This is a genomic window from Asticcacaulis sp. P2_C5, from assembly GCF_056404555.1.
On sequence record NZ_JBFUDU010000013.1, the window covers coordinates 57672 to 115342 of the forward strand.

Sequence of the window (57671 nt, forward strand, 5' to 3'; positions counted from 1 at the left end):
AAGACATCACCAAAGTGAACCCTCGCCAAATTCGTGACCATGAACTAAATGGTCAAGATTTGGATCTACTCATTGTCTGTGCGCCCTGCCAACCTTTTAGTAGCCAAAATAAGAAAAAGGGATTTGACGAACGATCAACCCTCATCCTTCAAGCCGGCCGCTTTGCCAAAGTGTTACGCCCAAAGCTCATATTTTTCGAAAATGTTCCCGGTCTTGCTTCTCAATCTGATCTCTTATCGAAATTAAAGCGCTCGCTTGGAAAAGACTACACGTTAAGCGCACCGCAGCGTGTGGATGCCGCCGACTACGGAGTGCCTCAACGACGCGTTCGATGTATCATGATTGCTACCCGAGAAGCAGAACCGCCAGAATTGCCTGCCCCTATTTCTCCCAAGGGCAAGCGGGTCAGTGTGAAAGAAGCGATAGGCCATCTGCCGAAACTTCAAGCCGGTGAAAAAGACCCCCTAGATAAGTTGCATGTTGCGCGAAAGCATAACGAGATAGCGCTGAAAAGACTTGCCGCAATACCGAAAAACGGCGGCAGTCGCTCTTCACTGCCGTTAGAGCTTCAACTTCGGTGTCATATCAATCTAAGTGAACTCAAGTTTTCCGATGTTTATGGCCGGATGAAATGGGAAGATGTTGCGCCCACATTAACGACCGGCTGCACGGATATAACCCGGGGACGTTTCGCCCACCCAAGAGACGATCGCGCGATCACGGCCCGGGAAGCCGCCCTACTTCAGACTTTTCCTGCAGATTATAGGTTTGCAGGCAATAGCTCCGACATCCAAACGCAAATCGGCAATGCCGTACCCATGAAGCTTGTGGAAGCACTTGCGCCGATTTTCAGACAAACACTGCGGAGGAGCGCCAATTGGTAACTCCTACAGCAGAACAGCAAGCAGCCATAGATTATAATGGCGGCAACCTTCTTATCGTGGCTTGTGCAGGTAGCGGTAAGACAGAAACAATATCAAGGCGCATTGCTCGCATAATTAGCGAAGGGGCTAGCAAAGATTCAATAGTTGCATTCACTTTTACTGAACACGCTGCTTCAGAATTGAAAGCTCGCATCCGCAAGCATCTTGAAGAGATCGTTCCCGAGGAACCTTCTCTAGGCGACATGTATGTCGGCACCATCCATTCCTTTTGCCTTCGATTGCTCAAGGAATTGTCACCTCAATACCGAAATTGGGAGGTTATGGACGAGGTACGCCAGGCCGCACTTATCTCGACAAACTTTACACGATGGGAAGATTCAGGGCGAGGCCTCGGACTAGATCGGCTACGCTCAGAAACCCGAACTGGAACCTATTGGGAAACGGTGCGGCGCTTCACCTCAACTCTCAACGTAATGCACCAAAAGAGTATTTTAGCAGACCAGATTGAAGATGGACGGCTTGCTGATGCAGTACGACGATATGAAGTATTGGCCTACGACACTCCAAATTACTTTTTCGACTTCAACAAGATTATTGATCAGCTAATTACTAGGCTTCGTGAAAGCCCAGATGATCTGCGCGAACAACGGCAAAAATTTACGAATATCGTTGTCGACGAATATCAAGACGTCGATGACAGGCAGGAGGAACTAATACGCCTACTGTCTGACGGTGGCAAAGCGGTTAACATTACCGCAGTCGGTGACGACGACCAAGCGCTGTACGGGTTTCGCGGCGCAAGTGTTAAAAATATTCTGACATTCGAGCAGCGATATCCAAACGTTCGCCGCGTAGATATGAGTCAAAATTTCCGCTGTACTCACGCAATTGTCGAGATTGCCGACCACGCAATACGCAAAGTTGGGACACGCCTCTCTAAAGAAATGTCCGCGCGATATCGCGACCCCTTATCAGGTCAGATCATTGAGCGCATGGCGCAAGAAGGTGACATTCAATTATCAACCTTCGCAAGCGAGGAAGCTGAGGCTGAATGGGTCGCAGATAGGATTACCACGCTTCGTGGCGTAATTTTTACCGAGAAAGACGGAACTGAACGTCCGATTGACTATGCGGATATGTCGATTCTCTTACGCAGTGTTAAATCTGCGGGAAACACTTTTGCTCAAGTTCTTAGAAAACATAATATTCCAGTCGTCGTCAGCGGCACCCGGGGGCTCTTTAATAATGATGAAGTCCGGCTGATCCAAGCAGCTTTCTGCCTCCTGGCTCGTTCTGACTTCGCAATACCTGATGAAGATGGACAGCTTCAAATTCTCACAACCGTGGGCACGAGAGAATTTATCAGAACGGTGGTGGACAGACTACGCGCATCTCACATGCCTGGGGCTTCCGCGTCGAGGTTTCTCGAATGGGTCGCGGCGAAGTTAGAGGAATTAGACAAGAGAAGCCTTAAAAAGGAACTCCGAGGCCATCTCGCCCGCCGCATTTATCCTCAAGACATATTTCAGGAAATGCTTCAGGCGTTGGGTAGCCAAGAAGCACAGTGGTCAACTGATGTATTGTTTAATTTAGGTGCTTTTAGTTCGCTGCTTACGCAATTCGAAGCCGTACATCAATGGATTACGCCAGCAAATATAAAGGGCCTGTGCCTATTCTTGGGAAACTGGGCTGCTAGCAATGCGGATGAAGGTGGTTTGGACGAAGTTGTCCGCCTCAACTCTGTTCAGATAATGACTGTGCATGCTGCCAAAGGTCTCGAATGGCCTGTGGTCTTTCTTCCTCGTATTTCCAGTTCCAATTTTCCGAGTAGCCGGCGAAATCATGGGCCAGAGACATTTTTATCCGAGACCTTATTCGACCCTAGTGAATATGCTGGAGGGGACGACGGGGAGCGTCGCCTTTGGTATGTCGCGCTCACCCGCGCGGCAAAATATTTGAACATATCGTCTTTGAATCGGCCTCGGAAAAAGCCGACGAAGTATTATGACGAGATACAACACAACATTGTCCGAAGAGATGGAACTGACCCTACCATTCGCGAGCGCGGAGAGCCGAGGCCGCCCGATGACGCTGAGATGCTGCCGACGACCTTTTCAGACTTAACCTATTGGTGGCGTTGCCCCTATGAATACCAATTGCGCTCATTGATGGGCTTTGGGCCTGGCGTTGGCGAACAATACGGCTATGGGCAACAGCTACACAATATATTGGCCGAAATCCATGATAGCGCACGTAAAGGCAAACCCCTTAGCTTGGAAGAAGTCGAAGACCTTGTGGAACGGCGCTTCCACCTTCGGTACACTCAAAAAGGGCCGCTCGAAGCACTCAAACACGCTGCCAAAAAAGCTCTGTTGCGGTATGTTCGGAACAATGCCGCAGCGTTGGAACGCACACACGCTGTAGAAAAGCCATTTGAATTTATTGACCGCGACAGCGGCGCACTGATTACCGGCGTTGTTGATCTACTTGAGCGCGCGAATGTAGATAGTGGCGATCCCCATCGGGAAGCCGTCGGCATAGTCGACTTCAAGGCACACCGAATAACTTCGATTGAACAATTTAACGAGTTACGTGAGCAAGCAGAACGACAGCTCCGTTTGTACGCTCACGCAGTTCGATACGCTTTTCCATACGACCCATCAGTAGCCACAGCACAATTGATCATTCCAGACGCCCCTAAGCCCGAGCTGATTGCGGCCGGCGTAACGGAGCGTATATCTGTCGACATCTCTGAGGCTTCGAAAGAGCACGCAATAACGGAAGTTAGGGAAGCCGTTGCAGGAATTAAATCCAGCCTGGAGAAACAATCTTTTCCTTGCGAAGGCCCAAAAAACGGTTGGTGCAAACGCTGTGACTTCAGAACATTTTGCCCAGGATTTCCTCGTTGGCGGGAATTAAATAAATCAACACCTTCGCCGCGGACTCCCCTGGAGGAACGCGAAGCTGAGGTGGATCAGGTAATAGGGGAAAATGATGCCCGGCCGTAGGCTCAGCCATGTTGAGAATCGGCTCGCTCGATTCTGGGATAATCTCCCCGCTCAATTCCCCAGGCCTTTTCTCCGTCAGATACGAATTGAAGGCGGCCCAGGGTTGAGAGGTATTCGTGCCTTGGCTATTCCCTTCCCGTACCCGCTTACAGTCATTTGCGGTAGAAATGGCGTTGGCAAATCGACGATCCTTGGCCTGGCCGCTGTATCCGCGAAAGCCCCACAAGGTTGGAGCGTCTTTTGGGGAAACACTAGGCCGCGCACAAACCCTAACGTCAGACTTGAATATTCCTTTAATGATTTTTTTCACCGGCGCCGAGGCGCTCCATCCTTGGATGGATTAATATTGACATGGGTTTCTTTCATACAAGGCAACGACGTTGAAATTCGCGAAACGCCGCGAAACCGGCGCTGGATTCGCGTAAACGAAGCAGGACGATTGCCACAGCGAGAGCGAAAGCCCTCGCGTGAAATTGACTTTATTCCGATGGCCCGCATCTTGCCTGCCAGTGATCTTGGTGTAGTGCGTGCGGCATTTGATACAGAAGACAACGCTGTAATAGAACCGCTAAATGCAGCTTCAATCGCCGCCCTCTCTTTTATCATGGGCCGGCAATACACTGCGGCAGAAACCAAATTTAAACGTGGATTAGGCCTGGCAAATTGCCATTCGGGGAGTGATTACTCTGGATTTGATATGGGGAGCGGCGAAAATTCGGTAATTTCCTTGCTCTCCCGTTTGCAAATGATACCCACTGGTGGGCTTGTCGTTATCGAAGAGATTGAATTAGGTCTTCATGCCGAGGCCCAAGTTCGGCTTGTAGAAGAGCTGCTGAACATTTGCGACAGAAGGCGATTACAAATAATATGCACCACTCATTCTGAAGTCGTTCTGGACGCCGTTCCGCGCCGAGCTAGAGTGCTCATAAGAAAAAATGGCGATGAGCACGAAGCTCTCGTGGATGTAAGTACGAGATTTGCTGTTCACGAAATGACGGGCCAAGCCCAACCTGAACTTTTGGCTTATACCGAAGATCGACTAGCAGCGGCCATCGTCCAGGAAGCGATTCCAGGTGCCCAATGGCCGCGAGTAAAAATATTGGACGTAGGTAGCAATGCCACGTTAGCCAGACAGGCGGTCGCTCATCTGCGGATGGCTCCAAATATCAAATCTGTAGCGATCTTTGATGGAGATTGCACTGAAGCAGAGGTTCTCCAATGGATAAGGGAGGAACGGGCTGAACGGGATCTTCAACCAGATTGGCTTATACTGCCCGCAGATGGTCTGGCTCCAGAGCCCTGGATGATTCGAGAGCTCGCAACCGCTGACTATCTTTCTGAATTTTGTCGAGCATTGGATTGCACACAGGCAATTGGACTAGGCCATATTCAAGCTATGGCGGCTCAACGAGATCACCATGATAGTGGTTATACCCTTTCCCAGCGCACGGGCTTATCCCCGGACGTAGCACGGCGCTTGATTGTGAGTTCGATTGCTAGACGCCATCCAGCATTGCAGCCTCTTCGAGACAAAGTATCTGAACTGCTCAATACCTGACCGGATAAGCTGTCTCGGTCACTAAAAATCCGGTTCCAATGCGAGTTCGACTCCATTTGGAATATGTTCCTGTGCTCGCCTCATGCTGCCGTTGGCATCAACAGCGTCAAAGATAATCTTTTCCAAATCAATTCGCCGTGGATCATTTTCATCAGCCCAAATTGCGATGATAGCTGCATCATTCAAGGAATTTTGAGCCTGATACTCGGCAACGGCCTCAGCCGCTTTTTCCTCATCCGTATAATCGTAAAGTCTATCGGCAATATCTACGACAACCGGCATGTTTGGTTCCTCCTGTAGACATTCTAAAACGATTTGAGCCCGATGTGCAATCTTGCGTAAGGCTTAGGGCTCCGCCCTCGGCGCACTTCACGAAAAATAGACGGTCTCCCGAGGCTCGGCTACGCCTGCGCCCGCCGTCGATTTTTCGTTCCGTTTGCACACCCGCTGTTCGCCACGAGGCAGAGGTTGCATCAGCAACCCCATACTCAAGGAGGGACGGCAATGACGATCCTATATGCACAACCCTACGACATTTGCGCCACCGGATTCTATTTTGATAGCGCAGAGGTATTCGAATCGAAGGCTTCCAAGCTCAAAAATGATCACGGCCAGCCGGTCGAAGAATTCGAGATTCAGTTCATCGACGGCGAGGCCGCCGACGCCGAATTGTTCGACGCCCTAAGAATTCACCAAGGCAATTTCCACATGTTCTTTGATGCAGTTGAAGAATGGAATGAGGAGGACAAAATCAAGGTGATCCTTGCGGTTCGTGACTCCGGCTATGCCTTTGACTTGGCCAGTGAAGAACCGGACAAATTCGATGTCGCCCTTTATGAATGCGACACCATGCGCGACCTCGCTGTCCAGTTTGTCGATGAAGGCCTGTTCGGGGAAATCCCAAAGGCGATTGAGAACTATCTTGATTATGACGCCATCGCCCGCGATCTGGCCATGGACTACGCCAGCGTTGACGTGGCAGGCAGACGATACATCTACCGCATGGATTAGGCGATGCGGCCGCCAAAGGCGGCTGCAACCAACTTCCAATCCTATTCCCCCGGCCTTGCGCTGCACGCCTGTTATTCAAGGTTCGCGACCGGAATTTCCCGGCGCGGGTTTCATGATGGAGACTGACATGAGCGGTGAATATCGTCCGAAAAAGATCAGCGTCGAATGGGAATGGGTCGAGCATATCCCGTGGTGGCTTTGGGCCGGAGGCGTGTTCGGCCTGCTGGCCGGGCTTAGTCACTGCGGCCACTAGCTGGCAGTGACTAACTGGCGGGGCGAAAGCCCCGCCTTTTTTTGTCTGAAATCTAGGACATTCCAAAATGATTGATTGTGAAGAAGAGCCTTATGGCTCGGCTCGCTGGTGCAGCGAGGCCGAGGCAATCCGGGCCGGTCTCATGAGATGGCGCGGCCTGCCGTTCGGATATTTCGGGCGGCGGCTTCTGTGTCTCGATGCCGACGCGCCCGGCCTGTTATGCGCCGGTAGCGGCTCCGGCAAGTGCCGGGATTTCTTGGCTGAGGCAATTCTGCGCAGCGCGGACTCCAACCAACTAATTATCGACCCCAAGGGCGAACTTGCCAGCATCACCATTGGCAATTTCTTGCGGCATAAGGCTTACGCCTATTGCTTCAATCCTTACGGCCTTCATGCCCTGCCGCATCATCGCGTCAATCCGCTCGACATTCTGCGCCTGCACGATCCACGCTTTTATGCCGACTGCCGCTTTATCGCGCAAAACCTGATCGTACTTTCCGGCAGCGCCAACGGCCAATATTTCGAGCTTGGTGCGCGTGTCATTCTCGAAAGCCTGCTGGTCGTCCTGGTCGAGCAAAATGGCGCCGTGGATTTTGCCGACCTGTTCAACGCCATTAATTCCCTGATGGATAACCCGACTTTGTGGGAGTGGTTGTTAAAATCCATGGAGCAATCCACATACCCGTCCGTGCGCCGCACCGGCGGCGAACTCCGCATCAAGCAGAAGGATGCGCCGAAAGAATTCTATGGCATCTACAGCACGCTTACCCAGTGCGTTTCGTTCTTGGGTGATCCCCGCATTTTGTCATCGCTGGAACATCCCGACTTCTCACTTGGCGACCTTTGCCTAGAAGACGGCCACCCGCGCACCGTCTTTCTGAACGCGCCGGCAGAGTATGCGCAAATCCTGGCACCGCTGAACCGCGTGATGATAAGCGTGACCATGCTCTATAAATCTCGCAAGCCACAGGCACCGCGCGTCACGCTCATTTGCGATGAGGCAGGACAGCTTGGCCGTTTTGAAGCCCTCATGAGCGCGATCACCTATGGGCGCGGCGCAGGCTTGCGAGTCATCGCGGTCTTTCAGGACATCGGGCAAATTGTCAGAAACTATGATGAAGCCTCTTTACAAGGCTTCATAGGTTCCTCTCAGTTGCGCGCCTTTTTCGGTGTGCGCGATTACAAAACTGCCAAGCTGATTTCTGACATGCTGGGTTCTCAAAGTCTACGGTATGATAACAAGGCCCAGCAGGAAGAAGCGCGGCGCAAGCAATGGGATGCCTTCCAGCGCTTCATGCGCGGCGAAGACCCGTTCGCCTCCGGCTACGACTTTTCGCATTTCGGCAACGCGGCACATAACCGCTCGAAAATGCAGCGTCCCCTCATGACACCCGATGAAATCATGGCGATGCCGGAGGACCGCGCCATCGCCTTTGTGTCCGGCCTCGATCTCCCGCCAATCTATATCAACAAATATCCTTATTATGAGCGAAAAGACCTTCGCGGTCTGTGGTTGCCAAATCCGATGCATCCGCCCATCGACCGCGTAACGTTGCCTGGCTTCTGGGGAACGCGCACCGTCCGCGTCCTGACCGAAGATGTGCCCGCGCATTTGGCGTCATTCCCCCAGCACCAGTCCGGTACCGTGTCATACGTCGAAGGATTCAGGCCGTGGTGAGCACGTCGCGAGCCGTCTGAAATCGCGGAGCCATTCCATGAGAACAGTTTTCGACCGCTTGGTGGAGCAACGCCTTGAACCGGAAAGGCGGGATATGCCGTCACCCGACGAACTGATCGCACGCGGTATTACGACACAGGGGACCATTGCACATCTGGCGCAACGGTTGCCGCCTGCTCCTACGCTACAGCCGACCCCTGGCGACAAATTGGGGTGGTTGAACTCGCTCGCGTTGCACGACGACTGCCGTATGAGACTTGATTCACTGCGGCAGGCTGCTTTCAAGCAGGTTTCATTTGAGGGCCGGAAAGCCTTCAACACCGCCCGAATGGTGAGCCGTCAAGAACAGAAAGAACGTCATCTGACGGTGACCAAAAGGCAGGTCAAATATCGTGGCATTGAGCGCTAGGCATATCAATCCCTTAGCATACAAGGGAATGACGCTTGACGTACATCGTAAATTTTTGATATGATGGTGGTTATATGATCCTGTCCTATGCTGATAAAAAGACAGAGCAGTTCGCCGCCGGAGCCTTTATCAAAGCATTTTCCGGCTTCGAGGATCAGGCAGCCAAGCGATTGGCTATTCTGAACGCGGCAACCTCTCTGGATACCCTACGCGCCTTGCCGAGCAATCGGCTGGAAGCGCTCAGGGGCGACCGGGCCGAGCAGTACTCCATTCGCATCAATCAGCAATGGCGTATCTGCTTTACCTGGCCGGACGGCGCAAATGGGCCGGGAGATGTTGAAATCGTGGACTACCATTGAAAGGAGGCTAGAGCATGTTTGCAAGAGCCGTACACCCCGGCACCGTCCTGAAAGACGAGCTGGAAGAATTGAAAGTTACACCTACCGAATTCGCGCGTCAGATCGATGTGCCGCCCAACCGCGTCAGCCAGATCATTACCGGCAAGCGGTCGATTACTGGCGACACGGCCTTACGGTTTGGTCACTGGTTCGGCACTGATCCGCAATTCTGGCTGAACCTACAGGCGCAATATGATCTCGCCATAGCCGATAAGCAGACTGGCGAAACAATTCGCCACCTGCCGACCAAGGCCAGCCTTCCAGAAGCTGGCTTGGTTCCGTAGGATTAAAATCCTTGACTTTTGGGTGTAGGATGTGGTGCTATAACACCATCAACGCCAGACCTGCATTTACTGCGTGAAGCCCCGCCCTCAAAAGCGGGGCTTTTGCGTATTCCCCCGGCTACGGGTGCAGATAGGCGTATTTTTTCCCACAATTCCAACCATTTGAGAGGCGGCCCATTAGGAGCCGTTACGGCATTTCACCATGAGCTACGATCAAGCAAAATATCGCCCCATCTTTGAAAAAATGGGTCTACCGAATGACAAGCTGGACGAACTGATGCGGCATGTCTGGTTCATGATGAAGGGCTTCGCCGACCGGGCGTGGGGGCTGGACCCCATTCAAATTTGCAAACTTGAGGCCGCAAAAAAAGATTCCAATTTTTCAGAAAGTTCGCCAGAATCTATACGTACCCTGTCTGCCAATTTTAACAACCTGTCTGGTCTACAAACCTGAGGAGCGCCATGCCGATAAAAAAGAAAAAATACAGACGGCAACACTTTCAAAGCGGCGTAGTTGGAGCCGGGACAGCCTTGCAGAGTTCCGGGAGCGGAATGCCGATCATAGAAGCTGTCGTGTACGCTCGCGTGTCAGACAAGAAGCAGAAGCTGAACGGTAACGGGCTGGACTCGCAGGAAACCAGACTTCGTGAATATGCGGCGAAGCGCGGCTATAGCGTAGTCGCGGCCTTTTACGACGACATTAGCGGCCAATACGCGGAGCGAGACGGACTGGAAGACATGATGACCTTCCTAAAAAGCCAACGTCGCCCCTTTATCGTTTTAATGGATCATTCCAGCCGTCTAACGCGGAATTACAGGGACCATTGGCCGCTCCGGGATAAGCTCATAGCTGTTAGCGCTGTTTTGGAGTCGCCGGAAAAGCGTTATGCCGACGATCCTAGTCCTGAGGATGAACTGCACGAGAACATTGACGTATCAGTCAATCATTATCAACGGCGACAGAACGCCATCCAAACCAAGAATCGTATGCGAGCACGCGCGATGAATGGATATTGGGGATTTCACGCGCCTGTAGGCTACAAGTACGAAAAAGTAGACCCACACGGCAAAATGCTGGTGCGCGACGAACCAGTCGCATCGCTTATCAAAGAGGTATTGGAAGGATATGCAAATGGACGCTTCCAGACCCATACTGAGGTAATGCGTTTCTTAGCTATGCATCCGCACTATCCCGACAAAAAAAAGCGTAACCTCTCTGTTGAACGCGTGAAAGAAATTCTCGTCCGCGAGCAATATGCTGGCTATATCACCCAGCCGAATTGGGACCTGTACCTAATTCCTGCGAAGCATGAGCCTCTGATTTCGTTCGAGACGCATCAGCGCATCTTGGATAGAGTTAGAGGCCGCGCCGTAGTCCCTGCACGAAAGAACGTCGCACAGGAATTTCCGCTCAGGCAGTTCGTGCTCTGCGGCGGCTGCGGCAATCCGGTTATGGGTTGCTGCTCGACCAGCCGCAACGGAACGCGCCATCCCTACTATCTATGCCAAACCAAGGGATGCGAGCACTACGGCAAATCGACCCGCCGCGACGATATGCATAACGCGTTCGAGATCATCTTGAAGAGCCTCGTGCCCTTGCCGGAGGTTATCGAAGGGGCTGCTGCTATGTTCCGGGACATTTGGGAAGAGAACCGGAAGGTGGCAAAATTGCAGGCGCAAGCGATGAAAAGCGAGGCCAAAAAAGTCGATCAATCGATTCAACAATATCTCGATCGCATTATTGAGACGGAAGACAAATCCGTCATCAAAGCCTACGAGAGCCGCGTGCAATCGCTTAACGTCGAGAAGACAGCTTTGCAGGAAAAGATAGCAAATTGCGGTCGTCCACTTGTGGACTACGACACAACTTTTAGAACCGCCCAGCTATTCCTCGAAAATCCCTTTATTTTATGGGATTCCGAGCGCTTGGAAGACAAGAGAGCTGTGTTGAAAATGGCCTTTAGTGAGCCGCTAAAATACGACCGAAAATTGGGTTTTAGAACCGCCGAAATATCCATGCCATTCAAGATGTTAAATGACGTCGAATGCATGAAAATTAAGGATGGTGCCCCCGGTCGGACTCGAACCGACACATCTCTCGATACCGCATTTTGAGTGCGGCGCGTCTACCAATTCCACCACAGGGGCCTGCACGGGAAAGCCGGAGGAATAATGACTTTCGCGCGGACGTGCAACCCAAAAGTCAGGTTTTTTGCGGGCTCCCAAAGTCGGTGCCTTAAGAAAGCAAGAAACCCCACCACCACCCTGCGTCCAGCGCTTCACTTCGTTTCGCTTGGCCTTGGGCGGTCCCCCTCCCCACGCTTACGCGCAGGGAGATATAAGAAATTTCGACATCGTGATGTGCGGGATGGTCACCTCGGTATAGACATCGCCCTCGGCCAGATAACCGTGGCGGGCGTAGAATTCCTGGGCCGTAACGCGGGCGGCGAGGAGGATGTGCGTGATGCCCTGCGCCAGAGCGTGGGCTTCTGCGGCAGACAGCAGTTGCGCGCCGATATTGCGCCTGCGATGGCTGTCGGCGACCGCCATCTGACGCAGTTTAAAGGCGTTTTCCCCGTAAGGGGTCAGGACGACCGTGCCGATCAGGTCACCGTCATCAAAGGCCGCCAGGTGGGTGTCAGGGGCCTCAGACGCCAGTTGTTCGGCCGTGAAATCAAGCCCGAGCGGCGTGCGCAGGACCGCGCGGCGCAGGGCTATGGCGGCGTCGTATTCGGGGCTGGCGTGGTCGATGCGACGGATCAAAAGGGGCATGGTCTTCCCGGCGGGTTTGTGGTTCTCTAGCCGTCACGGGCGGGGAGGGCAAGCGCGGTGAAACGCAAGGTTTTGTGGGCGATCGCAGCCGTGGCCGGGGTTCTGGTCGTGTGGATCGCGGTGCGCATTCTGACGCCGGCGCCGCAGTGGCGTGACGGCGACCTGATCTTCCAGACGTCGAAAAGCAGCCAGTCGACGGCGATCCTGGCCGCGACGCACAGCGCCTATACCCATATGGGCATTCTGGTGAAACGCAAGGACGGCTGGAAGGTCATGGAAGCCGCCGGACCAGTGCGCGAGACACCCATAAACGCCTGGAAAAAGCGCGGTGTCGGACGGTTTTTTGCTGTCTTCCGGCGCGACCTGGACGCAACCCAGAGCCAGAAAATCATCTCCGCCGCCCATGACCTGATGGGGCGGCCGTACGACCTGTTTTTCTCGTTCGACAACCGCGCCATCTATTGCAGCGAACTGCCGTTTATCGCCTATCGCAAGGCCGGGATCAAAATCGGGACTGTGCAGAAGGTCGGCGACCTCGAAGTCAGCGGCGCCCGCGTCAAGAAACTGATCCAGACGCGGTGGCAGCGCGACGAAGATTGCAAAGGGCTCGATTTCGACCACTGTTATGCCAAGATCATGGATCAGGATCTGGTGACGCCGGTCTCGATTGCCAGGGACCCGCAGTTCAGGCAGGTCTATTCCAACTATCCTTTTTAGGAGCACGCCGTGGGGGCAGCAGATCATGTTATCAGCCGGGCGGATATGGCTGTATTCTTCGTCAAGTCCAACCTGCTGAAGGTGCGCCGCGCCGTGCGCGATGCCACAGGCGGTGTACTGCGATGGCGTGTGACCCATGGCAGCGGGAATGTACTGGCCGAGGTGGTGACGCCCCTGTATGGTGACGGCAGCGCAGAGGAACGCGGCTTGCAACTGGGCAAGGTGCAAAACCTGCGCATCGCGGCCAAGGCGTTGAACGGTCTGGTCATACCGGCAGGCCAGGTGTTCAGCTTCTGGGCCCAGGTCGGCATGCCCACGCGAAGTCGCGGTTATGTCGAAGGGCGCGAACTGCGTCAGGGCTGTATCATCCCGACGGTTGCCGGCGGGCTTTGCCAGATGAGCAACAGCCTGCATCTGGCGGCCGTTCGTGCCGGCTGCGAGATCGTCGAGCGCCATGGCCACACGGCGCAGGTGCCGGGCTCGCCGTTTGCGCCGGGCGAGGACGCGACCGTCTTCTGGAACTATGTCGATCTGCGCTTTCGCAGCCGGCAGGCCGTGCGGCTGAAGGTCCGGCTGAGCGAAAGCGATCTGCTGGTCGCCCTGGAGAGTGTGTGAACATGCACGGTCCGGAAAGCTGCGCCTCGTGCAACAAGACCGACTGCCATCTGAGCTTTGTCAGCCGCAATATCACGCCAGTCGCCGAGCGCACGGCCTGGATATTGGATGAGGCCTGGCCGGAGCATCGGGAATTCCTGACGGGACAGTGGCGCGACGACGACCAGGTGCTGACGCCGGGCGTGTGGGGCAAGACATTAAACCGCTACGATTGGGGGCGCGGGAAGGCGACGGCGACGTGGCAAACAGGTTTACGGCACTTGACCATGCGCCAGGTGGCCCGGGCACGCGGGGCCGTGCGCCAGGCCGCCTATCTGCGTTGCGATGCGGCCCTGGCTGGCGCCATGGCGCGGCGGATCGACTATCGCGCGCGCCATGTTGTGGTGTCGCAGACCCTGCTGCCGTTCCTGTGGCGCGACGGCGTGCTGGGGGGACGCAGTTTCGATGTGCTGATGACGCGCTATCCACTGGCCGATATCCATGCCCGGCTGGACGCGGTGCATGCCCGCCATCCCGACAGCGCAACCATCGCCGATTTCCGCGCGCCCCAGGCCGTGGTGGACGCCGAGACCGAAGCGCTGGGCGTGGCACGGCGGATCGTGACGCCGCACCATGACCTGGCCGAGGGCTTCGGCGCCCGCGCCCTGTGGCTGGATTGGCGCAAACCGGTCGTACGGCCAAGGCGGGCAGGGGCGCGCGTCGCCTTTGTCGGGCCGGTGATTACGCGCCAGGGGGCGCGGGAGGTGCGCAACATGGCGCGCGGCCTGGCCGAGCCCCTGATCGTCTTCGGCGCCGATCTGGAAGGCGCGGGCTTCTGGGACAGTGTAGCGGTTGAACGCCGGACCCTGTCGCCGGCCTGGCTGGACGATATCGGCGTGCTTCTGCATCCGGCGGCGATGACGGCAGCGCCGCGCCGGCTGCTGGAGGCCGTGGCGCATGGCGTCATTGTCTATGCCGAGCCGTCGTGCGGACTGGCGCCGGGGCAGTTTCGAGCCCTGGACGAATTTGACAAACAGCCTGCAATCAACTTCCCGGTGTGAAAATCTGAAATTATTTCGAAATCCGGGCGGTGAATTCCCGGCGGTCAATACCGTATTAAACATACCTGCCTATCCTGAAGACGAAAAGTAATGGCCTGAAGGCGAGACTTACGGCCGCTCAGGCCAGGGACAGGACAATGCAAGGCGTACCGGTAAAGCGTATCATAATCGTCGATCGCCTTCAGCCTATGACCGCCTGTCAGGCGGCATGATGACCGCGGCATCCGCACCTGCCGGCACGCAGGGTCGCGTCAGGGCAGCCGTCACGGCCTTCCTGGCGCATGACGCCATCCGGATTCTGATCCTTGCCGCCCTTTATGGCGTCACGGGCAAGCTTGGACTCTTCCTCGCCGTGCCTCCCGGCTTTGCAACCATCATCTGGCCGCCATCCGGCATAGCCCTGGGCATGCTGATCATGCATGGTCGGCGCTTATGGCCAGGCATTCTGCTGGGTTCGTTCCTCCTTAATGCCCAGATCGCCGGCGCCTTTTCGGCGAGCGATGGTCTTGTCGTCGCCAAGCTGCCCCTGGCCTTCGGCATCGCCGCAGGCTCCACGGTGCAGGCCCTGGCCGGCTGGTTCCTGGTCCGTCGTTTCATCGGCCTGCCGCTAAAATTCAACCGCTTCCGCGACATCGGCCGGCTGTTGTTGCTGTGTGGCCCTCTGGCCTGCGTCGTCGCCGCCAGCGTCGGCGTCAGCTGCCTCTATCTTGCCGGCGTCGTGCCGGCCGACAAGCTGTCATCGAACTGGCTGGCCTGGTGGGCCGGCGACCTGTTTGGCATTGTCGTCTTCCTGCCCCTGGTCCTGATGGCGCCGGGCGGCCGCACCCCCATCGAATGGCGCGGTGCGGTTCTGGGCCGCGCCCCCGTCCTGGCCGTCCTGCTCGTTCTCATTCCGCTCGGCCTGACCTTCTATGGCTGGAAGATTGCCTCGCAATCGGCTTACGACCATAGCCGTGAACAGTTCCAGGGCCTGACCTCCGAAAGCGAAAAGGCCCTGCTGCACCGTCTCGGCAGCTACGACAGCGCCCTGATAGGCGCTTCCGCCTACTGGCAGGAAACGCCGCATATGAGCCATAGCAACTGGCAGCGCTATGTCCAGGCCCTGGGCCTCGAACAGAACTATCCCGGCATCAAGGGTATAGGCTGGGTCCAGCCCGTCGCGGATGATCAGCTTCAGCTTCAGCGTCACGTAGCGGCTGTGCGCAGCGACGGCGTGCCGTCGTACCAGATCCACCCGATCACCGACCACGGTCCGCACTACGTCATTACCTATCTCGAGCCGCAGAACGGCAACGCCATGGCCATGGGCCTCGATCTCGCGTTCGAAACGCATCGCCGTGAAGCGGCGGAACTGGCGCGCGACACCGGCCGTCCTGCCATGAGCCGGCGCGTCATCCTCGTGCAGGACCAGGCCAAGCGTCCCGGCTTCCTGTTGTTCCACCCCCTGTATCACGCCGGTATGCCGACCGACACCGTGGACGCCCGCCGCCAGGCGTTTGCGGGCTGGCTCTACAGCCCTTTCATCGCCGACAATCTGCTGTCCGACCTGACCGCCAGCCAGGGCACGACGCTCAATCTGCGCGTTTATGACGAGGGTCGAGAGAGCCCCGACACGCTGATCTACAGCAGCGGCGCTGCGTCCAAGCCCGCCTTCACCCTGCGCCGCACCCTGTCGGTCGGCCAATCGCAATGGCTGCTGGTGTGGGACAGCACACCGCAGTTCGACACGGCCGGCCGATACTATAATCCAATCTTTATCCTGGTCGGCGGCCTGCTGTTCACCGGCATGTTCGGCGTTTTCGTCTTCGTCTCCTCCCTGCGTAACGGCGAAACCCTGCGGTTGCTCGCCGGCCGTCAGCGCTTTGTCCTGCCGGCCCTGGTTCTGGCGGTCATGTCGGCCGGCGCCGTTTACCTCTACAGGACGTTGGATGACCATGAGGTCAAGTTCGTCCATGCCCTGGTCGACAAGGACGGCGCCCGCGTCCAGCAGTTGATCGCCAGCCAGGCCCAGGCCGAGTTGGCAGCGCTCGATCGCATGTCCGGACGGTGGCGTCTAAGCGGCGGCACACCGCAGGCCCTGTGGCGTTTCGACGCCGCGGCGCATGTCAAACAGATGCCTGGCCTTGAGGCCCTGCAATGGCTCGACCGGGACCTGAAGGTGCAGTGGACCGAATCTGCCGCTATTGTCGATGCGCCGAGTTCCGCGGATCATCGGCAACTCCTGACGCGACTCGACGCTGTGTCCGGCAGCGACAAGGTCATTCTCGCGCCGCCCATGCGTCTCGGTACCCGGCCTGCCTTCGTCGCCTATGCACCGCTCCAGCGCAACGGACTGGGCGATGGCTATGTCGCAGGCACCTTTTCCGTCGACGGCTTCCTTAGGGCCGGCCTGCCGGCGGACCTGCGCGATGCCTACGCCGTCGAACTGGACAGTGCCGACAACAGCTTCGTGGTTGCAAAGCCGCCCGGTCCCGGCGCCGCATCGTGGCGCATCGCCAAGCCGCTGGTCATCGCCAACCAGTCCTGGACGCTGAAACTGACACCGACCGAAGCCTATATCCAGCGCCAGACCTCGGTCCTGCCGATCCTCGCCCTGATCGCCGGCCTGATCATATCGGCGCTGACCGCCCTGTCGGTCCAGACCCTGGTCGTCCTGCGCCTGCGCTCACGCGACCTGGAGAGTATCAACCGCCAGGCCACCGACCTGGCCAATCGCACCAGCACCATCCTCAACACCGTGGTGGACGGGGTCATCACCATCGATCAATTCGGCCTGGTCGAAGGCGTCAACCCGGCGGCCGAGCGCATGTTCGGGTATAGTGAAACGGACCTCATCGGCCACAACATCAGCGTCCTGATGCCCGAACCCTATCGTTCGGGGCACGACGGCTACCTTCATGCCTACGACGCGGCGCGCGGACATCGCGTCATCGGCCAGATGCGAGAAGTCCAGGGCCTGCGCCGCGACGGCTCGGTCTTCGCCATGGAGCTGACGGTCAACGAGATGGAGCTGCAGGGCCGCAGGCTCTATGTCGGCACGGTCAAGGACATCAGCGAACGCAAACACGCCGAGGACCAGAAACGTGCCCAGCACCTGCAGATCGAGAGTATCGCCCGCATGCTGGAAGACTCGGTCAACGAGATATTTGTCGTCGACGCCGAGACGCTGAATTTCTTGCAGGTCAATCGCGGCGGCCGCGAAAACCTCGGCTACACGCTTGAGGAACTGCGCGCCATGAGCCCGCTGGACATCAAGCTCGACCTGTCACGCGACGCCTATCTGGCCCTGATCGCCGATCTGCGCGACGGCCGTACGGACAAGATCGTCTTTGATGCCCGTCACCACCGCAAGAACGGCACCTGTTATGACGCCGAGGTCCACATCCAGAGGGGGACCTACGACGGCCGGGCCGTGCTGTTCCAGATTATCCTGGACATCACCGACCGCAAAAGTCAGGAAAATGCCCTGCGCACCAGCGAGGACACCTTCCGATCGGCCATGGAAAACGCCTCGATCGGCATGGCTCTGGTCGATACCTCCGGGCGCTGGCTGAGGGTCAACACGGCCATCTGCGACCTGCTGGGCTACAGCGCGCAAGAGCTGCTGGCCAATGACTTCCAGTCGATCACCCTGCCGGAAGACCTTGACGAGGATATGGCCCTGGTTCGCCGCGCCCTGGCCGGCGACATCGCCAACTACGTTCTCGAAAAGCGCTATGTCCGCAAGGATGGCAGCATCATCTGGACCCTCCTGACGGTCTCACTGGTCCGTGATTCCGATGGTCAGCCGCGCTATTTTATCTCGCAGATTCAAGACATCACCGAACGCAAGGAGATGGAGCGCCTGAAAAGCGAGTTCATTTCCGTGGTCAGCCACGAACTTCGCACCCCCTTGACCTCGATCCGCGGATCGCTGGGTCTCCTGGCCAGCACCATGGCTGAAAACCTGCCGGACAAGGCCTTGCGTCTCATCGAACTGGCGCGCAAGAACTGTGAGCGCCTGATCCCGCTGATCAACGACATTCTCGACCTCGACAAGATCGGTTCGGGCAAGATGCGTTTCGACATCCGCGAGGAAAGCCTGGCCGACCTGATCGCGCGCTGTGTCGAGGCCAACCAGCCCTTTGCCCAGCGCTACGGCGTCACCCTGGCAATGGCCCCGGTCGATTCCGGGCTGACGGCCCAGCTCGATGCCGCGCGCTTCGAACAGGCCCTGACCAACCTGTTGTCGAATGCGGCCAAGTTCTCGTCCTCGGGCCAGACAGTCGAAGTCAGGGTCACGACCGACCATGGCATAGCCCGTATCCACGTCCAGGATCACGGTCAGGGCATTCCGGAAGAGTTCCGCCAGCGCATCTTCGGCCGCTTCTCCCAGGCCGATTCCTCATCGACCCGCGCCCGTGCCGGCACAGGCCTCGGCCTGCACATCACCCGGCAGATCGTCGAACACATGGGTGGCCACATCGGCTTCGACAGCGAGGTCGGCGTCGGTACCACCTTCTGGCTCGACTTCCCGCTGGCGGTGACCCAACCGGCCGAGCTGAGCGGCGTCCAATTGCTTACCGAGTCCGCCGGCCGCGAACTGCCGAGCATTCTGCATATCGAGGACGACGCCGACTTCAGCCACTTCCTCACCGCAGCGCTTCAGGGCCGGGCCCGCGTCACGACGGCGGCTACCCTGCACCAGGGCCGCAGCCTGATCAGCGCCGAACGCTTCGATCTGATCATCCTCGACCGCAGCCTGCCCGACGGTGACGGCTTGTCAGCCCTCGGCGAAGGCGCCCCGCCGGCGATCATTCTATCCGACGAGGAAGCCAGCGAACCTGAGCAAGGCGATATTCGCGCCGCCCTCGTCAAGTCACGCCATTCCGAAGCCAAGATCATCGCCACCATCCTCGCACAACTTCCCGTTTATATAGATTGACGAGCCTCCGTATGTCCCGCCCACACCATATCCTCTGTATCGACGACGAAGACGATATCCTCGAAGTCGTTCAGCTTTGCCTTGAATACCTGGGCGGATTCCGCGTCACGGCCTTAAACAACCCTTGCACGGCTGTAGCGAAGGCGGCGGAGATCGCCCCCGATCTGATCCTGCTCGACGTCATGATGCCGCAGATGGACGGCCCGGCGACATTGAAAGCCTTGCGCGAGCAGCCCGCGCTCGATGATGTGCCCGTAATCTTCATGTCGGCCCGCGTCCAGTCGAACGAGGTGCGGCACTATATGGATATCGGCGGCAACGGCGTCATTTCAAAGCCTTTTGACCCGGATCGTCTCGCCGGCCAACTGACAAAGATCTGGCAGGACTTTCGGGCGGCGCGCGCCCTGTGAACGATGTCTTTAGGGGGCAGGCTCGGGGGCCGGGGCGTCCGGCTTGTCCGTGTTGAGCCGCTTGATAAAAGTGGCGGCGGCCACGTCCATGGTGACATTGCCGACGGTCCGCACCAGGTCGGGGATCATCTCGACCGCCACCAGCAGGCCGAGCGGCGCCAGCGGCACGCCCATGGCGACGGAGATCGGCGTGATCGAGGTCAGGAAACTGGCCTGGCCAGGCAGGCTGACCGTGCCCAGCGTGGTCGTGCCGGCCACGACTGCGCCGGCGATCAGGGTGGCGGGGCTCAACGGTATGCCCAGCCAGTGGGCGACATAGATGGCGACGCCCAAATTCATCGCCGGACTGGTGATACGGAATATGGCGACGGCGATGGGCAGCGATACGCCGGCGATCTTTTCGGAGACGCCCAGCGCCTCGCAGCTTCGCAGCATGGCCGGCAGGGAGGCCAGCGACGATTGGGTGCTCAGCGCCACGGCCTGGGACGGTGCGGTGGCGACGATGAACTTGCCGAGTGCGACGCGGCCGCCGAACAAAGCCAGCGGATAGGCCAGCAGCCAGGCAACGGCGCCGATCGATGAGATGGCGACGATATAGTGGAGCAGGGCGCCGATGGCGGCGGTTCCGGCATTGACGCCGAGCGTCAGGGCCAGGGCAAAGACACCGATCGGCGCCAGCCACAGGACCCAGCCGACGACGATCATCATGGCGTCGGAGATGGATGCAAAGAAGCGGACGATCGGCTCGCGCGCTTCGGCGGTCAGGCGGGTGACCGCGACAGCAAACACCGTCGTGAAGAACATCAACGGCAACAGGGCGGTGTCGGCGGCAGCGGAAATCGGGTTGGTCGGCACGATGGTGCGCAGAAAGGCCAGCGTGTCGGGGACTGTGGCAGCGGTCTCGCTCGAGGTCTTGATGCCCTCGCTGAGCGCGCGAGCGGCCGAAGCGGGCAGGGGCCAGTAATCGAGCAGCAACGGCATCAGGATGGCGGCCAGCCCGGTCGATATCCACAACAGGATGACGTACAGACCGACGGACTGGAAGGCCAGTCGTCCGCCGCGCGCTTCGTCGGCTGTGCGGGCTATGCCGACGATAAGCAGCGCGACAATCAGCGGGATAATGGTCATCCGCAAGCCGTCGAGCCACAGCCCGCCGGTAAAGTCCGCGATCCGTTTGGCGGTTTCCAGCCCGCCCCAGCCGTAATGCACCCAGGCAATACCGGTGGCCAGTCCAACTGTCAGTGCCAAAAGGATACGCCATGTCTGTCGGGTGGCTGGCTTCATCATCTGACCCCGGATCGATTGTGCAGTGCGAAGGGCAGCATATTAAATGCCGAACGTCCAGTCCTCTTGACTTGTTTCCTGACTGCTCACGTATGGCGTATAGGCTAAGGCCGCGGTCAGGGCGGCGGCCCCCTGGGTGATAATGGTGAGAAAGGCGGCTTTAGCCTTTTTCTTGTCCTGGGTTTCCCGGAAGACCCGGTGCGCCTGGATAAAGGCCACGGTCCAGGTCGCCAGAAGCAGGCCGGCTGCCAGGTGGGCGTCGGGATCGTCAGGGCTCTGCCCGGCGCTTTCGGCCAGCGCCACCGCAACCATCTGCGCGATCTCATCCCGTATCGCCCGGGCTCGCGCCTTCAGGGTTTCGCTGCGCTCGACTGTCTCGACAAAACCCTGGCTATTTGCGGAAAAATCGACATAGGGCCTTTGCTCGGCCACCAGCCGATGAGGGAGGCGGCTCAGGGCCTCGATCGGCGACGTACCGGGCGTGCGCTGGCGCAGGGCTTCGCGCACGACGTTACGCACCTCTTCGTCGCGATCGAAGAACATGTCCTCCTTGCGCGGGAAGTAGTTGAACACGGTCATCCGCCCGACATCGGCAGCGGCCGCGATCTCATCCACCGTAACGTTCTCGAAGCCGCGCTCGCGGAACAGACGGTCGGCAGCGGCCGATATGGCGCGCCGCGTGGCAAAGCGTTTGCGGGCGCGGAGGTCCGATGGTTCCGGGGAGACTGGCGAGGACATGCGGTTATGGATAGTCCGATTTTTATACTGAGTACAGATTTTTCGTTGACGGCCATGTGTCGAAAGTGTAGATAAATATACTAAGTACAAAGTTATATCGAGTATATTAAATGCCCCAGAAAGTGTCCAAGAACGGGTCGCTCGCCGTTATCTACGCCACAATCTGTCTCGACGCCGTCGGCATAGGGCTGATTTTCCCAATTCTGCCTCGGCTGCTGGCGGACGTGACGCACAGCCAGCATATCGCGCCCTATATCGGCATCATGACGGCGCTGTACGCGGTTATTCAGTTCGTCTTTGCGCCTGTCTTGGGTGCATTGAGCGACAAGCTGGGCCGGCGTCCCGTGCTGCTCATCTCCCTGGCCGGAGCGGCGGTCAACTACCTCATCATGGCCTTCGCGCCGCAGCTTTGGATGCTCGTCCTGGGCCGCGCCATTGCCGGCCTGACCAGTGCCAATGTCTCGGTCGCCATGGCCTATATCACCGACATTTCGCCCGAAGACAAACGCGCCCGCCGCTTCGGACTGTTCAACGCCATGTTCGGCGCCGGCTTTATCATTGGGCCCGTGCTGGGTGGGCTGCTCGGCGACCATGGACTGCGGCTACCCTTCATCGCCGCCGCCGTACTCAATACCGGCAATCTGCTGCTGGCTCTATTCGTGCTGCCGGAATCGCACACGCCCGTCCGCCGGAAGATCGACCTGGCTGCGCTCAACCCGTTGCGGCCGCTGCGCTGGGCCTTGTCGCTGAAAGGACTTCTGCCGGTCATATTGGTATTTTTCATCATGAGCGGCATAGGCGAGGTCTACGGTACCTGCTGGGCGCTTTGGGGCTTCGACGCGTTTCGATGGAATGGCCTGTGGATTGGCCTGTCGCTCGGCGCGTTCGGTCTCTGCCAAACTGCGGTGCAGGCCTTCCTGCCAGGGCCGGCGGCCAAACTGTTCGGCGAACGCGGAGCCGTTTTCGTCGGCATCGGTTGCGCCTCTATTGCCCTGGCCGTCATGGCCTTCGCGCACCACGGTTGGATCGTCTTCGCCATCATGCCGGTCTTCGCCCTGGGCAGTATCGGCACGCCGTCGCTTCAGGCCTTGGCCACGCGCCAGGTCGATGCCGCCCGTCAGGGCCAGTTCCAGGGTGTCCTGGCCTCGGCCGTCAGCTTGGCGTCGATCGTCGCGCCGCTGGGCTTTTCGACGCTGTATTTTGCGGTCGAAAAGGCGTGGCCCGGCGCCATCTGGCTGTCGGTGATTGTCGTCTATGCGATTGCAGTGCCGCTGATCGCTCTGGGCACTCGCACGCAGAGCGCGACGCCTGGCTAAAGCGTCGCCATATCGATGGTGAAGCGGTACTTGACATCGGACTTGAGCATACGGTCGTAAGCCGTGTTGATCTCGTCCATGCGGATGACCTCGACGTCGCTGACGATGTCGTGCTCACCGCAGAAGTCCAGCATCTCCTGGGTTTCGGCAATGCCGCCAATCATCGAGCCCGCCAGGGTCTTGCGGCCCATGATCAGTCCGAAGGCTATGACTTCGGCCGGCTTGTCGGGGGCGCCGACCAGGACCATGGTGGCGTCGAACTTGAGGCAGGCGATATAGCCGTTCAGGTCATGCGGCGCCGAGACACAGTCGAGAATGAAGTCGAAGGAACCTGCCTGGGCGGCCATGGCGTCCGCGTCCGTCGAGATGACGACCTCGTCGGCGCCCAGGCGCTTGCCGTCCTCGATCTTGCCGGGCGAGGTGGTGAACAGCACAACATACGCACCGAAGGCATGGGCGAATTTCACCGCCATATGACCGAGGCCGCCCAGGCCGATAATGCCGACCTTCTGGTTCGGGCCGACCTTCCAATGGCGCAGGGGCGACCAGGTGGTGATGCCGGCGCACAGCAGGGGCGCGGCGCCGGCCGGGTCGAGATTTTCCGGCATCTTCAGGACGAAGCTTTCGGCAACGGTGACGGCGCCCGAATAGCCGCCGTGGGTCACACCGCCGGAAATCTTGTCGGGCCAGCCATAGGTCAGGGTGTTGCCGGTCTGGCAATATTGTTCGAGGCCGGAGCGGCAGCTTGGACAGGTGCGGCAGGAATCGACCATACAGCCGACACCGACCAGGTCCCCGGCCTTGAACCGGGTGACGGCCGAGCCGGTCTTGACGACGCGGCCGACGATTTCATGGCCGGGAACGACCGGAAAAACGCTCATGCCCCATTCATTGCGCGCCATATGCAGGTCGGAATGGCAGACGCCGCAAAACAGGATGTCGATCTGCACGTCCTCGGCCAGGGGCTCGCGACGGTCGATAACGAATGGCGCCAGCGGCTGATCGGCGCTCGTCGCGGCATAGGCTTCGCATTTGAACATGATGAACATCCTGAGTTGGGAAGGGGACTGAATCGCCGAAAGCGGTGCGCGGTGAACGGAGCAGACCGGCGGCAGGCTGTCAATCGCCATACGGTAAAGTGACACTGTCAAAAAACGGTCATGCCATATCGGGCCTTTACAAACGCCGCGTAGTCGCGACATGGACATCGGGTCAGGCCCTGGCCTAGTTTTCCGGCAACAGAGTATGGAGACTATTCATGAAAACGACCGGCTTTCTGACATTGGGCCTGGCTATCGCAGTACTTGGCGGCTGCTCGCCGAAGAGCGAAACGACGGAAACCACAACGACAAACACGACAACGGTCACCAGCTACGTCGGCGAGTCCGCGGCGGCCTCAATTACCTCCGCCGAAGCCTCGGCGCTGGAGTCGGCGGCAGACCTGTCGAGCTTCACCGGTAAGTGGACCGGACCCGAAGGCACCTACCTGACCGTCACCCCCCAAGGGCCCGACTATCTTGTCACGGTGGCCAATCTCGACGGACCACGCGACTTTACCGGCAAGGCGACAGCCAATGGCATCGCCTTTACGCGCGACGGCCAGGTCCTCACGATCCGTAAGGGCACGGGGGAAGATACCGGCATGAAGTGGCTGGCCGGCAAGCATGACTGTATCGTTGTGGCGGCGAATGAGGGCTATTGCCACGACTGACCGCGCCCTGTAGGGATCGGCCATTCCAGACACACAGCGGCTGAGCGGGGCAAAATGGCACACGACGATGACGATGATATTGTCGTAAAAGACAGCAACGGCACGCGTTTGGCCGACGGCGACAGCGTGACACTGATCAAGGACCTGAAGGTCAAGGGTTCGGGCGGCGTCACGCTGAAACGCGGTACGCTGATCAAAAATATCCGCCTGACCAATGACGAGGCTGAGATCGAGTGCAATGCCGACAAGGTCAAGGGCCTGGTCCTGCGCACAGAGTTCGTCAAGAAGGCGTGATACGCGCTGCCAGCGGCGGTTGGCCAGTTTGATGACGCGCATACCCATCGAAATTTTATGAATTCCTTGCCATAGAGTTAATGGCGCCGCGACGAAAAGCGGCGTTAGGGGGCACAATGAACCCGGCTTTTTTTGTCAGGCCCCAAGCCTTCTCTTTAGGATAAGGACCCATCATGGCCCAGGATATTGTCAGGGATCGCGCACCCGGGCGTGGTCTGCAACCCTTCGTCATTCTGCTCGCTGCGATCGCCCCGATCGTCACCGCGCGCTTGACCGATTTTCTGCATCTCGGCGTCAATGTCGAACTGCGTTCGGCAGTGACCAGCCATCCTCTGGTGCCGTGGTCACCCGCCTTCGCCATCTGGGGCGCCATCTATCTGTTCGCTTTGATCGCGGCCGTCTGGCAGATGCTGCCGGATCAGAAATATAATCGCGCCCTGCACGCCGTTGGGTGGAATATCGCCGTGATCGGCTTTGTCAACGCGCTGTGGCAGGTCTGGGTCCCGATGGAGGGCTTCGACTGGGTCAGTGTCGCCCTGGTCTTCATTGCGCTTATTACCGGTATCAGTGGGCTGTTGCGCTTGCGTCAGGACATGGTGCTGTCGCGTGACGACGAACTGCTGGTCTTCGCACCCCTGGCCCTGGTGACGGGCTGGCTGACGGCGGCCTGCTTCGTCAATTTCACCAGTACCCTGGTCGCCGGCTACTACGCCCTGGACCCCAGCTATGTCAGCGTGTCTCTGGGCTTCCTGGTGGGATTGATCCTGTTCGGCGGCGTCATGGCGTGGCTGACCGAAAGCCTGGTCTATTCCGGCGCGTTGGTGTGGGCTCTGTTCGGGATATTGATGGCCAATATCTATCGTGATTCACAGCCCGCCATGGTCACCGCCTGCGTCATCGGTATCGCGCTGGTCGGCCTGGTCAGTGCCTGGGCAGTTACCCATCGCCACGAAAGCGGACCCATGCACTTGCGTCGCGGGTGAAGTCATTTCGTCATTTCCGGAAATTGGAATAGCCTCCCGGATAACTTCTGGGAGGCTGTTTCATGACCCGAATTCAAACTGTCGTCACCGGCGGATTGCTGGCCGGTCTGTTCGATATCACCGACGCTTTCATTTTCTGGGGCATGCGGGGCGCTAAGCCCATGCGGATCGGACAGTCGATCGCCGGCGGAATCATGGGTGAGGCGGCCAAGAACGGTGGCTGGGGGACCTTCGTCGTCGGCATGGCCCTGCATTTTGCCATGGCGGTCGCGATGGCGATCGTCTTCTACCTTATCGCCAAGGCAATTCCGCTTATCGCGAAACATGTGATCGCGTTCAGTGTGCCGTACGGCGTGGGGCTGTTCCTGGTCATGACCTATGTCGTGGTGCCCTTGTCGCGCGCCTATGTCGGCAAACATACGCCGTTCCCGCCGGAAATGGGGATCGTGCTTTACAATACCCTCTTCTGCCACATCGTCCTGGTCGGGCTGACCATAGGCGTGTTTACGAAGAGGGCATTGAATTCCAAACTGCAATGATGCTGACTCATTGCAGTTTGGCAAGGGCGACCGCCCGCCCGAGCTTTTGCGAGGAGCCATGCGGCGTTTGAGCTAAAATAAACCGAATACCAACCTGCACCTTCGTCTCAGTAATCTGTGCAGGTTGGTATAAGGCCTGATTATCAGGGCAGGTCGCGCGTAGCCCGGACCTCAATGTCGCCGCCGTGTTTTAGAGCGGCGCGGATGCCTTCGCCATAGGCAGGATCGATCAAGTCGAAGTGGCCGAGCGCCCGGTCGATAATGAAGGATGGTACGCCCTTCATCGACCCGGCGATGTTTTCGCAGGTCCGTTGTTTCTCGCCCGCGTCGAACAGGTTGAACAGGGCGCGCGCCTGGCTGTAATCGTCATTGCCGGCGCGGTGGTCATAACGATCGGCGTCGCCCGAAATGCGCAGCGGCGGCTCGCGATACTCCGGTGCCTGGGCCGGTCCGCCGAAGCTGTTGGGCTCGTAATAGGCGTCCGGATTGGCGAAGTTGTCGAAGAAGCGCATCGACCCGTCGGCGTGGTAGTGGTGGACGGGGCACTTGGGCGCATTGACCGGCAGGGCTTCGTAGTGGGTACCGAGACGATAGCGGTGGGCGTCGGCATAGGCGAATATCCGCGCCTGCAGGACCTTGTCCGGTGAAAAGCCGATACCCGGCACGATATTCGATGGCGAATAGGCGGCCTGCTCGATTTCGTTGAAATAGTTATCCGGATTGCGGTTCAGTTCCAGGACGCCGACCGGGATCAACGGGTAGTCGGCATGCGGCCACACCTTGGTCAGGTCGAACGGATTGTAGGGCGTCGTATCCGCCTCCAGTTCCGGCATGATCTGCACCTTGAGATCCCATTTCGGGTAGCGACCGGCTTCGATGGCGCCGAACAGCGCCTCCTGGTAGGATTCGCGCGTCTGGCCGATCAGGGCGGCGGCTTCGGCATTGCTGTGATTGACCTTGCCCTGGCGGGTCTTGAAGTGGAACTTGACCCAGAAGCGCTCACTGCCGGCATTGATAAAGCTGAAGGTATGCGAGCCGAAACCGTCCATATGCATGGGCGATACCGGAATGCCGCGATCCGACATCAGGATGGTCACCTGGTGCAGGGCTTCCGGGCTTAGCGACCAGTAGTCCCAGGCGGCCGTTGCCGAGCGCAGGTGAGTCCTTGGGTGGCGCTTTTGCGTATGGATAAAGTCTGGGAACTTGTACGGATCGCGGATGAAGAAGACCGGCGTGTTGTTGCCGACGACATCCCAGTTGCCGTCCTCAGTGTAGAACTTGACGGAAAAACCGCGCACGTCGCGTTCGGCATCGGCAGCGCCCAGTTCTCCAGCGACCGTGGAGAACCGGGTGATAAGCGGCGTAACCTTGCCGATTTCGGAAAAGATTTTGGCGCGGGTGTATTTCGAAATGTCGTGGGTGACGGTAAAGGTGCCGTGAGCGCCCCAGCCTTTGGCGTGGACGACACGCTCAGGGATACGTTCGCGGTTCTGGTGCGCCAGTTTCTCGATCAATTGATAGTCCTGCAGCAGGACCGGGCCGCGCGGGCCGGCGGTCAGGCTGTTCTGGTTATCGGCGATCGGCGCGCCGGCCGTGGTGGTCATGTGGTAAGGGCATTGGGGGGCTTCGGACATGGTAACTCTCCTCAGGTCGGTAACAGGAGAAGATTATGTTTCGTAGCGGCATAATGAAAATTGATTGTTGTTTTATTTTCAATAAGGAAAATTTATAGTGGCGCGTATCAATCCAGTGACGGTGGCTGATAAGGCCGAATGGCTGCCGTTGTGGCAGGCCTATCTCGACTTTTATAACAATCCCCTGCCGGACGATCTGACGGATCTGACCTTCGATCGGTTCCTCGATCCGGCGGAACCTATGGGGTTGTTCGTTGCCAGGGATGGCGACCGGCTGGTCGGATTTGCCGCCTATCTGTTCCACCGCTCGACCTGGGCGCGTGAGGGTTATTGCTATCTCGAAGATCTCTATGTCGACGAAGCGGCCCGCGGCCAGGGTGTGGCGCGGGCCTTGATCGAAGCTGTTGCGAACGCGGCGAAAGCGAAAGGCGCGACACGTCTTTATTGGGTGACGCATGACCATAACAGCCGGGCGCGGTCACTGTACGACAAGGTGGCGGACTTTCCGGGTTTGGTGAACTATCAACGCGCCCTATAGGTTAGTTGAGGGCGCCTTCCAAAGCCGTGGCAAAGGTTTCCGGCTGGTCCAGCATGACAAAATGCAGGCTGGCGTCGACGGGTGTGAAGGTCACATTGGGCATGCCGGTATAGGCGGCTTTGTATGTGGCCAGGGTGGCGTCGGCAGTCATGCCGTATTGCGAGGCGACCGGCACAATGATCACGGCGGGTGTCGCGATGGCCGCCAGCTCAGGACGCAGATCCGTCGTCAGGTCTTCGTAAAAGCTCTGGGCGAAGACACGGCGATCCGACGCCACAGACCAAGCCGTAACACGTTCGATATCTGCGGGCTTGCTGACGAGACGGGCGGTGCTCTGTTTTTGCTGAGCGGCAAAGGCATCGGCCGGGGTGGCCAGCATGCCGTCGCGCAGGGCGGCGGCCTGGGGCGTCATGGCCGCCACTGTGGCGTTTGGATTAAAGATCAGGCCGACAAAGGGCAGGGCATCGACTATGACCAGCTTGCCTGTGTCTTCCGGGTGAGACCTGGCCAGCATCAGCGCCATCAGTCCACCCATGGAATGACCGACGATGATCGGGTGCTGCAGATGGTTGGCCTTGATATAGGCGTCGAGCGCTTCGACGGACGGGGCGATAACGGCGCCCGTGGCGTTGGCGCCGGCCGGTTCGCCGGCAAACCCCGCCAGGTTAAGGACATGCAGGCGGTAGTGGCCACCGAGTTTGGCGACCGTGCCGTCCCAAACGGCGGCCGACGACGCCAGGCCGGGGATCAGGATGACGTCAGGGCCTGAACCGGTGACGGTAACGCTGAAGCGTTCGGTCGCAGGGTCGGGAAAAGGCGTGGCGGCCTTGGCGTGTTGGCCGACGCTGACCGCGACGATAATGGCGATGATGATGGCCATCAGGGCGGCGGGGCGGGCGAATATTCCTTTGGGCTTGGTCATGGCGGTATCCTTAGTGAAGCAGGGTGATGATGAGAGCACTGGTGAAACGGATCACGGTCTTGAGGGTGTGATGACCGGGTTCGGCGAGCGGGAACGTCAGGAGAATGGCTGCACCGGCATAGCTGCAGAGCTGGAGCGCGCGGTGGGTTTGGACAAGGTTGGGGCGGGCACGCTCCGCCGGGATGCGCGTGGACATGGGATTGCCTTTAGATTTTAGGGATTAATTTCGGTAGGGGTTTTCGAAGATGGCTTCCACCGGGCGGTCGAAGACGGCGGAAATCTTGTAGGCCAGATCGAGCGAGGGGATGTGCTTGTCGGTTTCGAGCGCGATCACCGCCTGGCGCGAGACGTTCAGCTTGGCGGCGAGGTCGGCCTGGGTCAGGCCCATTTCAGTGCGCAGTTCACGAAGACATTGTTTCATGTGCTGCTCCGGACGAAGGGGCTGACGATACCATGGGCGACCCAGAACAAGACCCAGACGTAATAGAGGTCGAAGTGCTGCACGCCGGCGTAGTTTTCCAGGAAGCCGTAAGCCGTGCAGACAAACAAGGTCAGGCCGGTGGCCAGAACGAAACGCTTGGTCAGGATGGCGCGGAAATATTCGTCGCACTTGTTCATGTAGCGCAGGATGACCCAGATGCTGCCGCCGACAGGCAGGGCCGGCAGGACGGCGAAGAGATACAGCGCCGGGGCCTGGGGTTCGCCAAAGGCGTGCTTGACGAAGTAATAGTTGTTGAAGACGATGGTCAGGGCATAGAGGCTCATCCAGAAGCCCAGGCCCAGCATGTAGGTTTGCAGGGGAGAGAGATTTTTCATGGCGGTTTTTGTTTCCAGTGAATGTAAGGTCAACCTTACATGTCCGCCAATGTCATGTCAACCTTACATTGGAAAAAATGTAAGGTCAACATGACATGCCTTGCCGGCTTGGATTTGGCGAAGGCCCGCGCTATCGTCGGCCTGTATTTTGTTCGTATTTTCAGGAGATCAATTATGAAAGCGTGGACTCACTTTGCCGTCGGCAGCGTCGTTGGTGCCATTATTGCGGGTGGTCTGATGGCCGGCGTCGCCAATGGCGATACGGGCGATGCGCGGGTTGCTGCGCTGGAGGCCCGAATTGCGAACCTGGAAGCCCAGACGAATTCAGCCACCCGGCCGGCGGTCAGGTCGCTTAATCTAACGGCAACCGACGAGATTGTACTGGCCACCGGCAAGGCGCAGATCCGTATGCGCAAATCCGGTCAGATCGATATTTCGGGTGGACCCGTCAATATCGACAGCAACAGTGACGTCCGTGTGAAGGGCAGCAAGATCGGCGGGAATTAGCCTGCTACCTTGCCGCCTCTGTTACGACGATCATTGGCCCAAGTTTCGCCCGGTCGTCGCGGCGGTTCTGCGACGGCACCCACAGGCTGGAGACCGCGCCATCGAGATAGAGGGCGTCAGTGCAGTTCAGCCCGTCACGCAGGAAACGCGCCAGACGACCGAACGAGACGGGTTCCTCGCTGATAATGAAGACGGCCGTACCGTCTTTATGTACCCCGACGGCATTACGGACATAGGTTGACGTCCCGTTGGGCGAGATGTGCGGATTGAACGCGCCATCGATCACCAGCATTGGACCGGACTGCGTCGCCCAGAGCGGAGGGCTGGCGCGTGAAGCGAAAGCCTCCGAGGTCTCGATGCCGGCCCGGCCGTCGGCGGCGACGAAAAACACGCCATTAGGCTTTAGATAGAAATTGCCGTCGCCGTCGCCACTGTTCAGCGGATGGCGCGCGACACCGTCTTCGATATAGAGCCCGATGGGCGTGCCGGAGGCATCGAACATGCCTGCGTTCATGGCGAATCGGACGGACTTCGCCCGAGGTCCGAGATAGGCTGTCAGACGCGTGAAATCGCGCAATGCCACGCCATGATCATCGGCCTGGACCAGGCGCAAATCGCACGTTCCAGGGTCATAAAAACAAACGCTGAAACGGCTGCCATCGAACGTACGGACAATGCAGATGTCATCCGACCGCGCACAGCCGGCTATCAAGACCACGGATAGTGCCGACGCAAGACCGGCCATCGCCTGGCGACGCTTCATAGACGTTTTATGGAAGCTTGACGCTGTCCATTACCGCGATAGCATTGCTCAGGTTAGCGTCGTAATAGTGCTCTGCCGGTGCAAGGTAGACAACATAGTAGTTCAGTCCGCCTTTCGATACTGCCTGGGCCAGGCCGCGGACGTTCAGGCCTTCCGTCGTCACCCCCGTCAGTTCGAAACGCACGCCCTTGACACCACTGATGGTGACAGGTTTCGGGCTGGCGACCTCGACCTTGTGGTAATCGAGTTGTGCAATCGAACCCGAGACGAACTCCATTTGTTCGGACAGTGACATGTCGGCCTTGCCGCGCAGTGCGCGATTGGTCTTGGTGTCGCCCTTCATCGGATTGATGGTCAGGGGATCGTCCGCCGTCAGGCCTTCCGAGACCAGCAGACGATTGAGCCCCAGCCCGTCGATTGTCAGGATATGGACCTTTTTGCCGATGCCGGCGCCCCACATCTTGGTCATATCAGACCAGTTGCGATCCAGGTTGGCGTTGGCCGTACCGGCTGTGAACTGGCCCTGAGGCGCCAGGACCGGCGTAGGTACGCATGCGCTGAGGGCCAGCATGGACAGCAGGCCTGCGGAGGCAATAAGACGTTTCATGTGGTCACTCCCCTTGCGACGTTGTCGTAGCAGCAGGCGCGGCAGCGGCTGCGGCTTTGTTGATGGTGTCAATCTGGTCCTGGACCATCCAAGCATCTTCGGCATCAGGCGCTGCGGCCAGGTAGGCGTTAAAGGCGGCGAGGGCGGCGGTAGGATTGCCAATGCGACGGTAGAGGTCGCCCAGCTGTCGTTGGGTTTCGACCGGTGCATCGGGCGCTTTCAGCGCTGTCAGGTAACAGTCCAACGCGGCGTTCAAGTCGTCCGGCTTGCCGCGCAGGCGATAGGCTTCGGCCTTGTAAAAGCTGAGAACGCCCGCGTCCTCACCGTCTATGGCCAGGCGATTGATGACGAAGATGGTCTGGCCATAGTCCTTGCGACGCAGGTCATCCTTCAGCCAGCGACCGAGGAAAGGCCGGATGTGGCCGCGATAGGCGAGGCGGGCAAGCTTTTCGTCTGCCTCGGTGCGCGTACTGACCATGCCTCCGTGCGCCTGGCGATCCTGACTGTTGAGCGCGTCGACACGATCGCGTTCCAGAGGGTGACTGCCGAAGATATTGTTACGCGAACCGGACCGTCGCACCTTGTCAGAATCCGAAGCGGCCGTTTCATTGATCAGGGCCTGCCACAATTGGCCGCCGGCGCCCGGGAAATAGCCGTTCTGAGAGGCGTACGACAAACCGTAGGCGTCAGCCTGGGCCTCGGTTTCGCGCGAATAACTCATCAGCACGGCGACCGTACCCAAATAGGTGACGTTAATCAGCCCGTTCGTTATGCCGTTGATATTGTTGAGCGACTGGTAAGACGTGGCATTGGCCGAAGCCGCAGCACCAGCGACCGCAATGACCAGCGACACAGCCAGAGCTGCATTCTGGCCATTTTTCATTTCCTGATAACGTTTCAGGCTGTGCGAATGGCGGAAGTGACCGGTTTCATGGCCAAGCACGAATGCTAGTTGGTCTTCTGTTTCGACCCGTAGCAGCAATCCCGACCAGACCTCGGCGTAACCGTTGGGACTGACAGTGGCATTGAAGAAGGGACGATCCATGACATATAACCGAATGTCGCTGGAAAACGGCCCAGCCAGTCTGGATTCGACGCCACTGACATAGGCCTCTAGGGCCGGATCGCTGTTGCGTTCACCCGACGTCTTGGCTTCGCGTTCGGCCTTTGCGGCTTCACCCCAGATGCCGCCTTCCAGGGATTTGGGATCTGGTTTTAAGCCTGGCGTCCGTTCAGGCGTGTCCTTACTCAGGCTAACGACCAAAGGCGCTTCGCTCTGAGCCATGCTGGACGTCACGCTAGCGAAGACAGATGCCGATGCTAGCAAGCAGGCTTTAATCAGGGGCGGGAGTCCCCTATTGTAAAATGTGCGGATAGACATGACCGGCGCCTATAGCGGTAAGTCTTTGAACAACTTGTCCATCGCTTCGTTATCGCCCGCTTCGGTGCGCAAATCCGTCATTCCGGAGTAGGCAGCCGTCTTGTACCAAACGATCTTGCCGGTACTAAGATCGACCAGAGTCGCGGTTATGGTCTGTCCACCACCGGACATGTAAGCTCCACCGGCTCCGCCACCCGAAACAGCGGCTAGAATAGCGCCTGCGACAATGCGGCCGCCTGATACATAGTTACCAGTAGCGTTCATAAAAAGGACGTAAGCGGCCGGAGTCGCGGCGCCTTCCGGGCGCAATTCTGCGGCGCCTTCGCCGACGGTCCAATCGAAGCTTGTCTTGGTCGGCAGCTTTACGTAGGTAGTGTACTGGATAGCCGAGGTCACCGCGTCGTTCAACTTTAGCATTTGAAGATCGCGCGAACCTTCATAGGCCGCTGGATCGACCGATACGGCGTCATAACCGCGTGATTTAATTCCGTTTAATGCGGCTGTATTGAGGAATTTTTTGGCGGTCTGGGTCCACTCTTCTTTTGGATCGGGGCCGCTGGTGGTCAGCAACGCCATTGATACTTCGGGCACGGCGATCAAGATAGAAGTTCCCGCCGCCGGCTTGTCGATCTTGAGAACGGTCGGAAGGGCTTGGGCTTGGCTCAAGGCTGGCGTGCCGGCAATCAGTGCAACAGACAGCATCGCTGTCGGCAGAATACGATTCATGGAATTCCCCCTGGAAATCAGTGTGGTAGCGATTATTACCACATTTAGATGAAAGCTAGGCGAATTTCCTTTTATCGGCAAGAGGCGTTTAGAAATATTTCATCGGCGAAAGGTCTTCAATTGGTCCGGGCTTTGCATTAGGGTCACCGGAAAACAGGGAAACCCAAAAGGGGAGCAACGCCACATGCCGGCTGAGGTTATCGAATTCAGGAAACGTGAAAAGGTAAAGCCCGCAAAGCCTGCGGCGGCGCCCTCGACACGGTTCGAAGCGCTGGATATCCTGCGTGGGCTGTTCATTATCGGCATGTTGCTGGCCAATAATGCCGGCGACTGGGGGCATATCTATACCCAGCTGGATCACGCTGAATGGCATGGCTTTACCATGACGGACATGGTTTTTCCGGGTTTCATGACCTGCGTCGGTCTGTCCATGACCCTTTCTCTGGCAAGGCGGATGAAGGAAGGCGGTAAGACGGCGCTGCTCGTTCATGCCCTGCGCCGGGCGGCGATCATTATCGGCATCGGCCTGTTCCTCAATCTGTTGCCGGGCTTTGACTTTGCCCATTGGCGCTTTCCGGGTGTACTGCAGCGGATCGGGGTCTGCTATGCGATTGCATCGGGCCTCGTGGTTCTGCATTCGCACGTCGACGCAAAGGGCGGACTGGTTCTGCACGCCCGGGCTCTGGCCCTGTGGGCTGTCGGCTTCCTGGCAGCCTATGCCGCGATCCTGAAATACATTCCTGTGCCCGGCGGCTTCGGTGTCAATCTTTGGGACGCGGAAAACTCGTGGCCTGCTTGGATCGATCGCGCTGTGTTCGGCCTGGATCACATCTGGAGCGGCGCCAAGACCTACGATCCTGAGGGCCTGTTGTCGACCTTGCCGGCTGTGTTCAATATCCTGGCTGGTATTCTGATGGGGCTGTATATCAATGCCAAGACGCCGCGCAACGCGTGGCCTAACGTCCTGCTGGCGGGGCTGTTGCTGATGCTGTCAGCACTCGCCTTGGACGCCCAGGTGCCGATCATCAAGAAGATGTGGACGCCGAGCTTTGCCCTTCTGACCGTCGGCTTTGCGTTCAGCCTGCTCTCGGTGCTGATGCTGGTCATGGACCGGCTCGGCTTCAAGGCGTGGGCCGTGCCGATCCGCGTCTTCGGCACCAATGCCATACTGGTCTATGTCTTCGCCTGGCTGCTGTCGATCTTCCTCGATATCAGCGGTCTGGCCGGCAAGATCACCACCTGGCTGCTGAGTGTCGTGCACGATCCTTATCTGATGTCCTTCCTGTTCGCCCTGGGCGTGGTGATGGTATGCGGCCTGTTCCTGACGCCCTTCTACGTCAAGCGCTGGTTCCTGAAGATATAGGTCAGACGCGAGCTATAGGTAAACCGCAGATTTCGCAGATTAACGCAGATTTTTCAAAACTTTAATGGCATGTGGCGGGCGCCTGTCAGCTTTTTGGCGCTTTGCGCCCGTCAATCGGCACAATGTCACACAACATGCTGCCGATAGAGCTCTGAAAAATCTGCGCCAATCAGCGAAATCTGCGGTTCAAAAATCTTTACGCTTTCTGACAAGCGAAATTGACTCGTAACCGTGTTCGGCGTAATTCAGTACTGACCAGTCAGTACTGAATTGAAGCGATATGAACGAATCCGCTCCCCTCAGAGCCCGTCGCGCCGCCCCTGAAGTGCGCCAGGCCGATATTCTCGACGCGGCCCTGTCCGAGTTCTCCGAACACGGTTTCGAAGGCGCGCGCATGGAGGATGTCGCCCGCCGCGCCCGGGTCAGCAAAGGGACGGTCTATCTCTATTACCCGACCAAGCAGGCCTTGTTCGAAGCCCTGGTCCGCCGCGATATCGCACCGCGCGTCGCCCTGGCCTCGCTATTTCTCAAAGGCTATGACGGACCGCTGGAACCGGCCCTGATGCGCATTGCCGACATGGCGGGCGTTGCGATCCAGACCGGCAAACTGCCCATCTATCCGAAGCTGCTGATTGCCGAGGCCGGCCGGTTCCCCGATCTTGCTGCTTTCTATCGCCGCGAGGTGGTTGGGGTAATGCTGGAGGCACTGACGGCCCTGTTCGACCGGGCGTTAAACCGCGGTGAGATCAGCGATGTGACGGGTGAAATGGCGGCGCATCTGTTCATCGCGCCGGTGCTGAAGGCCGTGCTGTGGTCGCTGGTGTTCGCGTCCGCCGAGCCGGTGCCATTTGCGCCGGAGCCATATCTGAAGGCGCACATCAAGGTATTTCTGAAGGGGTTGGGACATGTGTAGTACTTTGCGTAATACCTGGTTTATCGCCTTGAGTTTATTGGCTTTGGGCGCGTGCTCGAAAACGCCCGATAGCAGTTTCAGCGGCTATGTCGAGGCGCAATCGGTGACCATTGCGGCACCGCAATCCGGCTGGTTGACCACGGTCGATGTCGATCGCGGTGCTGCGATTGTCGATGGCCAACTTCTGTTCATACTGGATTCCAGCCAGGCCGGCAACAGCCTGGCCGGGGCGCAAAGTCGCGCCGAGGCGGCGTCGGCCCAGGCGCAGGATTTGGCCAAGGGGGCGCGCGAGGCCGATATTGCGCCGTTGCTGGCCCAACGTGTCCAGGCGCAGTCGGCCCTGGATCTGGCCAAGGCTAATGAGGCGCGCTACGCCCAACTGGAGCCCAAGGGCTTTGTTTCGGCGGCGCAGATGGATCAATTACGCGCGGCGACCAAGTCGGCAGCGGCGGCCCTGGCCAATATCGACCGCTTGATCGCCAAGAAAAAACTGGCAGCGCGCGAGGACCAGCAGCACGCGGCCCAGGCCCAGGCGGCTGCCACCTCGGCCGATGTCGCCAATGCACAATGGACGGTCGACGACCGGTCGGTGCGGGCGCGGCTGACGGGACAGGTCGATGAGCGGCTGCGCGAACCGGGGGAGTTTGTCGCCGCTGGATCGCCAGTCCTGACCGTACGCCCCAAGGGTCGGTCGTTCGTGCGCTTTTACGTGCCGCAGAGCGAACTGGCGAAATTTAAGGTCGGTACCGTAGTTCATGTCGGCTGCGATGGCTGTACAGCGCAGTCGGGGAGGGTGCGCTTTATCGCGCCCAATGCCGAATTTACCCCACCGGTCATCTACAGCGTCAAGGAGCGGCAGAAGCTGATGTTCCTGATCGAGGTAACCCCTGACAAACCCGAGGCCCTGCATGCCGGCCAACCGGTTGATGTGAACCTGTGATGGACTTTGCGATCGACGTAAAGGGCCTGACCAAGACCTTCGGCAAGCGCACGGCGGTCGATCATGTCGACATCGCCATGCCGCGCGGCCAGGTGTGGGGCTTTCTCGGCCCCAACGGCTCGGGCAAGACCACCACCATCCGCATGTTGTGCGGCCTGCTCAGGCCTGACTCCGGCAGTGGCACCTGCCTCGGCTATGACATCCTGAAACAGAGTCGCGAGATCAAGCGCCAGGTCGGTTACATGACGCAGAAGTTTTCCTATTGGGAAGACCTGACCATTCGCGAAAATCTCGAATTCGTCGCCAACCTGTATGACATCCGCAGCAAGAAGCAGGTCGTCGACCAGACCCTGGAACAGCTGGGCCTGGCGACCCGTCAGAAGCAACTAGCCGGCACGCTTTCCGGCGGCTGGAAGCAACGCCTGGCGCTCGCCGCCTGCACCCTGCACAGTCCGAAAATGCTGATGCTGGACGAGCCGACCGCCGGCGTCGACCCGCAGGCGCGGCGCGACTTCTGGGATCAGATCCACCGCCTGTCGGCGCAAGGCCTGACCGTCCTGGTCTCCACCCACTATATGGACGAGGCCGAACGCTGCGACCAGATCGTCTATATCGCCTATGGCAAGCTGATGGCCCAGGGTCGCGTTGACGACATTATCGACCGCAGCGGCCTCTATACCTTCATCGCCGAAGGGGCAGGGGTGCGCGACCTGATGGAGCGCCTGCGCGGCAAGCCAGGCGCCGACCACATCGCCTATTTCGGCAATGCTCTGCACCTGTCGGGCGGCGATCTTACCAAGCTGAGGGAGCTCATTGCTCGCGAAGGCCAGGCGCCTGGGATCACCTGGCTGCAGGCGCGACCCAATCTCGAAGATGTTTTCATCCACCTGATGGGCACGTCCGTCGACAATTCGGTAGGGGCCTGACATGTTCGCACCGCTGACCCGTATCTTCGCCATACTGCTGAAGGAATTCATCCAGATGCGGCGCGACCGGATGACCTTCGGCATGATGATTATGGTGCCGGTGATCCAACTGACCCTGTTCGGCTTCGCCATTAATTCCGATCCGCGCCACCTGCCGACCCTGCTGTATCTCGAAGACGACAGCACGGAGGTACGGTCGATCATCGCCGGCATGCAGAACTCGACCTATTTCGATATCCAGGGTCAGGTGCATAGTGCCAAGGAAGGCACCGAGGCACTGCAATCGGGCGAAGCGGCCTTTGTCGTCACCGTGCCGGCAGGCTTTACACGCGATCTGTTGCGCGGCGACCGGCCGCAGATGCTGATCGAAGCCGATGCGTCGGACCCGTCGGCGGCGTCCAACGCGGTGGGCCAGATATCGCTGATTGCGCAATCGGCGCTGAAACAGGACCTGAAGGGTCCCTGGGCCGGCCTGGCCCAGGGGCCGCCTCCGGTCGATATCGTCGTCCACCGCATGTACAACCCGGAGGGCATTTCTCAGTACAATATCGTGCCGGGCCTGCTGGGCGTCATACTGACCATGACCATGATCATGATCACCTCCATCGCCATGACGCGCGAAACCGAACGCGGCAATATGGAGAACCTGCTGGCCATGCCGGCACGGCCGTGGGAGGTCATGGTCGGTAAGATTGTGCCCTATGTCGGCGTCGGGCTGATCCAGACGTCGATCGTGCTGTTGGCGTCGGCCTATGTCTTCCACGTACCGTTTATCGGTTCATTCTGGCTGCTGGCCTTCGGCGTGGCGCTGTTCATCATCGCAAACCTGGCGGTCGGCTTTACCTTCTCGACCATAGCGCGGACGCAGATGCAGGCCATGCAGATGACGTTTTTCTTCTTCCTGCCGTCGATGATGCTGTCGGGTTTCATGTTCCCCTTCCGCGGCATGCCGGGCTGGGCGCAGGCCATCGGCCAGGTCTTTCCGCTGACTCATTTCCTGCGCATCGTGCGCTCGGTCATGCTGAAGGGTTCGGACTTCCACGCCATGTGGCCGAATATCTGGCCGTTGCTGCTGTTTATTGTGGCAGCAACGGCCGTCGCCATGATGCGGTATCGCTCGACCCTGGACTAGGGGCCGTACTCGATTAGGTTTCCGCCGTGACGCCAGCGTAATTGCTGGCTGGCCAGGCGAAAAGGCCGCTGGGGTGTAAACACCCCAAGGACTTTTCAACGCCGCCAACCGGCAATTACGCGGCGCCCCGAAGGGGTATGGCGAAAATTGTCCATTTGGGCGGTGCCAAGCCTTGCAAGGGGCTCACCCTTGTTGCGGCTTTGCTTCTGAAATTGGACAATATCGCTGCATATCACGGCGAAATCCTAATCGAGTACGGCCCCTAACCTTACCAGACGATATGGCTGAGGAAGGCAGCATCATTGGGGGCGATATTGAGCACCAGTATGGTGTTGCCACCGCCCAGATCGATCAGGGTATTGCTGCCCTGGGCTGTCAGGGTGACACCGCCGCCATTGACCACGCCGTTGCTGTAGGCGTGGATATTGACAAGGTCGTTCTGGCTGGATTTGAAGTCGTTGATGACGTCCTGACCACTGCCCAAGCCGAAGATAAAGGTGTCGGCGCTCGAACCCCCGATCAGGGTATCGTTACCCGCGCCGCCAGTGAGGATATCCACGCCGTTGCCGCCATCCAGGCTGTTATTGCCGCTGTTGCCGGTGATGGTATTGGCGATGTTGTTACCTGTAGCGTTGATATTGCCGGCGCCGGTCAGGTTGAAAATTTCGATATAGGCCGAAGCGCCCAGGGCGTAGGTGACCGAGGCATTGACGGTATCGCCCGTACCGCCGGTGCTGCCATCGACCGTCACATCGGCGGCATCGTCAACGACGTAGGTGTCATTGCCCAGTCCGCCGGCCATGGTGTCGGCGCCGGCGCCGCCATTGAGGATATTGTTGCCACTATTGCCATTGACGGTATTGACCAGGGCATTGCCGGTGGCATTGATGTCGGCGGCACCCGTAAGGGTCAGGGTTTCAACATAGGCCGCGGCGCCAAGGGTGTAGGAAACCGAGGCCTGCACCGTGTCCGTGCCTTCGCCGGTCAGTTCGACGATACTATCCACTGCACTGTCGACGATATAGGTGTCGTTGCCCAGGCCGCCGGTCAGGGTGTCATTGCCCGTGCCGCCGTCCAGCCAGTCATTGCCGTCTAGGCCCAGCAGCCTGTTGGCGCCCGTATTGCCCGTCAGGCTGTTGTCGAGCGTATTGCCGGTGCCGATGAGATTGCCCGCCCCCTGCAGGATCAGAGTCTCGAAATTGTTCCCCAGGGTGTAGGTCACGGTGGAATAGACCAGGTCCGTACCTTCCGCGGCATTTTCCGTCACGACATCGGTGGTGCGTTCGACATAGTAGCTGTCATTGCCCAGGCCGCCGGCCATGGTATCTGAGCCGCCGCGTCCATCCAGAATATTGTTGCCCGTATTGCCATTCAGCGTCTCGGCGCGGCCGGCTGTACCGCCATAGGCGTTGACGTGGGCAGCCCCGATCAGGTTGACGCCTTCGATCAAATTGGCGCCGATATCGAAGCTGACCCTGGAATTGACGACGTCGACACCGGTGGCGGTTTCAACGACGACATCACCGGCGTTGTCGACTGTGTAGGTGTCGTTGCCCGCCCCGCCCGTCATCGTATCGGCGCCGCCGCCGCCGCTCAGATCATTATTGCCGGTATTGCCGGTCAGGACGTTGTTGAGCGAGTTGCCCGCCGCATTTATATCCGCCGAGCCCGTCAGGATAATATTGTCGATATATTGGCCGGCGGCATAGGTGAGGGTGCTGGAGACCGTGTCGGTGCCGCCCAGGTCGGACTCGTAGACCCGGTCACCGATATTGTCGACATAGTAGGTGTCGTCGCCCAACCCGCCGGTCATGCTGTCGAGACCGGCCTTGCCGTCCAAAACGTTATTGCCGTCATTGCCGGTAAGGGTATTGTTGGTGGTATTACCGGTGGCGTTGATGTTGCCGCTGCCGGTGAGGACCAGGCTCTCGACGCTGCTGCTCAAGACAAAGCTGGCCGAGGCGTAGACGATATCCGTGCCCTGGCTGCTGATCTCGACGACGACGTCGCCGAAATCGTCGACAATATAGGTGTCGTTACCCACGCCACCGGCCAGGGTATCGGTGCCCACGCCGCCGTCCAGCGAGTCATTGCCTGTGCCGCCGATCAGGGAATCGCTGCCGAAGAAAGCGAGCAAGGTGTCGTTGCCCAGTCCACCGTCCAGCATGTCGTTGCCATTATTGCCTTCGATCTGGTTGTTGAGGGCATTACCGGTGCCATAGGCGTCGCCCGTGAAAAGCCGCAAATCCTCCAGATTGGCACCCAGGGTATAGCTGGCCGTCGCCCAGACCATGTCATGGCCTTCATTGACGCCTTCGATGACCACGCTGCCACCTTCATAAACCTGATAGGTATCGTCGCCCAGGCCGCCGGCAAAGGTATCGCCGCCGCCCGCGCCACCGGCCAGGACGTCGTTGCCGTCATGGCCTACCAGACGGTCACTGACGTTGTCGCCACCGGCCAGACTGTCGTCGCCGCTGCCGCCGAACAGAGTGTCGCCGCCGCCACTGCCGTACAGCGAGTCGTTTCCACCCTCGCCATAGATGAACTCGCCGGCTGTCGTGCCATTCAACAGGTTGCCCTCGCCGTCGCCATGTGTCCCCGCTGCCTGGAACAGGCGCTCATAGGCGCTGATGTGGCCGCCGCTATCGAGACCGCTCCATGCGATCATGACGCCGCCGTCGACGGCGGTGACCCGCGCGCTGTACTGATTGCCGGCGGTTTCATCGGCCACGCGCGTCTCGACGCCGATCGCCGTACCATCCGCGGCGTAGTGTTGCATATAGACGCCGGCACCGCTGCCGTCCTGCAGGCTGCTGCCCCAGACGGCGACAAAGCTGCCGTCTTCCAGGGCCTGGAGTTGCACCTGGGTCTGGTTGTTGGTTGTAAAGGTATTGATGCGGAATTCCACACCGACCTTGGCCCCGGCGTTGTCGAAAGCCTGGCCATAGATGCCGTAGCCCGAACCGTCCTGCGTATTGCTTTGCCAGGCGATCACATAGCCGCCATCGGCCAGTATGGTGGTCGAAGGCGCATATTGCTGGCTGACGGCGAAGGTGTTGACCTGAACAGCAGCTCCCAACGCAATGTCTGTCGCAGAGTAGTGGCGAACATAGACGTCGAGCTGGGTCGTCGTGCCCGTCTTGATCGCCGAATAGGTCATCAGATAGGTGCCGTCATTCAGACTGGTCAGCTTGAACGCATTGAAGTTGGTCGCGTCGAACTGTCTCGTCCTGATAACATGGCCGTCGGCGGCGAAATGCTGATAGACCAGGGTGGTGGTCGTGCCGTCAGGCGAATTGCTGAACCAGCCGATCAGAGACGTACCGTCGCTTAAGCTTGTCGTGACCGGCGCGAAGCAAAGGTTGTCGGTCGAGAGAACGACTTCGCCGGCATCGGGTGAGGCGGCGCTGAAGGCGACCTTGTTGCCGGCCGCGTCGAAGCGCTGGGCGCGGATCGATTGGTGGGTTACCACAAAGGTTTCGGCCGGAATGGAGTCCGGATCGTATTGATCATATTCCCACACGACGATATAGCCGCCGTCGGCTGTGGCGATGATCCGCGACGCCGACTGATCTTCGTCGGTGACGGTATTGACCAGTTGTTGCGTGCCGATCTTGTTGCCGTCCGCGTCATACATCTGGGTGTAGACGTCGGCCCAGTACCAGCCGACGGTCGTTGTCGGCAGGGCGTCGCCGCCGTTCCAGCTGATGATATAGTTGCCATTGGCCAGTTTGGTGACGGCTTCGACGTTATTCTGGTCGTGGCCGGTGCTGACCTGCGACTCCGGGCGGGCTTCAAGATTATAGGTCATGACATGGATCCCTGTGCGGCTGGCGATTGCCGGCGAATATAGTTATGTTTTAATGCGGGCATAGCTTACCAGTCGGCAATCACCCGTCAAGCCGCTTAGCGGAACAGGCGAGACGGCGGGTGCATCCCGGATCTCCCGTTCGGCCTTACCACACGATATGATTGAGGAAGTCTGGATCGGTTGGGAGAATATTGAGCACGAGGATCGTGTTGCCGCCGCCGAGATCGATCAGGGTGTTGCTGCCCTGGGCTGTCAATGTGACGCCACCGCCATTGACCACGCCGTTGCTGTAGGCGTGGATGTTGACGAGGTCGTTCTGGCTGGATTTGAAGTCGTTGATAACGTCTTGCGCGCTGCCTAAGCCGAAAAAGAACGTGTCGGCGCCCGAACCGCCGATCAGTGTATCCTTGCCCGCGCCACCGGTCAGTATATCCGCGCCGTTGCCGCCATCCAGTCGGTTATTACCGCTGTTGCCAGCAATTGAGTTGGCAATATTGTTACCGGTCGCATTGATATTGGCGGCGCCGGTCAGGTTGAAGATTTCGATATAGGCCGAAGCCCCCAGGGCGTAGCTCACCGAGGCATGGACAGTGTCACCCGTGCCGCCTGTGCTGACGTCGACGGTCACGTCGCCGGCGTCGTCGATACTATAGGTGTCATTGCCCAGACCTCCGGTCAGGGTGTCGCTRCCCAGACCGCCGTCCAGCCAGTCGTTGCCGTCCAGGCCCAATAGTTTGTTGTTGCCGGCCGYGCCTGTGATGATGTTGCCCAGGGCATTGCCGGTACCGRTGAGATTGCCGGCGCCYAGCAGRGTCAGGTTCTCAAGATYGGCGCCCAGGSTATAGGTCAGGTAGGAATTGACCAGATCTGTGCCTTCGGCGGTATTTTCCGTCACCAGGTCGCCGGCGTTGTCGACATAGTAGGTGTCATTGCCTCGCCCGCCGGCCATGGTGTCGGCCCCGCTGCGCCCGTCCAGGATATTRTKMGCGGTGTTGCCGTTCAGGGTTTCGGCGCGGCYCGTGGTCGAACCGTAGACATTGGCATTGCCGTTGAAGWTCAGGTTGACGATCTCGATATATTGCGTGCCAATGTCGAAGGTGACACGCGAATTGACGACATCGATACCCGGGCTGCCGGTCTCRGTCACCACATCGCCGGCATTGTCGATCGTGTAGGTGTCGCTGCCGCCCCCGCCGATCATGGTATCGGCGCCGCCGCTGCCATTCAGATCATTATTGCCGCTATTGCCGCGCAGGGTATTGCCCAAACCATTGCCGAGCAGGAAGAAATCGCCCGARCCCAGCAGGGTGATGTTCTCRATATACTGTCCTGCGCCCGAATAGGACATGCCGGCAAACACCGTGTCGGTACCGCCGCCATCAAGTTCCACGACCTTGTCTCCGGCGTCGTTGACATAGCAGGTGTCGTCGCCCAGCCCGCCGGTCATCAGATCCGATCCCAGGCCGCCATTGAGGCTGTTGTTACCGTCATTGCCGGTCAGGGCGTTGTTGTTGGAGTTGCCCGTCGCATCGATATTGCCCGAACCCGTCAGGATCAGCACCTCGATGCTGGCCCCGAGCGTGTAGGTTATGGAAGCCATTACCGTGTCCGTGCCCTGGCCGCCGATTTCAGTCACAACGTCGCCGGCATTGTCGACGACATAGGTATCATTGCCCACGCCGCCGGTCAGTTTGTCGCCGCCCACGCCGCCGTCGAGGGAATCGTTGCCGGCGCCGCCGTAGAGTTCGTCATTGCTGATGCGGCCTGAGAGCGTGTCGTCTCCGTCGAGACCGCTGATACGATCGAACGAGTCCGTGCCGGTTAAGGTGTCGTTGGCGGACGTGCCGTTAATATCAACCGGGAGATCGACGACCTTTAGGGTAACAGCGGCCGAGTCGGTGCCGCCAAAACCATCGCTTATGTAATATTTGAAACTGGTCAGGCCGACAAAGCCGGCAGTTGGCTTGAAGGTGAAGTGGCCATCGCCAAACTGTGTCAGGGTTCCCTTAAGGCCCGTTCCATCGACGGAGGTGACAATGAGCGTATCGGCATTGGCGTCTGTGTCGTTACCGAGGATCCCGGGCGCAGCCATGCTCAGTGTGTCGCCGAGCCGCGCAATATAACTGTCGTCTACAGCGTCAGGGGCTCTATTGACGACGTTGATCTTAACTGTGGCGGTATCGGTGCCGCCAAAGCCGTCGGAGATGTTGTATTTAAAGCTGGTCAGGCCGACAAAACCCGCAGTCGGCGTGAAGGTGAAACGGCCGTCGGCAAAGGCCTGGACCGTGCCTTTGGTATTGGTTAGGTCGACGGAGGTGATCGTCAGGGCATCACCATCGGCGTCGGTGTCATTGGCCAGCAGGCCGGGCGCGGCGACGGTCACGGCGACGCCCGGACGGGTGACATAGGTATCATCGACAGCATCGGGAGCCGCGTTGGCGACATTTATTTGGACCGTCGCTGTGTCAACGCCGCCAAAGCCGTCGGAAATGGCGTATTTGAAACTGGTCAGGCCGACAAAGCCCGCTGTCGGCGTAAAGGTAAACCGGCCGTCGGCAAAGGCCTGGACCGTGCCTTTGGTGTTGGTTAGATCGACGGAGGTGATCGTCAGGGCATCGCCATCGGCGTCGATATCATTGGCCAGCGGACCGGGCGCGGCGACGGTCACGGCGACGCCTGGGCGGGTGACATAGGCATCGTCGACGGCATTGGGAGCCGCGTTGGCGACATTGATCTGGACCGTCGCCGCGTCAACGCCGCCGAAGCCGTCGGAGATGTTGTATTTGAAGCTGGTCAGGCCGACAAAGCCCGCTGTCGGCGTAAAGGTAAACCGGCCATCAGCAAAGGCCTGGACCGTGCCTTTGGTGTTGGTTAGATCGACAGAGGTGATCGTCAGGGCATCGCCATCGGCGTCGATATCATTGGCCAGCAGACCTGGCGCGACGACGGTCACGGCGACGCCTGGGCGGGTGACATAGGCATCGTCGACGGCATCGGGAGTCGCGTTGGCGACATTGATCTGGACCGTCGCCGTGTCAACGCCGCCAAAGCCGTCGGAAATGGAGTATTTAAAGCTGGTCAGGCCGACAAAGCCCGCTGTCGGCGTAAAGGTAAACCGGCCGTCTGCAAAGGCCTGCAGCGTGCCTTTTGTATTGGTTAGGTCGACAGAGGTGATCGTCAGGGCATCGCCATTGGCATCTGTGTCATTGGCCAGCAGACCGGGCGCGGCGACCGTCACGGCGACGCCCGGGCGGGTGACATAGGCATCGTCGATGGCGTCGGGAGGTGAATTACCGGAGGTCGGCGGGCCTGCAACGAGGGCGAGGCCGATGTCATCATCCAAAATGTATGTACGCTTGGCCATCACCGCCTCTTGATGTCTGTATTGAACGGGAGGGAGTGTCCGGAATGCAGCTCTATTTTGACAGAGCCTGCCGCGTTTACAAGTGGGACGCGGCGACTGGTCCGGCTATTTCATATGGGCTTGGATAATGTCCATTAGCGGGCTGGGATTGCGCGGAATCTGATCGGCCTTGCCCTGTTCCATCAGATAATAGAATTGTCCCGACGGAAAGCCCGGCGCAATCTCGTAGTCCATGGCGTCCCAGACGTCCTCGCGGAAACTGTAAAACGCCCAGTGCGCCTGGTGTGCGTTCAGTACATCCAGCACGTCTCCAAGATAGGCGCCGCAGTCGGCCCATTGCCGCACGCAGCCATATTCGCCGGCGACCATGCGGTTGGCGGGTACGCCGTGCGTCGTCGCCCAGTCGAACGGCCCGGCCAGGAAGCGCGCCACCGTGGTCTTGTCCCACGTCACGCGTTCTTGGCCGAGCCAGCTCTGATAACCGGGATAGCGGTATTGGGGATCGCGTTTGATATTCGGTCCACTGGTCGCCTCATACGGTTCGTACATGTGAAAGGCATACAGCACCTTGTCGTCGGCCAGCGGCCCGGGCCAGTAGCTGAAGCTCCACGCATTGGCATACCAGCCGCCATCGACCATGACAGGCGTTCGCGTATCGACCGTCCGGATGGCCGCTATGACCTGGCTGTAAAAGCGGGGCAGGTCGTGCGTCGTGCCCTCGTACCTTTTGTACCAGGTGATGCGCGTCGCGGCATCGGCGTGTTCGTCCAGGCGAAGTTCGAGATTCTGGCCCTTTTCCGGTGTCGGCTCGTTGAGCAGGTTATAGCCGGCCAGCGCCGGATGGTCCTTGATCGCCGCGGCCAGGTCGCGCCAGAAGGCCGAAGACTGATCCCAATAGGCCTGATCGTTCCACAGGCGATCATCCTGCTTGTTGCCGTTCTGCTGGTTCCAGCGATCGCCGGGCAGGGAGAGAGGGGCCAGAACCACCTTGATGCCCGCTGCATCGGCCGCGTCCATGACCTGGATCAGGGTCGCGAGATCGGATTTGGGAATGCCGGAGTAGTGGTCGGCGTTGCCGATAAGAAAGTCGCGGCCTTCGCCCTTCCACTTGGAAAAGGTCAGGCGCACCCAGGTGGCGCCGGTGGCCTTCAGGGCACGGAAGTAGGCTGCGTCCGGTGGGGCGCCATTGAAGCTGTTGCCGCCGTGCTGTGGCGTATCCCAGAAGGCAATGTCGGCAGCCTGCACCGGCGCGCCGAGGCTGAGACAGACTGCGGCCATGATCATGGCGAGATGCTTCATTGTGAACTCCCTGTGCCTGCATCGTGCCTGCATTTCATGGCCGTGTTAAGGGTTCTATTAACCATAATTCACCTAAAAAGTGCTTCGGTTTCGCGTTAATCGAGAGTTCCGTCATGGCCGCCGGCAAAATTTCCACCATCACTCCCAAACGCGACGGTATCCTGGCCGGCGCTCTGATCCTGGTCGTCGCCGCCATCGCTAGTCTCGCCGTCTATATTGCCTCCGAAATGGCCATGCGCCAGGAGATTCGCGACAGCCTGCAGGGGCTGGCCCAGGCCGCCGCCAACATGGTCGACGTCAAGGCGCATCTGACGCTCGATACACCGGAAGAGAAGGATAACGAGGTCTATCGCAAGGTCCAGGCGCCGTTCCGCGCCATGCTGGATGGCAATGACCGCCTGACCTATATCTACACAGTGGTGGCCAAGGAAGAGAAGATCTACTTCGTCATCAACAGCCAGGCCACCGGCGAGCGCGAGGCCGCTGGCGGCGTGATGACCGAACATACCGAGGCGTCGCCGACCCTGGAAAAGGCCTTTCGGGACCGCAAGCCGAGCACCGAATCCAAACCCTATTCCGACGAATATGGCACCTTCCTCAGTGGCTATGCGCCGTTCTACGACGAAAATCATACCTTTGTCGGCATGGCCGGCGTCGACATCAATGTCAGCGTCTACAACCAGCGTATGGGCGAGATCCGCACAGCCCTGCTGTTCGGTCTGGCGATTGCGGTGATCTGCGGCGCGGCCTGTGGCTTCGGCGTCTATCGCCTGCGCCGCACCATGCAAAAGGCGGAGATTACGGCGCGCGCGCAGCAGGACGAACTGGCTGCTATGGAGCAGCGTCGGCTGGAGGCCGAAAGCGAAGCGGAACGCAGTTCGGCGGCCGCGCGGCGCCAGGCCATGCAGGATCTGGCGCATAGTTTCGAAGCTTCGGTCCAGGGTGTGGTACGCGAAGTGGTCGCCGCCGCCGACGTCCTGCGCGGCGAGTCCGAAAAGGTGTCGACCATAGCCGTCGACACCAAGGACCGTTCGCGCGCCGTGTCGCGCATTTCCAGCGATGCCGCCCAGACCTCATCACAGGTGGCGGCCGCGTCGGAGGAATTAACCGCGTCGATCCGCGAAATCCGCGACCACACCGAAAAGTCCAACCAGGTCGTCCGTGCAGCGGCGGAAAAGGGCGGCGAGGCGCGCGACGTCATTGAGCGCCTGTCGAAATCGTCGGGGCGGATCGGTGACGTCGTCAATGTCATCAACGACATTGCCGGTCAGATCAACCTGCTGGCGCTGAACGCCACCATCGAGTCGGCGCGCGCGGGCGAAGCAGGCAAGGGGTTTGCCGTCGTCGCCAACGAGGTCAAGAGCCTGTCCAATCAGGTCTCGAAGGCGCTGGGAGAAATTTCAGGCCAGATCCATGACATCCAGGACGAGACCCGGCTGTCGGTCGAGGCCATGAACGATATCCTGAGCATTATCGGCGAAGTTGCCAGCTCAAGCGTGGTGGTGGCGTCAGCGGTCAGCCAGCAATCGGACGTGACGCGGGAGATCTCGCAGAACATCCACGCGACGGCGCATGGGGCGCGGGAAATTGCCGACACCATGGTCACGGTCCTGGCTTCGGCCGACGAAACCGGCGTCACGGCCGAACGCGTGCGCGAGGCCACAGCCCGTCTGCAGGCCCAGTCGCGCACCCTGAACACCGAAGTCGAAGCCTTTCTGCGAAAAGTCAGGGCGTAAGCTGAACCTCCATTTAAGCACCTTCCCATAGTCATATTTGAACACGGATCACCCTCAGCTAAAGCTTCAGGTGACACGGATGCCGCTTCGCGGACACGGACAAGGCACGGATTTCATAGCATCCTCCGAAGGGCGGAGTTTTTGAACGAACCAGCAATAAGGCGCTTCGCGCGGTTCAGTACATCTGTGCCTTATCCGTGTTCCAATAGTGGATTTCGGACAATCCGAAGCATCGTCGCTACAATCGAATTCGGGCCTTCAAGACAAAGGTCGGGGGCCGAAGATCCTGCCTTACCGCTCCGTCGGCAATCCAGCGGCCTTCCAGGCATTGATCCCGCCTGCCAGGTGATCCGTCACGTCGACGCCGTCCATGCGCAATTGCTGCACCGCGCGTGCCGACCGAACGCCACCGGCACATGAGATTACGACCGTCTTGCCGGCAGGCGCCGTAACCTGCGACGAGTCGAAAACCGACAGCGGCAGATTGACCGAGCCGGCGATCCGTTCTGCGTCGAATTCGTAGGGTTCACGCACGTCGATCAGCACGATGCGATCAACGGCCAGAGCCTGGGCGACCTCGGTGGGAGACAGATTGTTCAGGGCAGGGGGCAGGGACACAGGCAGGATCTTTCACTTCAAAGGGGGCGGCAGATGTTGACGTCAACCGCAACGGTCCGATGCAGGTCATAGACGACTGTAAAGGATCAAGGCAAGAGGCGACGGCGGCAACAGCGGTCCGCAGGCTTGCCTGGCAAGGTTCCGGCATAGGTTGCGCGTGGACGTTGAGAGGTCTTCCCGAGGGCCGCAAGTGGTATTGGAATGGCCTCTACATGCCCCATTTGCGCCACTATTGACAGCGCTATCATTTGGCCTCGAATGCGAAATAAAAAATTTCAAGCGTGTTAAAAATGATACGCTCAGAGTTGCGTTAAAACAATAAATGTAAATAAATCAATGTATTGTAATTTTTTGCCATAACGCTACTTTTTGCAACTATCGTGATAACGCTACCACAAAATTGTTAGCGCTCTCAGCGAATTGACAACGCTATCATTGCCCCCTGTAATAAGAAGGTCGCCCCAGAAGACGCAACGGCGTGGTCACACGCGCTGCATTGCCGATGGGGCAGACGCTCAAAAATACCGCAAAAAAACACCAAATTTGTTGGGGAGACTACATTGCGAAAAGTACTGCACCCTAGGGTAGCCTTAATGACGGCTGCCTCATTGTTTGCGCTTGGCACGGCCACAGTTGCCTTTGCCCAGGATACGGCACCAGCGTCCGATGACGCCACCGTGGTCGTGGTCAAAGGCTTCCGTGCCTCACTGCAAAGCGCGCTGAGCACCAAGAAAAAATCCAACCTCATGATCGAGTCGGTCGCGGCCGAAGACATGGGCAAATTCCCGGATCAAAACGTCTCGGAATCGCTGCAACGCCTGCCAGGTATCCAGATCGACCGTGAAAACGGCCAGGGCACCAAGGCACGCATCCGCGGCCTGGATCAGAACATCACCACGTTCAACAACGAAAACTTCGTGACCGGCCTGGAACTGTTCCGCATTGGCGAAGGCACCTTCCAGCAAACCTCGTCGCTGGAAGGCATTCCCTCCGAATTGATCGGCAGCATCGACGTCTACAAGTCGCCGGATGCCTCGCTGCTCGAAGGCGGCCTCGGCGGTATCATCAACCTGAAGACCCGCGATCCGCGCGGTTTCAAGGGTGAATGGATCGCCAGCATTAATGCCCAGGTCAACCAGGGCAGCGAAGGCAAGGCGCAGCCGGATATCACTGCGGTTTTTGGCCGCAAGTTCAGCAGCGACTTTGCCTTGCTGGGCTCGGTAACCTATTCCAAGACGGACATTCACACCGACCTCCTGCAGGGCGAAAACCGCGGCACGTGGGCGTTCAAAGGGCGTCCCACCTCGGCGACGCACAACCAGGTCGCGTCCGGAACGGCCGACATCTGGTCGCCGGAATACCGCTACTCGACCAGCCGCAACCAGGAACGCGAACGTCTGGGCTTCTCGCTCGACGGTTCGTGGAAACTGTCCGACAGCGCCACCCTGACCGCCGACTGGTTCCATTCGGACCTGAAGATCTTCACGGGTGAAAACTCGCTGAAGTTTTCGTTCAACAACGAAGGCGCCACCTATGACGCCACGGGGCTGACCGTCGCCAGCAACGGCGTCCTCGAAAAGGGCAGCGTCACCGCCAATTCGTTCGAAGGCGACAGCTTCGCCCAGAACGCCGAGGCCAAGACCGACAACTTCCAGACCTCGCTCAAGTTCGACTTGACCGACAATCTGTCGGGCGCGGTTCGCGTAGCCTATTCGAAGTCGGACTATACATCGACCTCCGGCCAGGTCGACGAACGCTACACGGCCTACGGCGTCCGCGCCGGTGTGTCCAATCCGACCGCACCAGCGACCCTGTACTTCACCTACACCAATGGCGAGCAGCCCAGCTTCCTGCCCTCGGCAGCCAATCTGGCGGCCATGACGGACCCGACCAAGGTTTTCTACAAGTCGCATTGGGCGTTCGGCGAAGCCACAAACAGCACGAACTCGTCCGTTTCGGCCGACTTCAAATACACACCGGGTTTTGCCCAGGAAGCCTCGCTGGTCATCAGCTTCGGCGCCCGCTACTCCGACAACAAGATCGACTCGACCTTCGGCCGCTACCTTGCCGACTATTCGAACAAGGGTGAACTGCCGGCCTCGGCCCAGGGCACCACGATCAACGGCACCTTCATTGACTGGACGCCCTATGGCTACTTCCAGGACGGCGCCATCGGCCTGAAAAAGTGCGATGTCAACCTTTCCGGCTGCTCGCGCTTCGGCGACTCGCCTGCCGTGGTCACCCCGTATCAAACGGCGGCGATCAATCCCGGTCGCGGCGTTGTGGTCGATATCAACGGTCTGCAGGCGATCCAGCAGGATACGCAGCAGATGAAGGATCCTGTTGCCTGGATTTCGGCGCTCTATCCCTCGACTCCGTTCAAGTTCTTTGCCGACCCACTGAACACCTTCAAGGTCGAAGACAAGACGACCAGCACCTATCTGATGGCCGATGCCGGCGACGCAGGTTCCGGCTTCCACATCAATGCCGGTGTCCGTATCGTCCACACCGAACTGACCATCAATGCCAACAACACGCCGGTCACGCCGCTGTGGTGGGGCACGGACAGCTGGAACGGCGTGCTGAAGAACCCCGACGCCGCCCAGACCGTGCGCGCCTATACCGACGTCCTGCCGTCCGCCTCGGCCGTCTTCGACGTCAGTGAAAGCGACAAGGTACGTGCCTCGGCCGCCCGTGTCGTCTCGGCGCAAAACCTGTTCAATCTCGGCCAGGGCGCGTCCTACAACTTTACCCGGTCGTCAACGCCTGGGCCCAACCTCGACAAGTTCCTGTATACCAACGGCTCGGGTGGCAATCCGAACCTCGATCCGTTCCGCGCGTCGCAGTTCGACCTTGCCTACGAACACTATTTCAGCAAGCAGGGCCTGATGTCGGCGGCCTTCTTCTACAAGAGCGTCGACTCCTTCATCGTCAACAACACCTACAGCGTGACGGTAAAGGACCAATCGGTCGCGGGCGCCTCGCTCGGTACCTTCTCGTCGCCCGATAACGGCGCCGGCGGTACTGTGAAGGGGCTGGAACTGACGTACCAGAACGCCTTCGAGAATGGCCTCGGTATCAATGCCAACTTCACCTACTCGGACTCCGAGTCGCCCTATGCCAACGACTACGAAAAAGGTCTGCCGATCCCGGGCGTCTCCAAGACAGCCTATAATCTGCAGGGCTATTACGAAGGCAATGGCTTCGAGGCACGGCTGTCCTACGCCTGGCGTGACAAGGCCTATCTCGGCAACTACGGCTTCGGTTCCGGCGCTGACACCCACGATCTGGGTATCTGGAGTGAAGCCTATGGCCAGGTCGACGGTTCGCTCAGCTACGCGCTGAACTCGAGCGTCAAGTTCACCCTGGAAGGCGTCAACCTGACCAAGTCGGCCCAGAAGGCTTACCTGCAGTTCCCCAACCTGCCGCTGCGCTACACCAGCGGTGACCAACGGGTCATGCTTGGTGTCCGCCTGAATTTCGGCGGGTAATAACTACGGCGGCGGGCGCCTCCACGCCCGCCGTTTCTCCCAATCCCACTTCCGCCGGCGTCTTTCCCTATCGGACTCCGGCGGCCTTTTGCGTTATTATGCAGATCGTCCGGACTCAAAGCCTTGCCCGCTCCCAATCTGATTACGTCCATCCTCATCGCTGGCGGCGGCACGGCCGGCTGGATGACAGCGGCTGCCCTGGCGCGCTCTTTGGGGGCCACCGTCGCCATCACCCTGATCGAGTCCGAGGAGATCGGCACAATCGGCGTCGGCGAAGCGACCATCCCGCCGATCAAGCTGTTCAACGCCATGCTGGGCCTCGATGAGGCCGAATTTATGCGCGAAACCCGCGCCACCCACAAACTGGGCATCGAATTCCGCGACTGGGGTGCGTTAGGCCAAACCTATTTCCATCCCTTCGGCACCTATGGCCTGAAGGCCGAGATGGGCCATTTCCTGCCCTATTGGCTGAAGCTGCATCATGCCGGTGACGCCCTCGATCTCGCGGATTATTCGCTGTGCACGCTTGCCGCCCGAAATGGCCGGATGACCCGACAGTCGGACGATGCGACCAGCGTACTCAGCCATTTTGGTTCAGCCTATCACTTCGACGCCATCCTCTATGCCCGCTATCTGCGCCGCTACAGCGAGCGCCTGGGCGTGCGGCGCGTCGAAGGCAAGATTGTCGATGTCGAACTGCACGGCGAAACCGGCTTCGTCGAGGCCGTCAAACTCGGCGACGGCCAACGCCATACCGCCGACCTGTTTATCGATTGCTCCGGCTTCAAGGGCATTCTGATCGAAGAGGCGCTGCACACCGGCTATGACGACTGGACGCACTGGCTTCCGGTCAATCGCGCCGTGGCCGCGCCGTGCGAACGCAAGGGCGAACTCAGTCCCTATACGATCGCGCATGCCCGCGAGGCCGGCTGGACGTGGCGCATTCCGCTGCAGCACCGCGTCGGCAATGGCTATGTCTTTTCCGACGCCTTCACCAGCGAAACGACGGCCATCGACCTGCTGCTGGCCAACCTCGAAAGCGCGCCCCTGGCCGATCCGCGCCTGCTGCGTTTCACCACTGGGCGGCGCAAAAAGGCGTGGAACCGCAATGTTGTCGCCGTCGGCTTAAGTTCCGGGTTTCTGGAACCGTTAGAGTCGACCAGCATCCACCTTATCCAGGCCAGCATCAACAAGCTGCTGCAGCATTTCCCGGATCGAAATTTTTCACCCGTCAATACAGAGGTTTACAACGATCGTATCGCACGCGACGTCGAGCGGATTCGCGATTTTCTCATTGTCCATTACCATGAAACGACGCGGGATGACTCAGCTCTGTGGAACCATGTGCGCACCATGATCATCCCCGACAGCCTGCGCCAGAAGCTGGAGATTTTCCGCGAGCGCGGACAGTTCATCAATGCAGCGGACGAGATGTTTTCCAACACCTCGTGGCTGGCAGTGATGATGGGGCAGGGGGTTATGCCGGGTTCTTACGACCCGCTGGTTGCCGGCACGGACCTCGCGACCCTGCGCACCGGCTTTGCCCAGATGAAGGCGACCCTGGCCGGCCTGACCGACGCTATGCCGACGCACAACGATTACCTTCGCCGCCAGGGCGCGTTGTCAACCGAGACGGCTTAAAGCGCGGACGGCCGCAGCGGCGCCCCTCCGCGAACCTGTTACTCAAAAGTACTGGCTATATGCGTCATCGTGGCCCCGGCGCCGTACCTATTCGGACCCGGCGTACCCTTCGAAGCAGTCCAAACAATAAGCAAAATCCAGCCAACAAGCGGTATGAAACCAATCAACAGCCACCAGGCGGACCGATCGGTATCGTGGAGGCGCCGGAAGCTAAGCCCCAGGCCGGGCAGGAAGAAAACAAGCGCCCCGACGACATAGAGCAGGGTACCGATGCCGGCACCGCCGCCACGAATTTCGGCGTTCATCATAATGTCCGGGACGATGAGAACGAGGATCTGAAACAGAACAAACCACCAATATTCGGAACGCGTCGCCCTGCCGTCAAATTTGACGTAGTTTTTAAACCCACTCTTTATGGCATCAACGAAAGTCATGCTGTGCATCCTTAGCTAGTATTGGACCATTGTGGAGGAAGAATCAGCCGACTATTTCACACGTTTTGTTAAATTGGGAGTCGTCATTTCAAGTAGAGCCCGTCCAAAGATACGGTGGCATGCCGTAACCCTTTGTTCAGAATGCTTTCATGTCCTTAGCCGGACCCTTACCGAAAAGGCGCGGGCGGGGTTACGCACGAACAGGGTGTCAATATCCGCATCGCTGAGACCGCCCGCCTTCAAGGCCGGGATCAGCGCGGTAAACACCGTCGTGAACGGCCGGAAAGTGCCCCCGCCAGGCTCACCAACGCTGTACCATCCCGCATCGTGCGATACCAAAACCTGGTCCAATAGCCCGGCCGCCTTCATCTGGACGATCAGCGCGACATGCTGGTCCACGGTATCCGGAGCCACGCCGTCATAGGAAATCCATGCACCGCGCTGCGCGGCTTTCATATGAGTCAGGCCGTCTTTTTCGTTCTGCGCGTGAAACCATATAAAGGCCGAGGCATCGACACCGGCGGTCTCCAGCCGGTCGATCTGCGCCCGGGCCGATTGCGCATTGTAGCCCGGCGGCGTCGGGCGCCACGGACCGACATGCGCACCGATCGTCAAACCGGTCGCTCGGTGCGCCAGGGCCGCCGCGTCGATGATTTTCGTCTCAACCTCGGTCAGCTCGCCGCCATTGATGCCGACCTTGATCAAACCCGGCCGCACGCCCGTGTCGTCGATACCGTTCTGCCATTCACCGGTCCAGCGATCCGCCAACTGCCTGGCCGTCTCCGTCACGGCGTAGTCGGGAAGAAACTGCCGGTCGGCTGCGGCATAGACTCCGGTTGTCGTCACGACATTCAGACCGCTGGCCTCGGACAGTCGTTTTAACACGGACGGATTGCGACCCATCTGAACTGCCGTGCAATCGATCAGCGAACGGCAGCCCAGGGCCTTCACTGCTGTCAGTTGCGGCAGGACAACCGCTGCGACGGCATCGGGATCGAGCGTGACCGTCGTTCGTCCGGACAAGGGGCGAATATCCGCCACCAGATGTTCATGACTGAGTGTGACGCCCAGCGAACCGGCCTCACACCATCCACGGACCGTCATGATTCTGCCATCGGACGGCGCCGCGTGGGCAAGCCTTGGCGACACGGCAATGGCCGCGGCCGTGAGCGATGTAAAGGCGCTGCGTCGTGTAATCATGGCTAGGCCGGCCTTTCTGCAAATGACGATACGACGCAGCCGCCCGTTCAGACCTGGCAAGGCGCCGCCGCTCGGGCAGT

50 protein-coding genes, 1 tRNA gene and 1 pseudogene (1 of these 52 only partly in view) are annotated in these 57671 nt (G+C 59.1%); 31 read left to right on the top strand and 21 right to left on the bottom strand.

Annotation, left to right across the window (positions count from 1 at the left end; genetic code table 11):
• The 3 genes from AC1DXO_RS20830 to AC1DXO_RS20840 form a co-directional block, all read left to right on the top strand.
• Window positions 1-884, top strand: the 3' portion of a protein-coding gene (locus AC1DXO_RS20830) for a DNA cytosine methyltransferase (RefSeq protein ID WP_476980113.1). It extends 187 nt beyond the left edge of the window; only the last 884 of its 1071 coding nucleotides appear in the window; its start codon lies off the left edge, out of view; its stop codon occupies window positions 882-884.
• Window positions 878-3892 (top strand): ATP-dependent helicase, encoded by a 3015-nt coding sequence (locus tag AC1DXO_RS20835; RefSeq protein ID WP_476980114.1) that lies wholly within the window; start codon window positions 878-880, stop codon window positions 3890-3892. The genes AC1DXO_RS20830 and AC1DXO_RS20835 overlap by 7 nt, the downstream gene beginning before the upstream one ends.
• 331 nt (window positions 3893-4223) lie before the next feature.
• On the top strand, window positions 4224-5450 hold the full coding sequence (locus tag AC1DXO_RS20840) for an AAA family ATPase (RefSeq protein ID WP_476980115.1): 1227 nt from the start codon (window positions 4224-4226) through the stop codon (window positions 5448-5450).
• A 21-nt stretch (window positions 5451-5471) separates the two neighbouring features.
• On the opposite strand, the gene AC1DXO_RS20845 is transcribed toward AC1DXO_RS20840, so the two are convergent.
• Window positions 5472-5732 carry a hypothetical protein gene (locus AC1DXO_RS20845; RefSeq protein WP_476980116.1) on the bottom strand — a complete coding sequence of 87 codons (261 nt, stop codon included), beginning with the start codon at window positions 5730-5732 and terminating at the stop codon, window positions 5472-5474.
• Window positions 5733-5954: 222 nt separating this feature from the next.
• Here AC1DXO_RS20845 and AC1DXO_RS20850 point away from each other — a divergent pair, with 222 nt between their 5' ends.
• The 8 genes and pseudogenes from AC1DXO_RS20850 to AC1DXO_RS20885 form a co-directional block, all read left to right on the top strand.
• A complete protein-coding gene (locus AC1DXO_RS20850) occupies window positions 5955-6461 on the top strand; it encodes an antirestriction protein ArdA (RefSeq protein WP_476980117.1) in 507 nt (168 codons plus the stop codon).
• A gap of 127 nt (window positions 6462-6588) precedes the next feature.
• Window positions 6589-6714: a hypothetical protein gene (locus AC1DXO_RS20855; RefSeq protein WP_476980118.1), complete on the top strand. Its 126-nt coding sequence runs from the start codon at window positions 6589-6591 to the stop codon at window positions 6712-6714.
• Window positions 6715-6781: 67 nt separating this feature from the next.
• Window positions 6782-8392, top strand: coding sequence for a type IV secretory system conjugative DNA transfer family protein (locus AC1DXO_RS20860; protein WP_476980119.1), 1611 nt, complete (start codon window positions 6782-6784; stop codon window positions 8390-8392).
• A 37-nt stretch (window positions 8393-8429) separates the two neighbouring features.
• Window positions 8430-8801 (top strand): hypothetical protein, encoded by a 372-nt coding sequence (locus AC1DXO_RS20865; protein ID WP_476980120.1) that lies wholly within the window; start codon window positions 8430-8432, stop codon window positions 8799-8801.
• Between the two features lie 74 nt (window positions 8802-8875).
• Window positions 8876-9160, top strand: a complete 285-nt coding sequence (locus AC1DXO_RS20870; RefSeq protein ID WP_476980121.1) for a type II toxin-antitoxin system RelE/ParE family toxin — start codon at window positions 8876-8878, stop codon at window positions 9158-9160.
• Between the two features lie 14 nt (window positions 9161-9174).
• Window positions 9175-9483 carry a HigA family addiction module antitoxin gene (locus tag AC1DXO_RS20875; protein ID WP_476980122.1) on the top strand — a complete coding sequence of 103 codons (309 nt, stop codon included), beginning with the start codon at window positions 9175-9177 and terminating at the stop codon, window positions 9481-9483.
• Window positions 9484-9685: 202 nt separating this feature from the next.
• Window positions 9686-9937 carry a hypothetical protein gene (locus AC1DXO_RS20880; protein ID WP_476980123.1) on the top strand — a complete coding sequence of 84 codons (252 nt, stop codon included), beginning with the start codon at window positions 9686-9688 and terminating at the stop codon, window positions 9935-9937.
• A gap of 98 nt (window positions 9938-10035) precedes the next feature.
• A pseudogene (locus AC1DXO_RS20885) lies at window positions 10036-10836 on the top strand (recombinase family protein); the annotation flags it as partial.
• 710 nt (window positions 10837-11546) lie between these two features.
• Here AC1DXO_RS20885 and AC1DXO_RS20890 read toward each other — a convergent pair.
• Window positions 11547-11631, bottom strand: a tRNA-Leu gene (locus AC1DXO_RS20890).
• 174 nt (window positions 11632-11805) lie between these two features.
• Complete coding sequence (locus tag AC1DXO_RS20895; protein WP_476980124.1) at window positions 11806-12255, bottom strand: GNAT family N-acetyltransferase; 450 nt, start codon at window positions 12253-12255, stop codon at window positions 11806-11808.
• A gap of 57 nt (window positions 12256-12312) precedes the next feature.
• Between AC1DXO_RS20895 and AC1DXO_RS20900 the strand changes: the two genes are divergently transcribed.
• The 5 genes from AC1DXO_RS20900 to AC1DXO_RS20920 all read left to right on the top strand — a co-directional run bounded on the left by AC1DXO_RS20900 (window position 12313) and on the right by AC1DXO_RS20920 (window position 19961).
• Window positions 12313-12972, top strand: a complete 660-nt coding sequence (locus AC1DXO_RS20900; RefSeq protein WP_476980125.1) for a YiiX/YebB-like N1pC/P60 family cysteine hydrolase — start codon at window positions 12313-12315, stop codon at window positions 12970-12972.
• Window positions 12973-12981: 9 nt separating this feature from the next.
• Window positions 12982-13587 (top strand): VanW family protein, encoded by a 606-nt coding sequence (locus AC1DXO_RS20905; RefSeq protein ID WP_476980126.1) that lies wholly within the window; start codon window positions 12982-12984, stop codon window positions 13585-13587.
• Window positions 13584-14627, top strand: a complete 1044-nt coding sequence (locus AC1DXO_RS20910) for a hypothetical protein (RefSeq protein ID WP_476980127.1) — start codon at window positions 13584-13586, stop codon at window positions 14625-14627. The genes AC1DXO_RS20905 and AC1DXO_RS20910 overlap by 4 nt, the downstream gene beginning before the upstream one ends.
• 211 nt (window positions 14628-14838) lie before the next feature.
• Window positions 14839-19551 carry a PAS domain S-box protein gene (locus tag AC1DXO_RS20915; RefSeq protein WP_476980128.1) on the top strand — a complete coding sequence of 1571 codons (4713 nt, stop codon included), beginning with the start codon at window positions 14839-14841 and terminating at the stop codon, window positions 19549-19551.
• Window positions 19552-19562: 11 nt separating this feature from the next.
• Window positions 19563-19961 carry a response regulator gene (locus AC1DXO_RS20920; RefSeq protein ID WP_476980129.1) on the top strand — a complete coding sequence of 133 codons (399 nt, stop codon included), beginning with the start codon at window positions 19563-19565 and terminating at the stop codon, window positions 19959-19961.
• A gap of 9 nt (window positions 19962-19970) precedes the next feature.
• Here the strand turns inward: AC1DXO_RS20920 and AC1DXO_RS20925 are convergent, their stop codons facing one another.
• A complete protein-coding gene (locus AC1DXO_RS20925; protein WP_476980130.1) occupies window positions 19971-21248 on the bottom strand; it encodes a dicarboxylate/amino acid:cation symporter in 1278 nt (425 codons plus the stop codon).
• A gap of 39 nt (window positions 21249-21287) precedes the next feature.
• Entirely contained in the window at window positions 21288-21983 is a 696-nt protein-coding gene (locus AC1DXO_RS20930; RefSeq protein WP_476980131.1) for a TetR/AcrR family transcriptional regulator, read from the bottom strand.
• Between the two features lie 110 nt (window positions 21984-22093).
• Between AC1DXO_RS20930 and AC1DXO_RS20935 the strand changes: the two genes are divergently transcribed.
• Entirely contained in the window at window positions 22094-23299 is a 1206-nt protein-coding gene (locus tag AC1DXO_RS20935) for a TCR/Tet family MFS transporter (RefSeq protein ID WP_476980132.1), read from the top strand.
• On the opposite strand, the gene AC1DXO_RS20940 is transcribed toward AC1DXO_RS20935, so the two are convergent.
• On the bottom strand, window positions 23296-24339 hold the full coding sequence (locus AC1DXO_RS20940; RefSeq protein WP_476980133.1) for an NAD(P)-dependent alcohol dehydrogenase: 1044 nt from the start codon (window positions 24337-24339) through the stop codon (window positions 23296-23298). The two genes, AC1DXO_RS20935 and AC1DXO_RS20940, sit on opposite strands and share 4 nt — an antisense overlap.
• A 218-nt stretch (window positions 24340-24557) precedes the next feature.
• Between AC1DXO_RS20940 and AC1DXO_RS20945 the strand changes: the two genes are divergently transcribed.
• From AC1DXO_RS20945 to AC1DXO_RS20960, 4 genes are all read left to right on the top strand, one after another.
• The gene (locus AC1DXO_RS20945) at window positions 24558-25010 is read left to right on the top strand and encodes a hypothetical protein (protein WP_476980134.1); all 453 of its coding nucleotides are present in this window, start codon (window positions 24558-24560) and stop codon (window positions 25008-25010) included.
• A 54-nt stretch (window positions 25011-25064) separates the two neighbouring features.
• A complete protein-coding gene (locus tag AC1DXO_RS20950) occupies window positions 25065-25304 on the top strand; it encodes an alkylphosphonate utilization protein (RefSeq protein WP_476980135.1) in 240 nt (79 codons plus the stop codon).
• A 173-nt stretch (window positions 25305-25477) separates the two neighbouring features.
• Window positions 25478-26287 carry a hypothetical protein gene (locus AC1DXO_RS20955; RefSeq protein ID WP_476980136.1) on the top strand — a complete coding sequence of 270 codons (810 nt, stop codon included), beginning with the start codon at window positions 25478-25480 and terminating at the stop codon, window positions 26285-26287.
• A 62-nt stretch (window positions 26288-26349) separates the two neighbouring features.
• Window positions 26350-26826, top strand: coding sequence for a hypothetical protein (locus AC1DXO_RS20960; protein WP_476980137.1), 477 nt, complete (start codon window positions 26350-26352; stop codon window positions 26824-26826).
• 143 nt (window positions 26827-26969) lie between these two features.
• Here the strand turns inward: AC1DXO_RS20960 and AC1DXO_RS20965 are convergent, their stop codons facing one another.
• Window positions 26970-28460, bottom strand: a complete 1491-nt coding sequence (locus AC1DXO_RS20965) for a catalase (RefSeq protein WP_476980138.1) — start codon at window positions 28458-28460, stop codon at window positions 26970-26972.
• Window positions 28461-28557: 97 nt separating this feature from the next.
• Between AC1DXO_RS20965 and AC1DXO_RS20970 the strand changes: the two genes are divergently transcribed.
• Complete coding sequence (locus AC1DXO_RS20970; protein WP_476980139.1) at window positions 28558-28998, top strand: N-acetyltransferase family protein; 441 nt, start codon at window positions 28558-28560, stop codon at window positions 28996-28998.
• Window position 28999: 1 nt separating this feature from the next.
• On the opposite strand, the gene AC1DXO_RS20975 is transcribed toward AC1DXO_RS20970, so the two are convergent.
• From AC1DXO_RS20975 to AC1DXO_RS20990, 4 genes are read right to left on the bottom strand one after another with little or no spacing between them, the layout of a single operon-like run.
• Complete coding sequence (locus AC1DXO_RS20975; protein WP_476980140.1) at window positions 29000-29920, bottom strand: alpha/beta fold hydrolase; 921 nt, start codon at window positions 29918-29920, stop codon at window positions 29000-29002.
• A gap of 10 nt (window positions 29921-29930) precedes the next feature.
• Window positions 29931-30116: a hypothetical protein gene (locus tag AC1DXO_RS20980; RefSeq protein ID WP_476980141.1), complete on the bottom strand. Its 186-nt coding sequence runs from the start codon at window positions 30114-30116 to the stop codon at window positions 29931-29933.
• Between the two features lie 24 nt (window positions 30117-30140).
• Window positions 30141-30341: a helix-turn-helix transcriptional regulator gene (locus tag AC1DXO_RS20985; protein WP_476980142.1), complete on the bottom strand. Its 201-nt coding sequence runs from the start codon at window positions 30339-30341 to the stop codon at window positions 30141-30143.
• A complete protein-coding gene (locus tag AC1DXO_RS20990) occupies window positions 30338-30736 on the bottom strand; it encodes a hypothetical protein (RefSeq protein WP_476980143.1) in 399 nt (132 codons plus the stop codon). Before AC1DXO_RS20990 ends, AC1DXO_RS20985 begins: the two co-directional genes overlap by 4 nt.
• A 174-nt stretch (window positions 30737-30910) precedes the next feature.
• Between AC1DXO_RS20990 and AC1DXO_RS20995 the strand changes: the two genes are divergently transcribed.
• Window positions 30911-31243, top strand: coding sequence for a hypothetical protein (locus AC1DXO_RS20995; protein ID WP_476980144.1), 333 nt, complete (start codon window positions 30911-30913; stop codon window positions 31241-31243).
• 4 nt (window positions 31244-31247) lie between these two features.
• On the opposite strand, the gene AC1DXO_RS21000 is transcribed toward AC1DXO_RS20995, so the two are convergent.
• The 4 genes from AC1DXO_RS21000 to AC1DXO_RS21015 form a co-directional block, all read right to left on the bottom strand.
• On the bottom strand, window positions 31248-32006 hold the full coding sequence (locus AC1DXO_RS21000; protein ID WP_476980145.1) for a phosphodiester glycosidase family protein: 759 nt from the start codon (window positions 32004-32006) through the stop codon (window positions 31248-31250).
• Between the two features lie 7 nt (window positions 32007-32013).
• A complete protein-coding gene (locus AC1DXO_RS21005; protein ID WP_476980146.1) occupies window positions 32014-32613 on the bottom strand; it encodes a hypothetical protein in 600 nt (199 codons plus the stop codon).
• 4 nt (window positions 32614-32617) lie between these two features.
• Window positions 32618-33898, bottom strand: coding sequence for a M48 family metallopeptidase (locus tag AC1DXO_RS21010; protein WP_476980147.1), 1281 nt, complete (start codon window positions 33896-33898; stop codon window positions 32618-32620).
• Between the two features lie 105 nt (window positions 33899-34003).
• Entirely contained in the window at window positions 34004-34720 is a 717-nt protein-coding gene (locus AC1DXO_RS21015; RefSeq protein ID WP_476980148.1) for a hypothetical protein, read from the bottom strand.
• Between the two features lie 184 nt (window positions 34721-34904).
• On the opposite strand from AC1DXO_RS21015, the gene AC1DXO_RS21020 reads away from it, so the two are divergent.
• From AC1DXO_RS21020 to AC1DXO_RS21040, 5 genes are all read left to right on the top strand, one after another.
• Complete coding sequence (locus tag AC1DXO_RS21020; RefSeq protein WP_476980149.1) at window positions 34905-36083, top strand: acyltransferase family protein; 1179 nt, start codon at window positions 34905-34907, stop codon at window positions 36081-36083.
• A gap of 280 nt (window positions 36084-36363) precedes the next feature.
• Complete coding sequence (locus AC1DXO_RS21025; protein ID WP_476980150.1) at window positions 36364-36996, top strand: TetR/AcrR family transcriptional regulator; 633 nt, start codon at window positions 36364-36366, stop codon at window positions 36994-36996.
• Window positions 36989-37936, top strand: coding sequence for an HlyD family secretion protein (locus tag AC1DXO_RS21030; RefSeq protein ID WP_476980151.1), 948 nt, complete (start codon window positions 36989-36991; stop codon window positions 37934-37936). The genes AC1DXO_RS21025 and AC1DXO_RS21030 overlap by 8 nt, the downstream gene beginning before the upstream one ends.
• Entirely contained in the window at window positions 37936-38862 is a 927-nt protein-coding gene (locus AC1DXO_RS21035; protein ID WP_476980152.1) for an ABC transporter ATP-binding protein, read from the top strand. The genes AC1DXO_RS21030 and AC1DXO_RS21035 overlap by 1 nt, the downstream gene beginning before the upstream one ends.
• A 1-nt stretch (window position 38863) precedes the next feature.
• Entirely contained in the window at window positions 38864-39994 is a 1131-nt protein-coding gene (locus tag AC1DXO_RS21040) for an ABC transporter permease (protein ID WP_476980153.1), read from the top strand.
• A 268-nt stretch (window positions 39995-40262) separates the two neighbouring features.
• Here AC1DXO_RS21040 and AC1DXO_RS21045 read toward each other — a convergent pair whose 3' ends face one another.
• The 3 genes from AC1DXO_RS21045 to AC1DXO_RS21055 form a co-directional block, all read right to left on the bottom strand.
• Window positions 40263-43808, bottom strand: a complete 3546-nt coding sequence (locus AC1DXO_RS21045; protein WP_476980154.1) for a beta strand repeat-containing protein — start codon at window positions 43806-43808, stop codon at window positions 40263-40265.
• A 145-nt stretch (window positions 43809-43953) separates the two neighbouring features.
• Window positions 43954-47172, bottom strand: coding sequence for a beta strand repeat-containing protein (locus AC1DXO_RS21050; RefSeq protein WP_476980155.1), 3219 nt, complete (start codon window positions 47170-47172; stop codon window positions 43954-43956).
• A gap of 105 nt (window positions 47173-47277) precedes the next feature.
• Window positions 47278-48471, bottom strand: a complete 1194-nt coding sequence (locus tag AC1DXO_RS21055; protein ID WP_476980156.1) for a glycoside hydrolase family 5 protein — start codon at window positions 48469-48471, stop codon at window positions 47278-47280.
• Between the two features lie 113 nt (window positions 48472-48584).
• Here AC1DXO_RS21055 and AC1DXO_RS21060 point away from each other — a divergent pair, with 113 nt between their 5' ends.
• Window positions 48585-50207 (top strand): methyl-accepting chemotaxis protein, encoded by a 1623-nt coding sequence (locus AC1DXO_RS21060; RefSeq protein ID WP_476980157.1) that lies wholly within the window; start codon window positions 48585-48587, stop codon window positions 50205-50207.
• 291 nt (window positions 50208-50498) lie between these two features.
• On the opposite strand, the gene AC1DXO_RS21065 is transcribed toward AC1DXO_RS21060, so the two are convergent.
• Window positions 50499-50825, bottom strand: a complete 327-nt coding sequence (locus AC1DXO_RS21065) for a rhodanese-like domain-containing protein (RefSeq protein WP_476980158.1) — start codon at window positions 50823-50825, stop codon at window positions 50499-50501.
• Window positions 50826-51418: 593 nt separating this feature from the next.
• On the opposite strand from AC1DXO_RS21065, the gene AC1DXO_RS21070 reads away from it, so the two are divergent.
• Both AC1DXO_RS21070 and AC1DXO_RS21075 read left to right on the top strand, forming a co-directional pair.
• Complete coding sequence (locus tag AC1DXO_RS21070) at window positions 51419-54316, top strand: TonB-dependent receptor (protein WP_476980159.1); 2898 nt, start codon at window positions 51419-51421, stop codon at window positions 54314-54316.
• A 123-nt stretch (window positions 54317-54439) separates the two neighbouring features.
• Window positions 54440-55957, top strand: coding sequence for a tryptophan halogenase family protein (locus AC1DXO_RS21075; protein WP_476980160.1), 1518 nt, complete (start codon window positions 54440-54442; stop codon window positions 55955-55957).
• Window positions 55958-55995: 38 nt separating this feature from the next.
• Here AC1DXO_RS21075 and AC1DXO_RS21080 read toward each other — a convergent pair whose 3' ends face one another.
• Window positions 55996-56391, bottom strand: coding sequence for a DUF805 domain-containing protein (locus AC1DXO_RS21080; protein WP_476980161.1), 396 nt, complete (start codon window positions 56389-56391; stop codon window positions 55996-55998).
• 147 nt (window positions 56392-56538) lie between these two features.
• Window positions 56539-57591: a phosphotriesterase family protein gene (locus AC1DXO_RS21085; RefSeq protein ID WP_476980162.1), complete on the bottom strand. Its 1053-nt coding sequence runs from the start codon at window positions 57589-57591 to the stop codon at window positions 56539-56541.
• Between the last annotated feature and the right edge of the window lie 80 nt (window positions 57592-57671).

Excerpts from the sequence above, each read along its gene's own strand:
- AC1DXO_RS20845 (WP_476980116.1), bottom strand. The coding sequence starts at position 5,732 with ATGCCGGTTGTCGTAGATATTGCCGATAGACTTTACGATTATACGGAT.
- AC1DXO_RS20850 (WP_476980117.1), top strand. The coding sequence starts at position 5,955 with ATGACGATCCTATATGCACAACCCTACGACATTTGCGCCACCGGATTC.
- AC1DXO_RS20855 (WP_476980118.1), top strand. The coding sequence starts at position 6,589 with ATGAGCGGTGAATATCGTCCGAAAAAGATCAGCGTCGAATGGGAATGG.
- AC1DXO_RS20860 (WP_476980119.1), top strand. The coding sequence starts at position 6,782 with ATGATTGATTGTGAAGAAGAGCCTTATGGCTCGGCTCGCTGGTGCAGC.
- AC1DXO_RS20865 (WP_476980120.1), top strand. The coding sequence starts at position 8,430 with ATGAGAACAGTTTTCGACCGCTTGGTGGAGCAACGCCTTGAACCGGAA.
- AC1DXO_RS20870 (WP_476980121.1), top strand. The coding sequence starts at position 8,876 with ATGATCCTGTCCTATGCTGATAAAAAGACAGAGCAGTTCGCCGCCGGA.
- AC1DXO_RS20875 (WP_476980122.1), top strand. The coding sequence starts at position 9,175 with ATGTTTGCAAGAGCCGTACACCCCGGCACCGTCCTGAAAGACGAGCTG.
- AC1DXO_RS20880 (WP_476980123.1), top strand. The coding sequence starts at position 9,686 with ATGAGCTACGATCAAGCAAAATATCGCCCCATCTTTGAAAAAATGGGT.
- AC1DXO_RS20895 (WP_476980124.1), bottom strand. The coding sequence starts at position 12,255 with ATGCCCCTTTTGATCCGTCGCATCGACCACGCCAGCCCCGAATACGAC.
- AC1DXO_RS20915 (WP_476980128.1), top strand. The coding sequence starts at position 14,839 with ATGACCGCGGCATCCGCACCTGCCGGCACGCAGGGTCGCGTCAGGGCA.
- AC1DXO_RS20920 (WP_476980129.1), top strand. The coding sequence starts at position 19,563 with ATGTCCCGCCCACACCATATCCTCTGTATCGACGACGAAGACGATATC.
- AC1DXO_RS20925 (WP_476980130.1), bottom strand. The coding sequence starts at position 21,248 with ATGATGAAGCCAGCCACCCGACAGACATGGCGTATCCTTTTGGCACTG.
- AC1DXO_RS20930 (WP_476980131.1), bottom strand. The coding sequence starts at position 21,983 with ATGTCCTCGCCAGTCTCCCCGGAACCATCGGACCTCCGCGCCCGCAAA.
- AC1DXO_RS20935 (WP_476980132.1), top strand. The coding sequence starts at position 22,094 with ATGCCCCAGAAAGTGTCCAAGAACGGGTCGCTCGCCGTTATCTACGCC.
- AC1DXO_RS20940 (WP_476980133.1), bottom strand. The coding sequence starts at position 24,339 with ATGTTCAAATGCGAAGCCTATGCCGCGACGAGCGCCGATCAGCCGCTG.
- AC1DXO_RS20945 (WP_476980134.1), top strand. The coding sequence starts at position 24,558 with ATGAAAACGACCGGCTTTCTGACATTGGGCCTGGCTATCGCAGTACTT.
- AC1DXO_RS20950 (WP_476980135.1), top strand. The coding sequence starts at position 25,065 with ATGGCACACGACGATGACGATGATATTGTCGTAAAAGACAGCAACGGC.
- AC1DXO_RS20955 (WP_476980136.1), top strand. The coding sequence starts at position 25,478 with ATGGCCCAGGATATTGTCAGGGATCGCGCACCCGGGCGTGGTCTGCAA.
- AC1DXO_RS20960 (WP_476980137.1), top strand. The coding sequence starts at position 26,350 with ATGACCCGAATTCAAACTGTCGTCACCGGCGGATTGCTGGCCGGTCTG.
- AC1DXO_RS20965 (WP_476980138.1), bottom strand. The coding sequence starts at position 28,460 with ATGTCCGAAGCCCCCCAATGCCCTTACCACATGACCACCACGGCCGGC.
- AC1DXO_RS20975 (WP_476980140.1), bottom strand. The coding sequence starts at position 29,920 with ATGACCAAGCCCAAAGGAATATTCGCCCGCCCCGCCGCCCTGATGGCC.
- AC1DXO_RS20980 (WP_476980141.1), bottom strand. The coding sequence starts at position 30,116 with ATGTCCACGCGCATCCCGGCGGAGCGTGCCCGCCCCAACCTTGTCCAA.
- AC1DXO_RS20985 (WP_476980142.1), bottom strand. The coding sequence starts at position 30,341 with ATGAAACAATGTCTTCGTGAACTGCGCACTGAAATGGGCCTGACCCAG.
- AC1DXO_RS20990 (WP_476980143.1), bottom strand. The coding sequence starts at position 30,736 with ATGAAAAATCTCTCTCCCCTGCAAACCTACATGCTGGGCCTGGGCTTC.
- AC1DXO_RS20995 (WP_476980144.1), top strand. The coding sequence starts at position 30,911 with ATGAAAGCGTGGACTCACTTTGCCGTCGGCAGCGTCGTTGGTGCCATT.
- AC1DXO_RS21000 (WP_476980145.1), bottom strand. The coding sequence starts at position 32,006 with ATGAAGCGTCGCCAGGCGATGGCCGGTCTTGCGTCGGCACTATCCGTG.
- AC1DXO_RS21005 (WP_476980146.1), bottom strand. The coding sequence starts at position 32,613 with ATGAAACGTCTTATTGCCTCCGCAGGCCTGCTGTCCATGCTGGCCCTC.
- AC1DXO_RS21010 (WP_476980147.1), bottom strand. The coding sequence starts at position 33,898 with ATGGCTCAGAGCGAAGCGCCTTTGGTCGTTAGCCTGAGTAAGGACACG.
- AC1DXO_RS21015 (WP_476980148.1), bottom strand. The coding sequence starts at position 34,720 with ATGAATCGTATTCTGCCGACAGCGATGCTGTCTGTTGCACTGATTGCC.
- AC1DXO_RS21020 (WP_476980149.1), top strand. The coding sequence starts at position 34,905 with ATGCCGGCTGAGGTTATCGAATTCAGGAAACGTGAAAAGGTAAAGCCC.
- AC1DXO_RS21025 (WP_476980150.1), top strand. The coding sequence starts at position 36,364 with ATGAACGAATCCGCTCCCCTCAGAGCCCGTCGCGCCGCCCCTGAAGTG.
- AC1DXO_RS21030 (WP_476980151.1), top strand. The coding sequence starts at position 36,989 with ATGTGTAGTACTTTGCGTAATACCTGGTTTATCGCCTTGAGTTTATTG.
- AC1DXO_RS21035 (WP_476980152.1), top strand. The coding sequence starts at position 37,936 with ATGGACTTTGCGATCGACGTAAAGGGCCTGACCAAGACCTTCGGCAAG.
- AC1DXO_RS21040 (WP_476980153.1), top strand. The coding sequence starts at position 38,864 with ATGTTCGCACCGCTGACCCGTATCTTCGCCATACTGCTGAAGGAATTC.
- AC1DXO_RS21045 (WP_476980154.1), bottom strand. The coding sequence starts at position 43,808 with ATGACCTATAATCTTGAAGCCCGCCCGGAGTCGCAGGTCAGCACCGGC.
- AC1DXO_RS21055 (WP_476980156.1), bottom strand. The coding sequence starts at position 48,471 with ATGAAGCATCTCGCCATGATCATGGCCGCAGTCTGTCTCAGCCTCGGC.
- AC1DXO_RS21060 (WP_476980157.1), top strand. The coding sequence starts at position 48,585 with ATGGCCGCCGGCAAAATTTCCACCATCACTCCCAAACGCGACGGTATC.
- AC1DXO_RS21070 (WP_476980159.1), top strand. The coding sequence starts at position 51,419 with ATGACGGCTGCCTCATTGTTTGCGCTTGGCACGGCCACAGTTGCCTTT.
- AC1DXO_RS21080 (WP_476980161.1), bottom strand. The coding sequence starts at position 56,391 with ATGACTTTCGTTGATGCCATAAAGAGTGGGTTTAAAAACTACGTCAAA.
- AC1DXO_RS21085 (WP_476980162.1), bottom strand. The coding sequence starts at position 57,591 with ATGATTACACGACGCAGCGCCTTTACATCGCTCACGGCCGCGGCCATT.